The sequence below is a fragment of the Lentzea indica genome, from assembly GCF_012184385.1.
In the GTDB taxonomy this organism is placed as follows: domain Bacteria; phylum Actinomycetota; class Actinomycetes; order Mycobacteriales; family Pseudonocardiaceae; genus Lentzea; species Lentzea indica.
Genome location: NZ_VSRL01000001.1, coordinates 1 through 55,348 on the forward strand (window position 1 = coordinate 1; position 55,348 = coordinate 55,348).

Here is a 55,348-nt window from a genome sequence, read left to right on the forward strand (position 1 = left end):
CGCGCCCGCCGCTGCTCCGGCTGCCACCGCCCCTGCCGCCCGCACCGCCGCCCCGGCCGCGGTCGACAACTCGGGCAAGCGCGGCACCGTGCAGAAGCTCCCGCGTCTGCGTCAGATCGTCGCGCAGCGCACGCGTGAGTCGCTGCAGATGTCGGCCCAGCTCACCCAGGTGTTCGAGGTCGACGTGACCAAGATCGCCCGGCTGCGCAACCAGGCGAAGAAGGCGTTCGAGGCACGTGAGGGCGCGAAGCTCACGTTCCTGCCGTTCTTCGCCAAGGCCGCCATCGAGGCGCTCAAGGCCCACCCGGTGCTCAACGCGTCGATCGACGAGGAGCGCAAGGAGGTCACCTACCACGGTGCCGAGCACCTCGGTCTGGCGATCGACACGGAGCGCGGCCTGCTCAACGCCGTGATCCACAACGCAGGTGACCTGAACCTGTCGGGCATCGCCCACAAGATCGGTGACCTGGCGGCGCGCGCCCGTTCGAACAAGCTCACGCCGGACGAGCTCACCGGTGGCACGTTCTCGCTGACGAACCTGGGCAGCAACGGCGCGCTCTTCGACACCCCGATCATCCAGCAGCCGCAGGTCGGCATCCTGGGCGTCGGCGTGGTGAAGAAGCGTCCGGTCGTCATCACCGACGTGAACGGCGACGACACGATCGCGATCCGCTCGATGATGTACCTCGCGCTCACCTACGACCACCGCCTGGTCGACGGTGCGGACGCGGGCCGCTTCCTCACGACGGTCAAGAACCGTCTCGAGGAGGGCGCGTTCGAGGCCGACCTCGGCCTTTGAGGCCCTGACCAGCGTTGATATCCAATACATTGGGTATCGGTAGCTGACATATCGGATACTGGTCGAAGGCCACCCCGGTTCTGCCGGGGTGGCCTTCGGCACATCCGGGCTCCGGTATGCGATGTATTGCTGTGCAGGCGATGGCACAGTGGGGAACGATCTATCTATGCGAGTTGTCATCGCGGGATCGTCGGGCCTGATCGGAACGAGCCTGGTGGCGTCCATGCGCGCCGCCGGCCACGAGGTGCTGCGGCTGGTGCGCCGCAAAGCCGCCGCGCCCGACGAGCGCGGGTGGGATCCGTACGCCGGGCGCATCGACGAGGGAACGTTCGACGGCGTCGACGCCGTCATCAACCTGTGCGGTGCGGGCATCGGCGACAAGCGGTGGGACGACGCGCGCAAGCAGGTGCTGCACGACAGCCGGGTCGTGCCGGCCGAGGTGTTGTCGGCGGCGGTCGTCGAGCACGGCGTGCCGACCCTGGTGAACTCGTCGGGCGCCCACTTCTACGGCGACACCGGCTCGCGGCTCGCGGACGAGGACGCGCCGGGCGGGCACACGTTCATGTCGCGGCTGACCCAGGACTGGGAAGCGGCGACGACCGTGGCGCAGGAGGGCGGCGTGCGCGTGGTGCTCATGCGCACCGCTGTCGTGATCTCGCCGTCGGGTGGCGTGTTCGGACGGTTGAAGCCGATGTTCCAGTTCTTCCTCGGTGGGAAGCTCGGGACCGGCGAGCAGTTCTTCCCGTGGGTGTCGCTGGACGACGTCGTGTCGGCCTATCGGTTCGTCGTCGAGCACGACGACATCAGCGGGCCCGTGAACGTCGCCGGTCCGACGCCGGTGACGAACGCCGAGTTCACCAAGGCGGTCGGCACGGCGCTGCACCGGCCGACGCCGTGGGTCGTGCCCGCGTTCGCGTTGAAGACGTTGCTCGGCGGTGAGATGGCACAGGAGCTGCTGCTGAGCGGACCGGGGCTGACGCCGAAGGTTCTGGAGAGCCGCGGGTTCCACTTCATGCATCCGGCGCTGCCGGCCGCGCTGAGCACGGCGGTTGCATGACGCGTGTCACCGCCGCTGTTCTGATGATCTCCTGGATCTTGCTCGGCATGCCGGAGGTCACCGGGCTCGACGTGTGGGTGCACGACGGGTTGCCGCGGCCGGAGTGGCTGCGGGTGACGGCGTTCGTGGTGAGCCTGGTGCTCGGGCCGACGCTCGGGTGGGCGTTCGCGGCGGTGCTGTTCGTACTGGCCTGGCGGCGGCGCGATCTGTTGTTGTGGAAGGCGTTGGCGCTGCACGGGCTGTGCTGCGCGACGTGCTGGTGCGGTGGCTGTTCGACCGGGTGCGGCCCATCGAGTACCACCTGCCCAGCTACCCCAGCGGGCACACGGTGGCGGTCGCCTCGGTCGGGTTCACGATGGTCGTGCTCCTGCGGCATCGAATGTCTTGGGGCAGCGTGTTGTGGGCCGTGCTCGCGGTGCTCGTGGGCGGGTTCGCCAGGGTCGTGCTCGAGATGCACTGGGTCACCGATGTCATCGGCGCGGCGCTGGGTGTGACGGGCGTTGGTCTCGTGGCAGCACTCGCTCTGGGGTTGGTAACGTCGGGTCGTGAACTCGTGCCGCACCTCGTCAGACCCCGTCGTCGTCCGTGAGCTGGGGCTCATCGACTACATGGCGGCCTGGGACCTCCAGAAGGAGATCGCGGACGAGCGCGCGAACCGCACCGGCCCCGACACGCTGCTGCTGCTGGAGCACCCGCCCGTCTACACCTGCGGCAGGCGCACGCTCGACGAGGAACGCCCCCGCGGCGGCGACACCCCGGTCCTCGACGTCGACCGCGGCGGCAAGATCACCTGGCACGGCCCCGGCCAGCTGGTCGGCTACCCGATCATCGGGCTGACCGAGCCGATGGACGTGGTGCAGTACGTCCGCCGCATCGAGCAGGGCCTGATCGACGTGTGCGACCGGCTCGGCGTGCACACCGGCCGGATCGAGGGCCGCAGCGGCGTGTGGATCCCCGCCGACGACCGAGGTCCGGAGCGCAAGGTCGCCGCCATCGGCATCCGCGTGCAGCGCGGCGTGACGATGCACGGCTTCGAGATCAACTGCAACGCCAGCCTCGACGCGTTCGGCGACATCATCCCGTGTGGCATCAAGGACGCGGGCGTCGCGTCGCTCTCGCATGAGCTGGACCGCGACGTCACCGTGGCCGAGGTGCTGCCGATGGCCCGTGACGCTGTGCTCGCGGCACTGGAGGGAACGCTCCCCCTGACGGACCGCACTTTGACCCGCACTGGCCCCGTCGCGCCCGGTATCACCTTCGCTAGCATTCCGTAGCCCTGCGGCGGGGAACTGTAGGTTTCCTCGGGGGGATTCCGGAGGAGGGTGCGTCGTGAGGTTGTCCCGACGCCAGTTGTTCACGGCTGCCGGTGTCACGGCACTTGCGTCATCCGGGGGTGTTTTCGCGAACGGGCCGGTGGCAGTGGCGCAGACCGGGCCCGCGCGCACGTGGTCCGGTGAAATCCAGGCTGGCGACTGGGAGCGCTACTACCTCGGGCTCGACGGCGGGGCGCACCAGAAGGCGCTCAGCGCGTTGGGCATCGCCTGTCGCGACGGCGTCCGCGCCGACGAGCAGTACCTGATGGTGCCGGTCGAGTCCGTTCGGCGGGCCGCGCTCGAGTTCGGGGATCACGCGGCCGCCGATGTGTTGCGCGACCGCTTTCAGCTCGACGCGCCGTCGATGCTCGGGCGTGGGCTGAAGCTGGTGCTCGGGCAGGACGGGCTCGAGGCCCGCTACCTCGACGATCCCGCGTTGCAGCTGCGATATATCGGATATCGGCGGCGCTTCGCGAAGTACGTCATGCCGATGCCGGCGACGGTTCGCAAAGCACTCGCCTGATATCCAATACCCCGTATATCAGCCCAGTTGGGGTGCCACGTCCGCGGCGATCTCGGTGATGTGGTCGAGGTCGGCCAGGTCCAGCATCTGCAGGTAGACGCGCTGGACACCGGTCGCCTCGCGCCACGTGCCGATGCGGTCGACGATCTCGGCCGGGGTGCCGCAGAGGCCGTTCTGCTTGAGCTCGTCGACCTCCCTGCCGAGCACGGCGGCGCGGCGGGCGACGTCGGCGTCGGTGCGGCCGACGCACGCGATGAGGGCGACCGAGCGGATGATCTCCTGAGGGTCGCGGTCCATCTCGGCGCACGCGGCGTCGACGCGGGCGAACTGCTCGACCGCGGCGTCGATGCCGACGAACGGCAGGTTGAACTCGGTGGCGTAGCTCGCGGCCAGCGCCGGGGTCCGGCGAGCGCCCATGCCACCGATCAGCACCGGGACGCGCTCCTGCGCGGGCTTGGGCAGCGCCGGCGAGTCGGTGAGCGTGTAGTGCTTGCCCTCGAAGGAGAAGGTGCCGCCGACCGGGGTCTCCCACAGGCCGGTGATGATCGCGAGCTGCTCCTCGTAGCGCTCGAACCGGGCACCCAGCGACGGGAACGGGATGCCGTAGGCCGTGTGCTCGGCGTCGTACCAGCCCGCGCCGATGCCGAACTCCACGCGGCCACCGGACATCTGGTCGACCTGGGCGACGCTGATGGCGAGCGGGCCGGGGTAGCGGAACGTCGCCGCGGTCATCAGCGTGCCCAGCCGGATCGTCGTCGTGTCGCGGGCGAGGCCGGCGAACGTGATCCACGGGTCCGTCGGGCCGGGCAGGCCGTCGACCGAGCCCATCTTGAGATAGTGGTCGGAGCGGAAGAAGGCGCCGTACCCGGCGTCCTCCGCCGTCCTGGCCACCCGGAGCAGGTCGTCGTAGCTCGCCCCCTGCTGGGGCTCTGTGAAGATTCGCAGTTCCACGAAAGCTGAATCTAGTCTGCGGAAAAACGTGGCGCCGGTGCGGCCGCACCGTCGGAGGTGAACACTCCGCGCGCCACCAGATGCGGGTGCGAAGCCGCCTCGTCCAAAGACAGCACCGGGGTCACGCAGGCGTCCGTGGCCGCGAACACCTCCGACCACTCGTCGCGGGTCCGGGTCAGGAACGCCTCGGCGAACGTCTTACGCAGCAACGGCCAGGCCTCACGGTCCATCTGCGCGGGAAGATCGTCAGCAGACAGACCCAGGCCGGACACGAGCAGGGCGTAGAACTGCGGTTCCAACGAGCCGACCGCGACGGAACGGCCGTCCGCGCATTCGTACAACGAGTAGAACGGGCACCCGCCGTCCAGCAGGTTCGAGTCCGGCGAGTCCTCCCACACCGACTGCGACTTCATCGACCAGATCATCTGCGCCAGCGACGCCACACCGTCGACGATCGCCGCGTCGACGACCTGGCCGCGGCCGGTGCGCTGCCGTTCCCACAACGCCGCCAGCACGCCCAGCACCAGGTAGAGCGAGCCGCCACCGAAGTCGCCGACCAGGTTCAGCGGTGGCTTGCCGATCGCGTGCAGAACACCGGTCAACGACAGGTAGTTGATGTCGTGACCGGCGCGCTGAGCCAGCGGACCGTCCTGGCCCCAGCCGGTCATCCGCGCGTAGATGAGACCCGGATTGACCGCAAGGCAGTCGGACGGACCCAGGCCGACCCTTTCCAGCACGCCGGGCCGGAAGCCCTCGATCACCACGTCGGCAGAGGAGATCAGCGACAGGACCGAGGCACGGCCGTTGGCGGACTTCAGGTCCGCGGACACCGAACGCCTGCCGCGCAACAGGAAGTCGCGGGAGGCGTCCGGCACCACGGACAGGCCACCGGACGGACGCTCGACGCGCACGACCTCCGCGCCGAGGTCCGCGAGCAGCATCGCGCCGTGCGGACCGGGCCCGATGCCGCCGAACTCGACGACCTTCAGGCCCTGCAACGGATTCATCAGGCCGAGCCGGGAGATTCGAACGACAGGCGCGGGGCGAAGATCGCGCCCTGCGACTCGGCCAGGCCGCGCATCGCCTTGGCGTGGTTGCCGAAGTCCGGGTGCGCCAGCGCCGCGCGCAGAGCGTCAGCGCTCTCCCACAACGCGATGTTCACGTACGAGGCCGGGTCGTCCAGCTGGCGCGAGAGCGTGTACCTGATTAGACCCGGCTGCTCCCGCAGGAACGCCGCCGTCTCGTCGAAGGCCTTCTCGAACTCCTCTGGCTCACCGGTGAGCATGAAGCGGTTGACGAAGGTGATCATCGATGGCTCCCTGTCGGAAACGGTGTCGGCTGCACCACTTTGCTTGTGGGACAAACCATGCACACCGCGTCTTGAGACGTGCTCAAGGAACGCCCGCCAAGCTCGGAAGCATGCGCATCATCGATCTGTCTTCCCACATTGACGCATCCGCGTACGAAGCGGACCCGGTGACGCACGAGGTGCTCACGGCCGCCCAGGGTGCCCAGCACATGGCCGAGCAGCTCCAGGCGCGGCTGGGCATCGAGTTCGACGTGTCCGTGCTGCGGGACTCGGAGTTCCTCACGCTGGACCGGATCAGCCTGACCTCCCACACCGGCACCCACGTCGACGCGCCGTCCCACTACGGCTCGAAGACCACGTACGGCAACGGAATCCCGCGCCACATCGACGAGATGCCGCTGGAGTGGTTCCACAACCCCGGCGTGAAGCTCGACGTCCGCGGCCACGGCACCGGCGCCATCGGCCCCGAGGTGCTGGAGAAGGAGTTCGCCCGCATCGGCTACACGCCGAAGCCGATGGACATCGTCATCCTCGACACCGGCGCCGCGGAGCACGCGGGCACGCAGACCTACTTCACCGACTACACCGGACTCGACGGCCCCGCCACGAACCTGTTGCTGGACCTGGGGGTCAAGGTGATCGCCACCGACGCGTTCAGTCTCGACGCGCCGTTCCCGGACATCGTCAAGCGCTACCTCGCGACCAAGGACGAGAGCGTGCTGTGGCCAGCGCACTTCGCCGGCCGCGACCGCGAGTACTGCCAGATCGAACGCCTCTCGAACCTGGAGGCGTTGCCGGACTTCGGATTCACCGTCGTCGCGTTCCCGGTCAAGATCAAGGGCGCCGGAGCGGGCTGGACCAGGGCCGTCGCGCTGCTCGACGACTAGCTCTCAAGTGAGAGCTGAATCACCGTACCTACCGTGAAAGGTATGGACAACAACGAAATACCGCCGCCGGAGAACGAAGACCACATCGTCCGCGGCATCGACTAGATGCCCGCCAAAGGGCCGCCCTTCCCCGAACCGGGAGAGGGCGGCCCTTTTATACGTCTCACACCAGACGAGCCTTGGCGGACTCAACGGAGTCCGAGGCGTCCAGCAACGGCAACACCTGAGAGGCACCGGACCGCACGGCCTTGGTGCGGCGAGCGAAGGACGTCAGCGTCTGGCCGGGTCCCGCCTCCACCAGCAGGACGTCGTACATCGCCACCAGTTCGTTCAACGCCGGTCCGAAGTAGACGGCGTCGGTCAGCTGACGCGTCCAGAACCGCGGCGACAAAGCGTCCTCGGACGTCATCAGCTTGCCCGTGTAACCCGAGTACACCGGCATCTGAGGCGCGCGAGGCGAAGCGCTCCAGGAAGCCAGTGCTTCGTCCACGGCAGGCTGCATCGCCGGGCTGTGGAACGGCGTCGAGGCGGGCACCGTCACGACGATGTACTCGTCCGCCTCCAACCGCGCACGCACACGAGCCAGCGGCTCGTCCGATCCGGCCAGCATCGTCTGCCGAGCCGAGTTCACCGCGGCGATGGCGACATCGCCTTCCAGATACGGCACCAGGTCCGCCTCGGAGGCCGCCACCGCCAGCATCCCGCCGGACGGAATCGGCACCGCCGACAACACCCGGTCCCGCACCAGGGAAACCGCCTCGTCCAAAGCGAAAACGCCGGCCAGCGTGGCAGCGACGACCTCACCGGCGGAGTGCCCGATCAACGCGACGGGCTTGACACCCCACGACAAAACGGTGCGCCCCAACGCGTAGTCGACCGCGAACAACAACGGCTGGGCGCGCGACACGTGGTCGATGTCAGCGCCGGCCAGCCAGACCTCGCAGGCGACCGCGCCGACCTCGCCGAACAGCTCGAACACCTCGTCGATCACAGAGGTGAACACGGCGTCCGTGCCGTACAGGGACGCCGCCATCCGCGGGTACTGCGACCCCTGCCCGGGAAACATCAGTGCTACATCCACAAGAAGCCTCCAGAAAAAGCTCAGGGGCCGCGAGGGAAATCTCGCGACCCCTGAGCAACGGGTGACATCACCTGTACTCGCGAACCACCATGGCGGAGTTGAACCCGCCCTTGCCGCGCCCGAGCACCAGAGCGGCCTTCACCTTGCCGTGCCGTGCCTCGTTCATGACGAGGTCGATCTCGTACTCCGGCACGGGGTTCTCGACGTTGACGGTCGGCGGGATCGCGCTCCAGTAGATGGAGAGGATCGCCGACGCCACGTCCAGGGACCCACCACCGGCGAACAAACGGCCTGTCATGGTCTTCGGCGCCGTCACCGGCACGCCGTACGGCCCGAAGATCCCCTTGATCGCCTCGGCCTCGGCCTTGTCGAGCTCGGGAATGCCTGCCGCGTCGGCGAACACCACGTCGATCTCCGAGGCGTCCATGCCGGCGTCGCGCAACGCCAGCTCGGCCGCCCGCTTCAGCCCCGGCTCCCTCGAAGGCATCCGCGAGTCGAACGTCGAGGCGTACCCGACGATCTCGCCGTAGATCCTGGTGCCGGGACGCCCTGCCGCCGACTCCGGCGTCTCCAGCACCATGATCGCACCGCCCTCGCCCGCGACGTACCCGGAGGCGTCACGGTCGAACGGCAGGTAGGCGCGCTTCGGGTTGTTGTTGCGGGACAAGCAACCCGATGCCTGGTGCGCCACCCAGGCCCACGGGCACAGCGAAGAGTCCATGCCGCCGGTCAGGGCGAGCTGAACACCCTTGCGCAGCTGGCGCCGAGCGTGCCCGATGGAGTCGATGCCACCGGCCTGCTCGGACACCACCACCGCGCCAGGGCCGCGTGTGCCGTGGCGGATGGAGATCTGGCCCGTGTTGACCGCGTAGAACCACGCGAACGACTGGTACGCCGAAACGTACTCGGGGCCCTGGTGCCACAGCTTCTGCAGCTCGCGCTGACCGAACTCGTACCCGCCCGCCGTCGCCGCGGTGATCACCGCGATGTCGGTGTCCGGGATGTCGTTCGGCTGCACACCGGCACCGCGCAACGCCCAGTCCGTGCCCACCAGGGTCAGCCGCGTCATGTGGTCGGTCTGCGGCAGCAGACGACCCTGCAGGTGCCGTCCTGCCTCGAAACCCGGCACCTCACCCGCGATCTTCGCCCAGTAGTTCGCGCTGTCGAACCGGGTGATCGGCTTGATCGCCGCCTCCCCGTGCAGGGTCGCCCGCCAGTACGCGGTCGGCCCCAGCCCGTTCGGCGACGCGATGCCGATTCCCGTCACCACCGCCCGAGTCACCGGCCTGCCCCTTCCACCTTTTTGAGCACCATGGCGCTCTGGAATCCACCGAAACCACTGCCCACGGTGAGGACCGTGTCGACTTTCGCCTCGCGCGCGACCAGTGGCACGTAGTCCAGGTCGCACTCGGGGTCCGGCTCGTGCAGGTTCGCCGTCGGCGGGATGAGTCCCTCCTCGAACGCCAGCAGCGAGCCGACGATCTCCAGCGAACCGATCGCGCCGAGCGAGTGCCCGATCATGGACTTGAAGCCCGACACCGGCGTCTTGTACGCGTGCGCGCCCAGCGAACGCTTGAACGCCGCCGTCTCGTGCAGGTCATTCTGCTTGGTGCCCGAGCCGTGCGCGTTGATGTAGCCGACGTCCGTGGCGTCCGAACGTGCCTGCTTCAGCGCGATGTTGATGGCGTCGGACATCTCGATGCCCTCGGGGTGCAGGCCCGTCATGTGGTAGGCGTTGCACCGCGAGGCGAAGCCGGCGACCTCACCGTAGATGTGCGCGCCGCGAGCGCGGGCGTGCTCCAGCTCCTCGAGCACGATGATCGCGCAACCCTCGCCGAGGACCAGACCGTCGCGGGTCTTGTCGAACGGGCGGCACGCCGTGGTGGGGTCGTCGTTGCGGGTGCTGGACGCGCGGATCACGTCGAAGCACACCACGGTGATCGGGGAGAGCGGAGCCTCGGTGCCTCCGGTGACGACGACATCCGCGGAGCCCTCCATGATCAGCTCGGCGGCGTACCCCACCGAGTCGAGACCGGAGGTGCAGCCCGTGGAGACCACGGAGACCGGGCCTTCCGCGCCGACCGTCCACGCCAGCTCCGTCGCCATCGAGGACGGAGTGAAGTAGTCGTAGAGGTGCGGGACGGCGTAGGACTGGTCGACCTCCCAGTACTTGCCCCTGTCGGAGCCGACGATGAACTCACGCTCCAGCGAGGTCGTGCAACCGACCGCGGTGCCGAGCGAGACACCGATGCGGCCGGGGTCGAGCTGGTCGAACTCGATTCCCGAGTCGGCCAGCGCCTCACGGCCCGCGACGACAGCGAACTGCGCGGCACGGTCGAGCCTGCGGATCTCCTGCGGCGTAAGGCCTTCGCGCACGGGGTCGAAGTCTGCTTCCCCCGCCATGCGAGAACGGTACGGAGACGCGTCGAAGTGCGTGATGATGCGAGTCGCCGTACGCCCTTCGGACAGCAGTTTCCAATACGCCTTCGTTCCGATGCCACCAGGTGCGACCACGCCCACCCCGGTGATGACGGCGCGACGACTCATCGGACACCTCCAATCGCGGTCTGTGCGGACATGGTCTGCTCCAATCTCGGACAGGGCACGGGAGCGATACCTGTTTCTGCCGAATGCACCGATGGTGGAACGGCCCGATCGAGGCCACCTCGAACGACGGCGTAGAACCCCTGTACGAGTCCAGCCCCCGCATCCGCGGCGAACAGCTGCTTCGCCGAGGAACCGCCGTCGTCGTGACAACCAAAACCAAGGGGCACACCGGTTTCCGCGACCACCTCGACGATCTCGCCGATCTGGTCCGGCCACAGCTTGCCCGCTGTGTCGTGCAGCAACACGGTTTCCGCCCCAGCCTCCGCGGCCGTCAGCACGACCTCGAGCGCGTGCTCGGGGTCGATCAGCCAGCCGTCGAAGAAGTCCCGCGCCTCGACGATCACTCGCCGTTCGGCGCGCACGAGTTGACGCACGGCCTCCCGTACGACCGAGAAGCCGTGCCCTTGCACAACTATTGCCACCGCGGGGGTTTCCGCGGCGATCAGTGCCGTGAGGTCCTCCGCACCGCCGGACGCGATGAGGGTGGCCGTCCGCAACCGGAGCTCGATCGAGGCCCGGTGGTAGAACCATCGACCCGGCCGGCCTCCGTCGACGAACGTGACTCCGAGCGCGTCGAGGCGCCGCGCCGCGACCAGTCTGTCCGAAATGGACAGGCTGGTGCGACGCAGCGAGATGTCGTAGAGCTTCATCTAGAACCCCGACAGCAGTACGCGGGAGGCCTCGATCTCGTAAGCACAGGGCGCCACCTCGGAGGGACATCCCTTGCGCTGGTGCTCGACCGCGGCTTTCTCCAGGTACATCGACACCACGTACAGCCCGTTGCGGCCCGCGGCACGGGCCGCGGCGGTCAGCAGGTCCACGCCGGCCAACGCCATCGCCCATCACCCCAAACGAATCAGGCCTGCGAGCAGGCCGGAGGTCAGCCGTTCTCGGCGAACTCCTTCGCGTGCCGCAGCGTCGTGAGGCTGTTCGTGCCCAACGCGTGGCGGATCAGTTCACGAGCGCGCTCGACCGTCCCGTCAGGACCGAGCACCTCCGTCACGACCTCGGGACGAATGACGACGGTGTGGTGCGAGGTCGCCTCGACGCCCGCCTCGATGCCATCGCCGATGTCCCTGAGCGTCCACCGGCCGACGTGCGCGGCCATGATCGGCGGCGTCCTGGTCTGCTTGTAGACGATCGTGTCGTGCGGAGAACACACCCGCACGGAGTGGGTCGTGTGGATGGAGCCGTCCGGGCTGCGCGTGTCCATCTCCATGGACTGCACACCGGTCACGGCCTCGGTGAGGTCGAGCCGGGCGACGTGCGGCAGCCGCTGCGGCCACAGGTCCGACCGGTACAGGAACTCGTAGACGTCCTTGCGGGTCGCGTGGATCGTGATGCTGTCCGAGAACGACAGGACGTACTTGTCGTAGTCGTCGCCGAGCTCGGCGGCGCGCTTGAGCGCCGCGAGCTCGGCGTCGCTGTTGTTGTTCACCGCCTTCAGCACGACGTCGACGGCTTCCGGCTGCGCGGTGGTGAAGTGGTGCAGGAGGTCGACGCGGGTGGCCGAGTCGGCGATCGGCACGATGCGCCACTCCCCTCCCATCGACTTCACCGGCGCGGCCGAACGCTCCTGCTCGAACTTGACGTGCAGGTTCGCCGAGTCCAGCTCACGGCGTGACGTCCACGTGCGCACGTCACCGTTGGCGAAGGCGTGCAGCCGCAGCCGCTCGGTCGCCCCGTCGCGTTCGAACACCTCGGCGTGCACCGTGGGCCCGAAGGTGTACGGCCAGCGCGTCACGTCCGCGACCAGGTCGTACACCACCTTGGCGGGAGCACCGATCATGACCGTGTGCGTGGTGGTGTGCGTCATGTCCCCGTGTCTCCGTTCTCGGCTCACCGGCGGTCAGGCCGCGAGGTCGCCGTTGACCTTGGCCAGCAGTTCGCGCGGGGTCTCGATGTCCGCGAGTTCGTCGTCGCCGACACCGACGCCGTACCGGCGCTTGATCAGCGCCACCGTCTCCAGCAGGGCCAGCGAGTCGAAGCCCAGCTCGAGGAACGGAGTGTCGAGAATGTCCTGGCCGGCCTTGAACGAGTCGTCCTCGCCGGCGGCCTCGTTGAGAATCTCCTTGAGACCCTCGATGGTCAGTGCGCTCACGGCTTTTTTCCTTTCCTCACCGGGCGTTTCCGCGCGCCCACAAAGTGAGGTTGCCAGCACGCACTGGTAGTCCAGTGGAGGTTTCCTCGAACATCTCGGCGAGAAGTCGTTGCCCACAACGAAAAACGGCCCGCACCACAGTGTGGCGCGGGCCGCTGGAGTCTGAATCAGGCCAGAAGTCCTTGCAGCTGTCGGGCTTCCGCTCGGTCCAGGCGCGGGTCGGAGGTGACGATCGCGTGCTGCAACTGCTGCAGGCGCGCCGACGGCTCGACACCGAGCTCGTCGACGAGCGTGCGCCGCAACGCCCTGAACGCGTCCAGCGCCTGCCACTGCCGTCCCGCGCGGAACAGCGAGATCATGTATTGCGCGCACAGGTGCTCGTTCATCGGGTGCTGCACGGTCAGCACGGCGAGCTCGCTGAGCAGCGACTTGTGCTTGCCCATCCGCATGTCCGCCTCGATGCGCGTCTCCAGCACACCGAGCCGTGCCTCCTCCAGGCGCACGATCTCGACGCCGAGCGGCATGCCCGGCCGGACGTCGACGATGGCGGGCCCGCGCCACATCTCCAGCGCCGAGCGCAGCAGCCGCGACGCGGCCGCGTAGTCGTCCGCCTCGTAGGCGTTGTGGCCGGCGCGGGCGAGACGCTCGAACTCGTGCACGTCGACGGCCTCCTCCGGCACGTCGAGCAGGTAGCCGCCGTAGCGGGTGACCAGCACCTCCTTGGCGCCGCTCTCGTCGGACGAGGCCAGCGCCTCACCGATCAGCCTGCGCAGCTGCAGGATGTAGGTCTGCAACGTGGTGCGTGCGCTGCGCGGCGGGCGGTCGTCCCACAGCTCCTCGATCAGCGTCGGCACGGACACCACCGAGCCGGAGTGCAGCGCGAGCAGTGCCAGGATCTGCCGCGGCTTGGCCGCTGACGGCGTCACCGAGCGACCGTTCACCTTGGCCTCGACCGGCCCCAGGACCTTGATCTGCATCGCCGTCCCTCCTTCTGCTCGAACCATTGGATCAGTGTGATCCGCTGGTCGGGGCGGCGTTAGTGCCTCAGCCATCGATCTCGGGTGAGTTCTCCCCGGTGCGGGTATGAGAACTTCATACCGGGGCGCATTAGCCGGTAACTACCGGTCCATTACCGCTGGTCGGCACGATTACTCACAACAATCGACCGCAAACATCGGAGATGCGCATGTACCCCACCGTCACCGTGGAGCACCTGGCTTCCGTCACCGCCGCCGACGACTCCGACGACATGAAGATCTACGAGTTCGACCGTGAAGCCACGATGGACTGGACGACCTGGATCGTCCCCAGCTGCGGCTGGACCTCGCCCGGCGACCGTTTCAAGGCCCAGGTAGAGATCCTCGCCGCATGAGACACGACCTGGTCGGACTGGGCGAGCAGCGCATCGGGTTCAAACGACATCTCCGGCCGCAGATAGTGCAGGGTGAAGCCGTTTACCTCTTCGGGGAGTCCGGGGTCACGGCCATTGCGGGCACCCACGTCGAGTCACTGGCGACGTTGCTCGACGGCACCCGCGATCTCGCCGCACTGCTGCGCGACGCTCCCACCGATCTGACCGCCGACAAGGTGGAGAGCATGCTCACGCGGCTCGCCGCGGCGGGACTGATCGGCAGGCGGGGCACGGAGGACGGTTCGGCCACTACGGAGGCCTCGCTCGCGTACTGGGACGCGGCGGGTCTCGATCCCGCGGACGCGGTGACGGCGACAACGACGTCGCTCGTCTCCGTCGTCGCGATCGGCGACATCGATCGTGACGCGCTCGTGGAAGCCTTGCACCGCAACGGACTCACGGTCACCTCGGGGAGTGGTGACCTGACGGTCGTGGCGTGTGCGGACTACCTGGCACCTGAGCTCCGCGACATCGACGAGGCACATCGCGCCGCCGGCACCCCGTGGTTGCTGGTCAAACCGGTCGGCGCGCAGGTGTGCGTGGGGCCGTTCGTCACCCCGGGTGACGGCCCGTGCTGGCGTTGCCTGGCCACCCGCCTCTCGGCGAACCGGAAGGCGGAGGCCCACGTGCGAGCGCGGTGCGGACAGAGTGGTCCGGCACCGCGCCCCGTCATCGGACTGCCGTCGCTGCACGCGACGGCGCTCGACATCGCGTCGGTCGAGGCGACGAAGTGGCTAGCGGGAATCCGCCACGAGGCGCAGCGGTCGATCTGGAACTACGACAGCCTGACCATGAAGGTCACGCAGCACGAGGTGCGGCACCGTCCGCAGTGTTCCGGCTGCGGCGACCCGGAAGTCGTCGCGCGCAGGGCGTTCGAGCCGGTCACGCTGACGAGTCGCGTGAAGCGCTCCTGCGAGGGCGGCGGCCACCGGTCGTCGTCCCCGCAAGAGCTGCTCGACACCTACCGGCACCTCATCGGACCGGTCACCGGCGTCGTGCAGGAGATCCGCCGCAACGAGGGCGGGCCGGCCTTCTTCAACTCGTTCGTGTCCGGCTCGAACGTCGCGGCCGCCGGCGAGGGCGTCGAAGGGCTGCGTTCGTCGCTGCGAGCCGACACCGGAGGCAAGGGCGTGACGCCGCTCGACGCCCAGGTCGGTGCGCTCTGCGAGGCCGTGGAACGACGCAGCGGCACCTGGTTCGGCGAAGAGGCTCGGGTGAGCGGCAGCTACGCCTCGCTCGGCGGCCTCGCGATCCACCCCGACACCGTGCAGCAGTACCACCCGCGCCAGTTCGACGACCGTGAGGCGTGGAACGCGAAACACTCGGCGTTCCAGCACGTCACCACTCCGTTCGACGAGAACGAGGTGATGGACTGGACCCCGCTGTGGTCGCTCACCGAACGACGGCACAAGTTCCTGCCGACCGGCATGCTCTACTTCGGCGCCCCCTGCCCCCCGAGTGTCACGTCGGACTCCAACGGCTGCGCCGCCGGCAGCAGCCTGGAGGACGCGGTGCTGCAAGGGCTGCTCGAGCTGGTCGAACGGGATGCGGTCGCCATCTGGTGGTACAACCGCACGCCGATGCCTGCCGTGGACCTGGACTCGTTCCACGACGCGTGGGTCGACGAGTGCCGCGAGGTGCACGCGAGCCTCGGTCGCGATGTGTGGCTGCTCGACGTCACGGCCGACCTGGGCGTGCCGGTGATGGTGGCCGTGTCGCGGTCCACCAGCGGCCCTCGTGAGGACATCATGCTCGGCTGTGGCGCGCACCTGGACCCGCGGATCGCCGCACGACGGGCGCTCACGGAGCTGAACCAGTGCATGCCGATGATCTGCGGGCAGGTCCGGCTGGACGCGTTCGACGTCGACACCAGGAACTGGTTCGAGCACACCCGCCTCGACGAGCAGCCGTGGCTGGCCCCGGACCCCGCCGAGCCGCAGCGGGACGTGTTCCACCACGGCTACCAGCACCGGAGCGACCTGTCCGACGACATCCGCGCGATCCAGGGCACACTGGAGGCCCATGGGATGGAACTCCTGGTGCTCGACCAGACCAGGCCCGACATCGGGCTTCCCGTCGTCAGGGTCGTCGTGCCGGGACTGCGGCACTTCTGGTCGAGATTCGCTCAAGGGCGCCTCTACGACGTACCGGTACAACTGGGTCGACTGGACCGACCTCGCCGATACGAAGAGCTCAACCCGATCCCGTTGTTCATGTGACCCCACCTGCCGGAGCGGAGGCGTCCGTGGTGCCCACCCAGTCGCACGTCCCAGCGGGCCGCCCGCTGTGGTCGTTGCTAGAGGATGCCTTCGTCGACGAGAGCGGCGAGCACCTCACCGTGCACGGAAGGTGGGGCGCGATCCAGCTCGCCGACACCAGTCCGATCGTGCGAGAAGCGTTGCACCGCATGAGTCTCGGCCCCGTCGCGCTGGAGAACATCTCCGCGCTGCACGAGAACTTCGTGCGCTGGAAGACCGGCGGCGGACCGTGCCTCGTCTGGCGCAAGCTCAAGAACACGCTCGACCAGCTGGGTGGCTGCGTCGTGCCGTCGCTCGGCCTGGACGACGGCGCGGGGCCGATCCTGTCGGTGGTCGCGGTGACCGGTGACGCCGTGTTCACGTTGCCGCACATCGAGGACGACGAGATCGTCTCCATGCGGCCCGGCACCGAGATCGAGCGGCTGAACGGCGACCAGGCACTGACCTGCGGAGGTCAGCAGTACCAGGTGATCCTGCACAGCGCGCCCGCGACGGAGATCGCGAAGTCGCTGCTCGACAACGAGACGACGATCGAGCAGGTCGCGGAAGCGCTGCAGGTCGACAGGACGCTCGTCGCGGACGTCGTCGCCTACCTCGCCGGAGCGCGGCTCGTCGTCGTCGCGAGGTGTTGAGCCGTCGCCATGTTGCTCCGATCGAGGATCGCAAAACGCGAGATTTCCCAGGAAGCGCCCGTATCATGGCCGCGTCCCGACCCTCGCGTGGGAGCTGCTGCTGTGACACTGCGACAGGAACGCTCATCCGTCTCCCGTCGCTTGGCGTACGTCGTGATCAGCGTGGTGTTCGCCAACTATCTCGGCAACGCCTTCATCTACGTCCTTCTGGCCGGTGCCACGCCCGTGCGGATCGTGAGCTCGCTGGCCTGCCTGCTCGCGATCGGATACCTGCAGCTGCGGGTGTTCTCCCGGCCGAGTGCGAACCTGCGGTCCGCGAAGGCGTATCTGGCGCTGGGTGCGATGGCGCTGCTCGTGTTCGCGCCGGTGCCGTTCTTCGGCTACGCGTGGGGAGGCATGCCCGGTTTCCTCGCGGGCAGCGCACTGCTGGTGCTGCCCGGCCGCGTGCGGTGGCTGGTGTTCGTCGGGGTGGCGATGGCCAATGCCGCGACCAAGGTCAGCTCCGGCATCACGCTCGGCCTGCTGGCCTATTCCATGGCGGCGACGCTGGTCGCGGGCCTGGTCGTCTACGGCCTGTCCCGGTTGCCCTCGCAGGTCCTGCAGCTGGAGAACGCCCGGTCGGAGCTCGCCGATCTCGCGGTGTCGCAGGAGAGGTTGCGGTTCGCCCGTGACGTGCACGACCTGCTCGGATTCAGCCTGTCCGCGATCACGCTCAAGGTGGAGCTCGCCCGCAAGATGATCGGCGACCACACCGACCGTGCCGTGCGCGAGCTCGCGGAGATCCTCGGCATCGCCCGCGACGCGTTGACGGACGTTCGTGCGGTGGCGTCGAGCTATCGCGAGCTGTCGCTGGCCGACGAGATCGACTCGGCACGGTCCGTGCTGACCGCGGCCGGTGTGGCGGCCACGATCGAAATGGACCACGCCGAGCTCTCGCCACGGTCCCGGACCGTGCTGGCGACGGTGTTGCGTGAGGGCGTGACGAACCTGCTGCGGCACAGCAATGCCACCCGCTGCTCGATCACCGTCAGCGGCACGGGCCGGATGGTGTCGATCGACATCGTCAACGACGGCACACCCACCGAGGCCCCCACGGACCACGGCAGCGGCCTCACCAACCTCGCCACTCGCACCAGCGCCATCGGCGGTTCACTGCTCGCGAAGTCCTTCCCTGACGGCACCTACCGGCTGCGCGCCGAGGTACCGGCCGATCCGGCGTCCGAGCAGCCGGTCAGCGGCCCCCGTCCGGTCGGCCCGTCGATCCCGACGCGGTTCGCGCAGGTGCTGCTGACCGCGGTGGTGATCGGGTACGGCGTGATGGCGGCGGCGCTGGCGACGTACAGCGTCCCCGTCGGGTCTGCCGCTTTCGCCAGCGCCGCGGTGAGCAGCGCTCTGATCGCCCTGCTGGTGCTGGGTGTCGTGAGCCACCCCCGCGTCCGGACGAACTCCGCACTCGGCTACGCGGCGCTGGCAGGGCTGGCCGTCTGCGTCTACGTGCCCCAGTTCGTGTTCCACAACCCGAATCTCGGCGGCGTGCCGGGCTTCCTCGCCGGCTCCGCGGCGCTGGTTCTGCCCCGGTGGTTCGGCTGGGCCGGGTTCGTGGCGGTCGTCGCCGGGCAGGGCGTCATCCAAGGCGTGTTCGGCTATCCCACGGCCGACATCGCCTACGGCGTGATGGCCACGATGAACCACGGCCTGGTGCTGTACGCGTTGACGCGGCTGCGGTCCATGGTGACCGAGCTGCACGAGGCGCGTGAGGAGCTGGCCACGGCGGCGGTGACGCAGGAAAGGTTGCGGTTCGCGCGCGACCTGCACGACCTGCTCGGATTCAGCCTGTCCGCGATCACGTTGAAGAGCGAGCTCACGCACCGGCTGCTCACGATCGACCCCGGCCGGGCCAGGCAGGAGCTCACCGAGGTGCTGGACATCTCCCGGCAGGCGCTGGCCGACGTGCGGTCGGTGGCGTTGAGCTACCGCGAACTGTCGCTGAACGAGGAGACCCAGTCGGCGCAGGCGTTGCTGTCCGCGGCCGACATCGAGGTGACCGTGCGGATCGACGCGTGCGAGGAACTGCCCACGGACGTGCGGGTGACGCTGGCGACGGTGTTGCGTGAGGGCGTGACGAACCTGCTGCGGCACAGCAAGGCCGAACGCTGCGAGATCGTGCTGTCCAGTTCGCCGCGGCTGGTGACGATGGACATCATCAACGACGGGATTCCCACGACGGAACGGAACTCCCGCAACGGCAGCGGTATCGGCAACCTCACCACCCGCGTCTGTGCGCTCGGCGGCAGCCTCGACGCCGGTCCCACGTCCGAGCGCACCTTCCGGCTGCACGCCGAGATCCCGCTCGCCTGACCCGGTTCAGATCCAGCCGGCTTCCTCCGCGATGCGGATGGCGTCGACGCGGTTGCGGCCGTTCAGCTTGGTGATGATGGTCGTCATGTAGTTGCGGACGGTTCCGGTCGACAACGACAGGGCGACCGCGATCTCCGGAGCGTCCGAGCCGGCCGCGGCGAGGCGCAGCACCTCCAGCTCACGGTCGGTCAGCGGGCACTCCCCCCTGTCCCAGGCCGCGAGCGCCAGCTGCGAGTCGACCACTCGCTTGCCTGCCGCCACGTCACGGATCGCGCCGGCGAGCTGGCCGGGCGGGGCGTCCTTCAGCAGGAAGCCGTCCACGCGGGCGGCCAGCGCCTTGCGCAGCGTGCCGGGCCGACCCAGCGACGTGAGCATCAGCGTGCGGACCGACGGCATCGTCTCCCGGATCTTCGCGGCGGCGGTGAGGCCGTCGAGGATCGGCAGGTCGATGTCGATCACCGCGACGTCCGGCCGGTGTTCCCGCACCATCGGAACGATCTTGTCCCCCGAGCTCACCTCGGCGATGACCTCGATGTCCGGTTCCAGGTTGAGCAGCGCGATTAGGGCACCGCGCACCATGTGCATGTCCTCGGCCAGCAAAACCCTGATCATCGCGCCCCTCCGATCGACACAATATCCCCCGTCGTTCAGGTCGCGCTCGACGCCGCGTCGAGGTGTACCGACAACGGTGGTGGGGACCTGCCTTGCGAAAGGGATCCCGCCATGGAACGCAGCGTCAACGTGACCGTTGTCTACTACTCGTCAACCGGGACGATCCACCGCATCGCCACCGAGATCGCCGAGACGGCGGAGAAGGCGGGTGCCGAGGTCAGGCTCGTCAAGGCGGCCGAGCTCGCGCCGCGGACCGCCGTGGAGTCACGGCCGGCCTGGGCCGCCCACCTCGAGGCGACAGAGGATGTTCCGCACGCACAGGTGGACGACGTCCTGTGGGCCGACGCGGTCATCTTCGGGACGCCCACGAGGTTCGGCAACATGTCGGCCCAGCTCAAGCAGTTCATCGACACGCTGGGACCCGCGTGGTTCCAGGGTCGCTTGGCGGGCAAGGTGTACAGCGCTTTCACGTCGGGAGGCAGCACGCACGGCGGCATGGAGACCACGCTCGTCTCGATCTACAACATGGTGTGCCACTTCGGCGGGATCATCGTGCCGCCGGGGCTGAACGAGAACCCCTATGGCACCTCCCACGTGCTCGGCTCGGACAGCAAGCCCGTGAGCGAGCTCGCGTTGCAGTCCGCACGTGTGCAGTCCGGCCGGGTCGTGCGCGTCGCCCGTGCACTGAAGGAGGTCTGAGTGCGCGTCGACGGCATTTACGTGCGGGGCAACGGGATCCGCCTCCCCGCCACGCTGAACGTGCAGGACGCGATCGACTCCGGCGAGTGCGAACCGAAGCTGGTCGCGCGCACGGACGTTGTCAGCGTCGCGTACTCCCCGGAGGAGTCGGCCGCAGAGATGGGCGTCAAGGCCGCGAACCAGGCGCTCGCCAGGGCGGGCAGCACCGGTGAGGACGTCGAGCTGATCCTGCACGCCACGACCTACCACCAGGGCCAGGACCTGTGGCCGGTCGGCAGCTACGTCCAGCGCGAGACCGTCAGGAACAGCTGCCTGGCACTGGAGATCAGGCAGATGTCCAACGGCGGCATGGCCGCGCTGGACCTCGCCGTCCGCTACCTGAGCCCCGGCAAGGACGCGCTGCTCACCACGGCCGACAGGTTCTGCCTGCCCGGCATCGACAGGTGGCGCACGGACCCCGGAACGCCTTACGCGGACGGCGCGAGTGCCCTCGTCCTGTCGCGCCGCGGCGGATACGCGCGGCTGCTTTCATTGGCCATCAACGCGGATTCCGATCTGGAGCCGTTGCACCGCGGCGACGAGCCGATGGGCCTCGCACCGTTCGAGCACCGCATGCCCGTGGACTTCGAGGCCGCCAAGCGCGCGTTCGCCAAACGGTTCGGGCTCTCCTTCGGCATCAACAGGGCGAACGCCGGCCAGGCTGCCGCGGTCGAGGAAGCGCTGGCGGACGCGGACATGAAGCTCGGCGACGCGGACTGGGTGGTGCTGCCGCACTTCGGCAGGCGCCGCCTGGACGTGAACTACCTGCGGCCCTACGACATCGACCCCGCGCGGACCACGTGGGAGTGGAGCCGCACCGTCGGGCACCTCGGCGCGGGCGACCAGTTCGCCGGGCTCGGCCACCTCGTCGACACCGGGCAGGCCCGGCCTGGGCAACGGGTCGTGCTGTTCGGCGTCGGCGCCGGCTACAGCTGGGGCTGCGCGGTCGTCGAGATCGACGCGAAGCCGTCCTGGGCCGCCTGAGCGCGGTTCTAGTGGAAAACCAGGCCGTTTTGGCTGGATGTACGCGACACCCGTATGGCTTTGGAAAGGAACGCACACCATGTCCGACCAGCCGTTTGAAGGCCAGCGAGTCGTCATCACCGGTGGTGGCACCGGTATCGGCAAGCACGCGGCCGTCGAGTTCGCGAAGCTGGGCGCAGCGAGCGTGATCATCACCGGCCGCCGCAAGGAACGGCTGGACGAGGTCGCCGAGCTGCACCCGAACATCGTCCCGGTCGCCGCGGACGTCACCACGGCAGAGGGCGCGCAGGCCGTCGCCGACGCCGTGGAGACCAACGGCGCCAAGCTGGACGTGCTCGTGCACAACGCCGGCATCTTCCGCAACACGCTCGCCGAGTACTTCGACGAGAAGGCCAGCAACGACCTGCTCAACATCAACCTGCTCGGCCCCGTGCGCCTCACCAGCGCGCTGTACCAGTACCTCAGCAAGCCGGGCGGCAACATCGTGTTCGTCTCGTCGGTCGCGGGCCACAACCCCGAGCCCGGCGCCGCCCTGTACGCGGCCAGCAAGGCCGGCATGCACAGCCTGACGCTGACGTGGGCGCGCGAGCTGGCCCCGCTCGGGATCCGGGTCAACGCCGTCGCCCCTGCCGGCGTGCGCACCGAGGTCTACGCGGCCAACGGCCTCAACGACGAGGAGACCGACGCGATCTTCGCGACGCTGGCGGACATCATGCCGCTGGGCCGCACCGGCACGGTCGAGGACATCACGCCGTGGATCACGCTGCTCGCCAGCCCCGCCAGCTCCTGGGTCACCGGGCAGATCATCACGATCGACGGCGGCCAGGACCTCACCGCCGGCACCGACCACCTGTTCCTGTCGTGGTTCCGCTCCCGGCTCGAGGGCGATGCGGCCTGACACGCCCCGCTCTTTCACAGGCGGTCGTCACCGGATGGAGAGGTAGCCTCCGGTGACGGCCGCATTCCCGCGTTTGACCCGAAAGGCCACCAACGTGCTGGACCGCCGCGCGATCAACCGAGCCACGCTCGCGCGCCAACTCCTGCTGCGGCGCCACGACATGAGCGTGCTCGAAGCCACCGAGCAGCTCGTCGGGTTGCAGGCGCAGCTGCCGTTCCCGCCCTACATCGGGCTCTGGAGCAGGCTGAGCTCCTTCGACCGCGAGGAGCTGGCGAAGCTCATCCTGGACCGGCAGATCGTGCGGTCCTCGCTCATGCGCTACACCATGCACCTCGTGACCACGACGGACCTGTTGTGGTTGCGGCCGTTGCTCCAGCCGGTGCTGGACCGCGCGCAGAAGGGCTTCTTCGGCCGCGAGACCGAGGGCATGGATCTCGGCGAGATCGCTGGGCACGGCCGCAAGCTGCTGAACGGCAATGCCCTCACCCAGGTCCAGCTGCGCGAGGCGATGAGCGAGAGGTTCCCCGGCCGCGATCCCCTGTCGCTGGCCTATTCCGTGCAGTACCTCGTGCCACTGGTGCACATGCCACCGTGGGGCAAGGGCGGTTCGGTGCCGTCGACGCTCGCGGAGTCGTTCCTCGACCGGAAGCTCACCAAGGACCCCGATCCCCAGCAGCTGGTGCGCCGCTACCTCGCCGCGTTCGGCCCCGCCACCGTCAAGGACCTGCAGGCGTTCAGCGGCCTCACGTTCATGGCCAAGGTGTTCAAGGAGATGGGCGACGAGCTGGAGGTCCTCACCACGGACACGGGCCAGGAGCTCTACGACCTGCCGGGCGCACCGCGGCCGGACGGCGACACCCCGGCGCCCGTCCGGTTCCTGCCCGAGTACGACAACCTGATGGTGTCGCACTTCGACCGCGGCCGCGTGATGGACGACGACATCCGCAAGAAGGTCTGCGTCGGCGCGGGCATCGCGGCCACGCTGCTGGTCGACGGGTTCGTGCGCGGTATCTGGAAGCTCAAGGAGCAGAAGAAGACCGCGACGCTCACCCTCACCCTGTTCAAGCCTTTGTCCAAAAAGGACCTGAAGGCGGTCGAGAAGGAAGCGGACGGGGTGCTGCGGTTCGCCGCGCCGGACGCGACGACGCGGGAGCTCGTGGTCGCGTGAAACTCGGCGCACGAGCACTGAACCGGGCACTGCTGGCCCGGCAGTTCCTCCTGGAACGCACCGAAAAGACCCCGCTCGAGGTCGTGGAGCACCTCGTGGGCATGCAGTCCCAGGTCCCGCTCTCGCCGTACGTGGGCCTGTGGTCGCGCGTGAACGGCTTTCAGCCCTCCGACCTCGCTGCCACACTGGAGAACCGCGAAACGGTCCGCATCGTGCTCATGAGGGCCACCATCCACCTCGTGAGCGCCCGCGACGCGCTCATGTTGAGGCCGTTGCTGAAGCCCGTGCTGGACCGCACGAACTTCACCGGCCACAACGGAAAGCAGATCGAGGGCATCGATCCTGTTGAGCTGGCACAGCGCGGTCGAGAGTTGCTCGAAGAAGAACCCCGCACGCGCGAGGATCTCGGCAAACTCCTGAAAGAGCACTGGCCGGGCCACCAGGCGACCGCATTGGCCTATGCGGTGCAGCTCCTCGTCCCGCTCGCGCAGATCCCGCCACGGGGCGTCTGGGGGCTCGCACCGGGCCGCGGCGCACACGCCACCCTGAACACCTGGCTCGGCGCGGAGTCCCTGCCGGAACCGTCGATCACCGAGGTCGTCTCCCGCTACCTCCGCGCGTTCGGCCCGGCGAGCGTCCAGGACGCGCAGACGTGGTCCGGGCTCACGAGGCTGTCGGAGGTGTTCGAACGGTTGCCGCTCAAGCGGTTCAGCGACGAGAACGGCCGGACGCTCTACGACCACGAGGACGCGTCAAGACCGGACGAGGACACCCCGGCGCCACCGCGGTTCCTGCCCGAGTTCGACAACATCGCGCTCTCGCACGCCGACCGCACGCGGATCATCTCCCCCGGCTTCAACGGTTCCTCGACGCGCGGCAGCTTCACCGTCGACGGATTCTTCGCCGGCACCTGGAAGATCGAGAAGAAGAAGCAGGCAGCGACTCTGCTCATCAAGCCGTACCAGCGGCTGCTCAAGCGCGACAGCGCCGAGGTCGAGGCCGAAGGGCGCCGGCTGCTGCGGTTCGCCGCGCCGATGGCCGAGCACTCCGCAGTCTTCGAGCAAACCTAGAGCACGCTGCGGTTTTCTTGCCGGTATGACGACGATCGCGCTGCCGGACGGATTCCGGCCAGAGTCGATGACGATCGGGCCCGGTCCGTTCGCGTACTACGGTTCGCTGGCCGACGGCTCCATCTACCGGGCGGACCTGATCACGGGCGAGGGCAAGACGATCCACCAGGGACCCGGCACCGCCTCGGCCGGCGTGAAGATCGACCGCAGGGGGCGCCTCTTCATCGCGGGCGGCTTCGCCGGTGACGCCCACGTGATCCACGCCGCCTCCGGTGCCACCCTGGCGTCCTACCCGCTCGCGGGCCTGGTCAACGACTTCGCGCTCACCCCGACGGCCGCGTGGGCCACCGACTCGGTCATCCCGGTGCTGTGGAAGCTGCCGCTGGGCGGCAACGGCGAGCTGCCGGAGCCGGAGCAGGTCGAACGGCTGGAGCTCACCGGGGACATCCAGTACCGCGAGGAAGGCTTCAACGCCAACGGGATCTGCCGCACCCCGGACGGCACGGCGTTGCTCGTCAACCAGTCCAACACGGGCGGACTGTTCCACGTGGACACCACGACCGGCCGCGCCACGAGCGTCGACCTCGGCGGCGACGACCTGGCGGACTGCGACGGCATGGTGCTGGACGGCGACCTGCTGTACGTGGCGATGGGTGTGCGCAACGAGGTCGCGCTCGTGCGGCTCAACCACGAGGGCACGGTCGGCAAGGTCCTGCGCCGGGTGAGCGACCCCCGGTTCGACATCCCGAGCTCGCTCGCCCTGCACGAGGACCTGCTGTACGTGATCAACGGCAGGTTCACCACCGAGGCCACGCCGGAGACGACCTACACATCGGTCGCGGTTCCCCGGCCCACACACTGAAAAAGAGGCCCCCGCCAGGTCAGCGGGGGCCTCTTTCGTCCTGCACGTCAGGCGGCGGTGACGACCTCGTCGTACTCGAGCCGCGGCGATCGCGGCCACCAGGCGTTCTCCCCTGGCTTGCCGATGTTCATGACCAGCAGCACCTTCTGCTTGCCGTCCGGGAAGAACTCCGCGTTCACGGCGTTGGCGTCGAACCCGATCATCGGGCCGGCGCACAGGCCGGCCGCGCGGATGCCGAGGAGGAAGTACGCGGCCTGCATCGTGCCGTTCTGCACGGCGGAGGCCTCGCGGATCGCCGGGTCCGCGAACATGTCCTTGGCCTCGGGGAAGTGCGGGAACAACGTCGGCATCAGCTCGTGGAACTCGAGGTCCGCGGCCAGGATCGCGACCAGCGGCGCCTGCGCGACCTTGGCTCCGTTCGGTCCGTACATCGTCTTGACCAGACGCTCGCGGGCATCGTCGGAGCGGATCAGCACGATGCGCAGCGGCTGCTGGTTCATCGACGTCGGGGCGTACTTGACGAGGTCGTAGATGGCCTGCACCGTCTCGTCGGAGACCGGTTCGGACGAGAACGTGTTGGCCGTACGGGCTTCACGGAACAGCAGGTCCTGGGCTGCGGCGTCCAATTCAAGCGACATGGCGCGACTCCTCGATCAGTACCGCGGAGATGCGCTCCGCGAGCATCATGGTGGGCAGATTCGTGTTGGCGGCAGGCACTTCCGGCATGACCGACGCGTCGGCGACCCACAGGCCGTCCACGCCGAACACCTGTCCGTCCGGCGACACAACGGAACCCATCGCGCACGTGCCGACCGCGTGGTGGTACGTGCCGACGTTCGCGAAGATCCACCGGTCCAGTGCCTGGTCGTCGGAGAGGTCGGCCGGTGGGCTGTTGAGCGGCGGGCCGTCGAGCTCCCCGGCGAACGGCTTGGTGCCGACCAGGCGTAGCAGGTCGCGCACACCGGATCGCATCAGCGATCTGTCCTCATAGGACCGAAGCAGGCCGAGGTCGATGTGCGGCGCGTCCGTCGGGTCGGCCGACCGCAGCCACACCTTGCCGCGTGAGGAGGGCTTGAGCAGCGCCACCGAGATGATCAGGTTCGCGCCGGTCGTCTCCGCGGGCGACGGGGCGCCCGGCAGGAACTGCAGCCCGGAGTCCGTCGTCGCGACGGCCTGGTACAGCGCGGGACCGCGGCCCATCAGCTTCACCGTGACGAGCGGGTGGTCCTGCAACCCGTGCCCCACCGGCAGATCCGCGACGACCGAGATGCCCAGCGCCGACAACGCCGTGGCCGGCCCGATCCCGGACCGCATCAGCACGGCGGGCGAACCGTACGCGCCCGCGGCGACCACGACGGTGCGGGCGGACACCGTCTCGCCGCCGAGCAGCACCACGCCGACGGCCTTGCCGTCCCTGATGAGCACCTTGCACACCAAGGAGTTCGGCCGGATCGTCAGGTTGTCCCTGGACCGGGCGTCCGCGAGATAGGTGACCGCGGTGCTCTGCCGCACGCCGTCGATCTCGTTCAACGGCACTGGTCCCGCGCCGATCGCACCCGGTGCATTGTGGTCCTCGACCCGTTGCAGGCCAAGGGAGACGGCGGTCTCGATGAACGCCCGGTTCGTGGACGTCATGTCCTCGGCGGGCCTGCGGATTGGCACCACCGACTCCACGGTGTCGAAGTACCGCGACGCCAGGTCGAACGACCACGGGCCGGGCCACGCGTCGTAGTCGGAAGGCGCACCGCGCAGCGCGATGCACGCGTTGACCGCCGAGCACCCGCCGACGATCTTGCCGCGCGGCAGGTTCAGCGGCTCGCCGCCGATCTGCGGCTCTGACCGGTACATCCAGTTGTGCGTGGGGCCCGCTGCGGGGTCGTCAGGCCCCGCTTCCAGCAGCAGCACGCGCCGAGAAGGGTCCTCCGACAGCCGTGCCGCCAGAACGCCGCCCGCCGAGCCACTGCCGACCACGATGACGTCGAAGTCAGCCATGGCCCCTAGTCAGCCAGTGCTCCCTGCAACCCCGCTCGCGAGTGCCTTGAGGTGGCTCAGGTTCCTCTCAAGGCCCGCAAAGCCGTGGCCGGGGACGGTGGGAACCCCACTGTGCAAGGCATAAGGAGATCCGTATGAGCGCCGAAGCGATTCCGACGACGTCGCGGGAGCTGCGCCTGGTTTCGCGTCCGGCGGACCGGCTGACCCAGGAGAACTTCGAGCTCGTCGAGGTGCCGACGCCGACACCGGGCGACGGCGAGGTGCTGGTGCGCAACGAGTGGATGTTCCTCGGCTCGGTGTACCGCGACCTGATGAACGAGGAGACGGCCCTGCCGATCCCCAACTACGAGATCGGCAAGACCCCGTGGTGCACCACCGTCGGAACGGTCGTGGTGTCCAACAACGAGGAACTGCCGGTGGGCACCTTCGTGCTGCACTACGAGGGCTGGCGCGAGTGGGCGGTCGTGAGCCCCGGGTTCGGTGTGAAGAAGCTCGACCGCTCGCTGCTGCCCGGCGCGGAGTACTACCTCGCCAACGGCCCGACCGCGTGGCGCGGCATCGTCGAGATGGCCGGTGCCGGCGAGGGTGACGTCGTGTTCGTCTCCGGTGCGACCGGCGCGGTCGGCACGCTCGCCGGTCAGATCGCGAAGGCCCGCGGCGCCAAGCTCGTCATCGGTTCCACCGGCAGCAAGGAGAAGGTCGACTTCCTGCTCAACGAGGCAGGCTTCGACGCGGCGTTCGACTACCACGACGGCCCGGTGCTGGACCAGCTGCGCGCGCTCGCCCCCGACGGCATCACGGTGTGCTTCGACAACGTCGGCGGCGACCAGTTCGAGGCCGCCGTCGAACACGCCCAGCCCGGCGCCCGGTTCGCCCTGTGCGGCGCGCTGAGCGGCCAGATCGGCGGCACGGACGGCGACCACCCGCGCCTCGCCCTGATGCGCGCCATCGCGAAGCAGCTGACGTTCCGCGGGTTCGCCACGTTCGACACCGAGGAGCAGCTGGCCGCGTGGAACCAAACGTTCTCCACCTGGCTGAAGGAGGACAAGATCTCCTTCGCCCACACCGTCGTCAAGGGCGGCGTGCCGGTCGCGGCGGAGGCTTTCATCGCGTTGCTGGACAAGAAGTACGCGGGCACGGTCGTGCTCCAGCTCAACGACTGAGCGGCGGCGCGAAGAAGCCCCGGTCTCCTTGAGGCCGGGGCTTCTTGGCGCTCGGAGGTCAGACGCCCGCGAGGGCTTCCAGCTCCGGCACCAGCGCCGCGGGGGACGGCGCGCTGTGGATCTCGGCCTGCAACGCCAGCGACGCCTCCTTGGCCTCCGGCTTGCCGATCAGCTCCTCCAGGCGGTCCTGGATGAGCACCACGTCCTGCTGCTTCTCCACGGTCTCGATGGCGGCACCGGCACCGGTGGCCTCCAGCCGCTCCGCCCACGGGAAGTGGTCGGCGAACTGCGGCAGCACCAGCTGCGGCGTGGCGGCGTTCAGCGCGGTCAGGCCCGTGCCGGAACCACCGTGATGCACGATCACCGAGCACGTGCGCATGAACAGGTTCAGCGGCAGGTGCGCCGACGAGATCACCTTGTCGGCGATCACCGAGTGGTCCTCGGCGTCGATCCCGTTCGGCACGGCGAGTACGACCTCGACGTCACCGAGCCGCGCGATCGCCTCGTACACCCAGCCCAGCACCTTGCGCATGCCGAGCTCCTTGGGCATGGAGCCGAAGGACACGCAGATCCGCGGCTTCGACGGCTGCTCCAGCGCCCACGCCGGCAGCGCACCGAACCCGTTGGACGGCAGGTACCGCACGGGGCGGCCCTTCTCCAGCCCCGGCAGCTGGAACGACGGCGGGCACGGGTCGATGGTCAGGTCCGGCTCCGGCAGCCCGGTCAGGCCCAGCTGCTGCGCCACCGGGTCGAGGACCATGTGCGCGGTCTCCTCGAACGCCTCCGTCAACGGGTCGACGCCCCAGCGGTGGCGCACCACAGGAACACCGAGGATGCCGCCCAGCAGCCGCCCTGCGAGGTCCATCGGGTCCGTCAGGATCAGGTCTGGGGCGAACGCCTTGGCCTTCTCCAGCTGCAGCTGCAAGGTCTCCGCGGTGCGGCCGGCGGGACCGTAGGCGATGTTGCCCCAGAACTGGCGGTCCGGCCGCGGCAGCGCCTCGGCCGGTGAGGCGTTCTCGCCCGCCTGCTGGATGATGCCCTGCAGCATCATCTTCTGGTCCAGTTCCTCGCCGAGCGCGATGGCGTCGAGGCCCGTCGACTTCACGAAGGGCACGAGGTGCTGCGGCGTGGTGACGATGACCTCGTGGCCGGCACCGCGCAGTGCCCAGCTCAGTGGGACGATCGGCTGCAGGTGCCCGCTCGCCGGCCACGTGCTGATGAGTACTCGCATTGCCGTTGCTCCTTCATCCGGCTGACGGTAGGTCTTCGAGTGGAACGCCGGTCGTGGCGCTGAGGTAGCGGTCGACGACGCGCCGGTAGTAGTCAGGGCCGAAGCCCAGCTCGCGCACGACGGGCGCGAGGCGGGTGAGCTTGGCCAGGGAGATGTCGTGGCGCGCGTACGCCTCGCGGTAGGTCTTCCGCAACGGCACGCGCAGCCGTTCTTCCAGGTGCTCCACCACCTCCGCGACCGGAACGGGCACGCCGCTCGCGACGTTCACGACCTCGTCGCACACCCTGCCGGTCAGCAAAGTGTCGAGCAGCCGCACCACGTCCAGGACGTCGATGAGGTCGCGGTGCGCTCCCCGCCAGACCTCGATCTCGCCGGAACGCACCTGTGCCACCAGCGTCGGCATCATCTGATGTGGACGCTGGTCGGGACCGACGAGATGTCCCAGGCGCAGCACCAGGTACGCCACCCCGGAGGCGCGGATCAACGCCTCCATCGCGAGCTTGTGGCGCCCGTAGGCGTTGCCGGGGAACACCGGGCCGTCCTCCGTGCCCGGCGAGTCCGGTGCGCCGTACATGGCGGCGGACGCGGTGGAGAAGTAGACGAACATCTTGCCTTCCGCGCGGCACCTGCGGATCGCGTCGTGCACGATGCCGGTCTCACGGCCGAACTCGTCCGACGACGTGGCGACGGTCGAGGAAGATCCGGCCGCGAACGCGACGACGTTGTGATGCTTTCCCGAGATACGTGCGAGGTTCATGGCCAGGAAGCCACGTCCGATGACGTCCATGGGAGGTCCCTTACTGGGAGATGTCCTGTTCGCTGCGGACACCGATGTGTTGCACGAGCAGACCGTCGCGGCCCTCGAAGAAGTGCGCCTGCGCGTAGGTGAAGCGCGTGCCGACGGGAGCCGGCTGGCCTTCCTCCGTCTCGGTGCCGGTGAAGCGCACGCGCAACACGACCGTGGTGCCCTCAGCGACGGCCTGCTGCACCTCCCACTTCGCGTCCTTGAAGCGGCGGTTCAGCCACAGGATGTGCTGCCGCACGCCTTCCGGGCCGTCGGGGAACATCCCGGGCGGACCGGTGACGTCGAAGAAGTCGTCGTGGATGATCCCGTCGACCAGGCTGAGGTCCTGGGTGTTCAAGGCCACCTGCAGCTTGAGCGCGAGGTCCTTGTAGTGCTCGCTGATGGACTTCTTGTACGTGGCGGCGAGCGCCACGTCCAAGGAGGGTTCTGTCACCGCGGTCATCCTGAGTCTCCCTCGTGGATTCCTTGAAAAGAGCCCTGACACCGCGGAAGGCTCGCCGATCGCGAGATCGGCGAGCCTTCCGGGCAATGGACTTGCTGAAGCTGAACCTGACCTACTTCTTGGCGTCCGCGTCGGCGGTCCACTCGGACGCGGCCGCGTTGTCGCCGCCGCCCCACTGCGCGGCGGCCTCCGCGCTCCACTCGCCGCCGCCTTCGCCGCCTTCCCACGCGCTCGGGTCCCACGCGGGCTTCGGCATCTTCGGCAGGAAGAAGATCATCCCGGCCGCCGCGAGCTCCAGGGCCACGACCACCCAGATGCTGGTCTCGATCGCCGGCAGATAGCCGGATCCGCCGACCACCGCGAAGAACACGGTGCCGAGGATCGCGACACCCAGCGCGCCACCGAACTGCTGCACCGAGGTCAGCGTGCCGGACGCCGAGCCCGTCTCCTGCGGGTCGACACCCGCGAGGATCAGCTCGAAGAACGGCGCCATCGCGAGACCCATGCCGATGCCGGCGAAGAACAGCGACGGGGACATCGCCCAGCCGCCCACGTCGGGACCGCCCAGCGTGATCGTGAAGTAGAACCCGATCAGGCCGATGATCATGCCGGCGAGTCCGATGTGGATCAGGCGGCGGCCGAGCTTCGCGGCCAGGCCCGCGCCGGACGCGGCGAAGCCGAACGTGGAGCCGATCGCCTGCGGCAGCACCGCGAGCGACGCACCGAGCGCGGTGAAGCCGAGGCCCAGCTGCAGGTAGATGCTCAGCACCAGCGAGAAACCGGTGAGCGCGGAGAACAGCGCGAGGCCGGCGACCAGACCGCCGTTGAACGCCTTCTTCTTGAACAGCGACGGCACGACGAGCGGCTCGCCGCCCTTCTTGTCGCGGCGTCCCTCGTACCAGCCGAACACGAAGAACGTGAGCACACCGGCCGCGATGGACACGAAGGTCCACGCCGGCCAGCCCTCTTCACGCCCCTGCACGACCGGGACGACCAGCAACGCGGCACCACCCGAGGCGAGCAACGCACCGACCAGGTCGAGTTTCTTCGCGGTCTTGTTGGCCTTCGGGAAGCACTTGATGGCACCGAAGATCGCCAGCAGGCCGAGCGGCAGGTTGATCAGGAAGATCATCCGCCAGCCGGTGCCGAACAGGTCGAGGTTGATCAGCCAGCCACCGAGGATCGGCCCGCCGATGGTCGCGAGGCCGAGGATCGGGCCGTAGGCGCCGAACGCCTTGGCCATCTCCTTGGGCGGGAACACCTCGGTGATGACGCCGAGACCCTGCGGCAGCATCATCGCGCCGAAGAGACCCTGCAGCACGCGGGCGGTCACCAGGACACCCGGTGTCGTCGCGACGCTGCACAGCGCCGAGGCGATCGTGAAGCCGGTGGCACCGACGACGAACATCTGCTTCTTGCCGAAGATGTCACCGAGGCGGCCACCGATGATCAGGCCGCACGCCATGGCGAGCGTGTAACCGGCACCCATCCACTGGATGAAGGTCGCGCCACCACCGATGTCCGCCACGATGGACGGAGCGGCGATGACCGTGATCAGCGAGTCGAGAATGTCCATCGCGGTGGCCAGCAGGATGACGCCGAGTGCCAGCCAGCGCCATTTGAACGGCTCACCTTGGGTCGCGTTGGCTCCCGGCCAACTCTGCGCACCTGAATCCGGCGCCGCGTCGATGTTCTGGGTCATAGCTCCTCACTCAGTTTCTTCCGCTGCGCCAACGGCGCGGTGACGGACGAAGTCCTCGATCACCGGCACTACCGCGCCGGGCGAGGGCATTTCCTCTATCGCTTGCTTCAACTGACTCGCCCGATCCCGGTAGGACGCGTCCTCCAGCAACGCCCGGCAGGCCTCGAGCACCTCAGCCGGTTCCACCTCCTGTGACTCGAGCTGCCTGGCAGCGCCGAACTCGCAGAGACGTTGTGCGGAATCCCGTTGCTCCGCCATGACTCCCGGAGCGAGCAGCTGCGGAAGTCCGGCGATCAGGGAGGACATGGTCGATCCCCCACCCGCGTGATGCACCGTGAGATCACAGGCGGGCAGCACGGAGGTGAGCGGCATCCACCCGGCGGCGACGACGGCGTCGGGCAGCGGAGCGAGCTTGGCGACCGCTTCGTCCGGCATCGCGAGCACGAGCTCCACACCCAGCGAGGGCAGGGTGCGGACCAGCTCGTCGAAGATGGCGGGGCCCGCGGGGGAGTTCGGCAGGATGGTGCCGAGCGTGATCATGATGCGGGGGCGGTCGCGCTTTTCGAAGACCCAGGTGGGTACCGGGGCCGGCGTGTCGTACTGGACGCAACGCATCGGTTGCCCCGCAACGACGTCCGAGGGCCGGATGAGCGCGGGGCAGGTGTCGAGCACCATGTCGGGCTCCGGCAACCCGTCGAACCCGAGCCTCTCCAGCTCGGGTGCGAACTCCTCGGCCGTCCAGCTGTCGATGTCGGAGCGGTAACCGATGCCGATGCCGTTCTCGAACCACGGGATGCCGTGGATCTTCGCGGCCACACCGGCGGAGAACGCGTGCGCCTCGCCGATGATCGCGTCCGGCCGCCAGGCCTCGGTGATGGCGAGCATGCCGTCGATCGTGCGGGCGGCGAGCCTGCCGAAACCGCGGCCGACCTGCTCGAGCAGGCCCTCCTCGGTGCCGGCCTGCGCCAGCGGGTTGCCCGCTCGGTCGTGCAGCATGACCTCGCGCATGTGCATGGGCCCGTAGGTGGCCACGTGCGGGAGACCCGAGCCGTTGACCGTGGCGGCCATGCTCTCCGGGCTCGCGACGAGCACCTCGTGACCCGCCGCCCGCAAGGCCCACGCCAGCGGGACGACCGGGAAGTAGAGCCCGAACGACGGACCGCTACTCACTAGGATCTTCATGCTGACCACGCTATTCAAGCCGGATCGGGCGGGACTCGAATCGCGCTGGAGCCGCCTCACCCGATCGTGTTTTTTCGGTCTGGGAGCGGTACCATTTCCCGCCGCGTCGACTAACCCAGCGCGTTGAGCGCCGCCACCAGCGTTCTGGCCTGCACGTTCACGTAACGGCCGTGCCTGAGCAGATCCGTCAGCTGCCCGACGGTGACCCACGCGTACTGCGGCGGAACATCGGCGGGAAATGATTCGTCCGCCTCGACGACGAGATAGTCGCTTTCCGTGTCGAGGAATCGCCCGCCCTCTTCGGAATGCACCGTCGAGTAATGGATTCGCGACTTCTCCGCGGACAGCACGTGGTCGAGGAACGGTGGCCGTTCGGCGTCGTGGTAGTTGCCGGGAACGCACTGCACGGTCGGCCCCAGCTCCACCGTGTCGAGGAACCCGCCCTCGAGCCGCGCGTGCACCAGCACGTGCAGCACACCGCCGAACTGCTTCACGACGAACGCCGCGACGCCCCTGCCGTGCTGCTCGAACAGCGGTTGCGTCCAGCTGGTCACCTCGCGGTTGCCCGCGATCGCCCGCACCGCCACGCACCGGAAGAACTTCCCGTCCTCACGGCAGATCTCGTCCTCGGTGCGGATCCAGCCCGGCACGGCGTTGAGCGGGATGCGCGAGACGTCGATGTCGTGGTCGGCGCGCTGCCCGGTGAACCAGCTCAGCACGTCCGGTGTCGTCGACAGCGCACCCGCGTGCGGGTCGCGTGAGGCCAGCAGCGCGGCCTGGAAGTCGTCCGCGGGCTCAGCGAAACCCGACGCCGGCAGGCACGAGAGAACCGTGCGCGAGTCCATGTTGACGAGGTTGTCCCTGTGCAGCAACGCGTTCACCTGGCCGAGCGTGAGCCAGCAGAAGTCGTCGTCCATCGGGACGTCCTCTGTCACCTCGACGACGATGTTGCGGTTGCTCTTGCGGTAGAACCAGGATCCGTGCTCGGACTGCAGCACGTCGACGATCACCCTGCCGCGCTGGGCGCCCTCGGCGAAGTACTCCAGGTACTTCACCTTGGCGCCCTGGTGCACGCGCGTGTAGTTCGACTTCGTCGCCTGCACGGTGGGCGAGAGCTGCAGCAGGTTCGGGTTGCCCGGCTCCATCTTCGCCTGCATCAGGCAGTGCAGGACGCCGCCGAACTCCTTGACGAGGATCCCGAGCATGCCGACCTCGGGCTGGCGGATGATCGGCTGGCTCCACGAACGAGCCGCCGTGCCGACCTTCAGGCCCTCGACGGTGAAGAACTTGCCGCTGCGGTGCACGATGTTGCCGGTGTCCTCGGCGAAGGACCAGAGGTCCATGTCGGCGAACGGGATGCGCTCGACCCGGAACGCGTTGGCGAGCCAGCGTTCGGTGAGCCAGAGGTCGAAGTCCTCGGTCTGCAGGAACGCGCCTTGCTCGGTGGCGGCGGACCTCGCGAGCCTCGCCGGGAGGTCGATGTCCTCCCGCCTGCGCAGCTCCGTGGTGGACGGTGTCACGGCAACCTCCCTGGGAACTCCCTCGACGGGAAACGGTGTCCGCGCGCGCTCGAGCGGGAATCGGGAAGTGGCTGAGGCAACGGCTTTCGAGCAGGTCGCGAGCCATTCGCCATGACGTGTTCCCACCATCGGGCGACCCAACCGTTGTTCTCCGAAAGGTCCCCACGTGTCGAGCCAAGTAGCGAGTTCGTCGAGACTCCCGTCGCTGACGGGCATGCGGTTCGTCGCCGCGGCAATGGTCTTCGTCTTCCACGGCAGCCTGGAGTTCCTCTTCAGGACGCCGGAGGTCGGCTTCCTCTACATGATCGCGACCAGCACCGCCGGGTTCGTCGGCGTGTCGTTCTTCTTCATCCTCAGTGGATTCGTGCTGACGTGGTCGGCCCGGCCCGGTGACACGAAGGGGAGCTTCTTCCGGCGCCGGTTCGCGAAGATCGTGCCCAACCACGTCGTCACGTTCGTCGCGGCGATCGTGCTGCTGCTGGTGTTCCGCCAGGCGGTCGACCCGGCCTCCGCCGTCGCGAACCTGTTCCTGGTGCAGGCGTGGATCCCGGACTACGACGTGCTGTTGTCCGGCAACGGTGTCGCGTGGTCGCTGTCCGTCGAGGCCGTGTTCTACCTGTCGTTCCCGTTCCTGCTGGTGCTGATCAACAAGATCAGGCCGTCGCGGCTGTGGTTCTACGCCGGCGCCACGATCCTCGCGGTGCTGCTGGTGCCGTTGCTGGCCAAGGCGTTGCTGCCGTCGACGCCGGTGTGGCCGTGGGGTCCCGCGTCCTACGCCCAGATATGGTTCGTCTACAACTTCCCGGTGGCGCGCCTGTTCGAGTTCGCGCTCGGCATCATCCTGGCGCGGATCGTCATGACCGGGCGGTGGATCGGCCTGGGCGTCAAGTGGGGCATCGCACTCGCGTTCGCGGGCTACGTGGCCTCGCTGTTCGTGCCGTTCCTGTACGCGTTCGTCGGCGCGACGATCATTCCGCTGGCGCTGCTGATCCCGGCCGCGCGGTCGCGGACGTCAAGGGCCGCAGGACGTTCTTCGCGCGGCCGAGCATGGTGTGGCTGGGCGAGGTGTCGTTCGCGTTCTACCTGGTGCACCGGCTCGTGCTGACGTACGGGCACTGGGCGTTCGGCACGGAGATCAACGCTTTCGGCGCGCTGGGCGGCAAGGCGTGGCCGGCGCCGGTCGCGCTGGCGTTCCTGGTGGCGGCGTTCGTGGTGTCCCTGCTGGTCTCCTGGGCGCTGTTCGCGTGGGTGGAGACACCGTTCATGCGGCGGTTCGGCCGCACGACGGTGAAGCCCTTGCAGACCTCGCCGCAGGAGGATGTCGTTGGCGCGGTTCGCTGAGCAGACAACGAGAAAGGCCCGCCGGTTCGCACCGGCGGGCCTTTCTCGTGTCGTCACAAGATGGCGGTCACCAGGTGACGGGCATCTCGTAGACGCCGTACATGACCGCGCCGTCCTTGTACTGCAGCTCGTTCCACGGCTTGGCCAGCTTGAGGTCCGGGATGCGCTGGAACAGCTTGGTGAGCACCACGGTCAGCTCGACGCGGGCGATCTCGGCGCCGATGCAGTGGTGCACGCCGTAGCCGAACGCGACGTGGTTGCGCGCGTTCGGGCGGGTGATGTCGAACTTGTCCGGCTCGGGGAAGGCCTCGGGGTCGCGGTTGGCAGCGCCACCGCAGATGATCATGCCCTCGCCCTCCTTGATGGTGACGGGGCCGGCGTCGATGTCGGCCAGCGCCACGCGGGAGGACGCGAGGTCGCCCGGCGTGAGGTAGCGCAGCAGTTCCTCGACCGCGTTGGGCGCGAGGCTCCAGTCGTTCTTCAGCTTCTCCAGCTGGTCGGGGTGCTCCAGCAGGGTCATGGCGCCGATCGCGATCATCGCGGCGCTGGTCTCGTGGCCGCCGTTGAGCAGCAGGCGGACCAGGTTGACGAGCTCACGGCTGTCGTAGAGACCGGCCTCGTGGAACCGGACGACGATGCGGCTGATCAGGTCCTCGCCCGGTTCCTTGAGCTTGCGCTCCAGCAGTTCGGCGAGGTAGCCGTTCAGCTCGGTGATCGCGGCCATCCGCACCTCGGCGCTGGACTTGCCGCCGAACAGCTTGTCGGTGCGGTCGTGCAGGTAGTCGTGGTCCTGGTGCGGGATACCGAGGATCTCGCAGACGATCGTCAACGGCACCGGCAGCGCCAGCGCGGTGACGAGGTCGCACGGCGGACCCTGGCGCAGCATCTCGTCGATGCGCTCGTCGACGATGGCCTCGATCCTCGGCAGCATCGCGCGGACGCGCTGCTTGGTGAACTCACCGGACACCGCGGCCATCCGGCGGTAGGCCGTGTGCTTGGGCGGGTCCCATCCGATGAACGAGCCCTCGGTGCGGAACTGCGGCGGGATGTCGATGTAGTACGGGAAACCCTCGTGGCCGCGGTCGGAGCTCGCGTTCGGCTCGGTGAGAAGCTTGCGCACGTGCTCGTAGCTCGTGACCACGTACGCCTCACGACCCGTGCGGAGCTCGACTTTGGCGATGGGGTTCTCCGTGCGGAGCTGCGCGTATTCCTCCGGGGGCTGGTACGGGCACTTGCGGTGCCATGGGAAAGGCGTCAGCTCTGTCTCGGCGTTGGTCATTGCGGTTTCCCTTCTCGTCAGCCGCGCTCGACCGTGCCAGTCCCGCTTGGAGATGCCCTGGATGTCCGCTCAACCGCCGTCAAGGGTTCTTCGAGGTGCCGCCGGTAACGTGCCGACGCATGAACGCCAACGTCACCGAGTTCAGGGCCGAGGTCCCTCAGTCCTCTGTGGACGATCTGCGCACGCGTCTGTCCCTGACCCGCTGGCCGGACGCGGAGACGGTGTCCGACTGGTCGCAGGGCGCGCCGCTGGAGTTCGTCCGCTCGCTCGCCGAGCACTGGGAGCACAAGTACGACTGGAGGGCCGTCGAGTCACGGCTGAACACCCTTCCCCAGTATCGCACCGAGATCGACGATCTCGGCATCCACTTCCTCCACGTCCGCTCGCCACACGCCCAGGCGACGCCGTTGCTGCTGACGCACGGCTGGCCGGGTTCGGTGCTGGAGTTCCTGGAGGTCCTGGAGCCTCTCACCAACCCGGAGGACCCGGCGGACGCCTTCCACGTCGTCGTGCCCTCCCTGCCGGGCTACGGTTTCTCCGACAGGCCGACGCAGACCGGTTGGGGCGTCGAGAGGATCGCCCGCGCGTGGTCGGGGCTCATGGAGGTCCTCGGCTACGAACGCTATGCCGCGCACGGCGGCGACTGGGGTTCGTTCGTCACCGCGGAGCTGGGTCACATCGACGCCGCACGGTTGATCGGCATCCACCTGACGATGGTGTTCGCCGGGGCGCCCGAGGCTCAGGTCGAGCTGACGCAGCGCGACTACGCGGGTCTCTCGGCTCTCAAGGAGTTCCAGGCGCGCGAGGCCGGCTACTCCGCCATCCAGATGACCAAGCCGCAGACGATCGGCTACGGACTGCAGGACTCCCCTGTCGCGCTGCTGGCGTGGATCGCCGAGAAGTACTACTCCTGGACGGACCATGACAGGCCGTTCGAGGAGCTGGTACCGGTCGACAAGCTGCTGGACGCCGTGTCGATCTACTGGTTCACTGGGACGGCGACGTCGGCCGCACGGCTGTACTGGGAGTCGCACAACAGGGTGCCGATGCACCAGGTGTCCGTGCCGACCGGGGTGACGATCTTCCCGAAGGACGCCCGCATGCCGAAGGCGTGGATCGAGGGCAGGTTCAGCGACCTGCGGTACTGGCACGACGCTCCTGTCGGCGGCCACTTCCCCGGCATCGAGCGCCCGGACGTGCTCGTGTCCGAGCTCCGGACGTTCTTCCGCCAGGTGCGCTGAACGCGAACGGCGTCTGCAAGTACCACCAACTCGCTGTTGGTAGTACTTGCAGACGCCAGAACAGCTAGGCCGCGGTGCGCAGGTCGAAGCCGGGGACGGCGACCATCTCCGGCCGGATCGGGCAGTTCGCCGCGAGCAGCCGCCGGGCCAGGACGTGGTCGACGGGCTTGTTGACCGACTCCACACCGAGCAGTCTGTCGCTGGCGAAGCAGAACACCGAGAACGCGCCCGTCAGCGGATCTCCGGTCACCACAACGTTGTCGTGGCCGTCGGTGACGCCGGCGATCTGCACCTTCATCGCGTACTGGTCGCTCCAGAACCACGGCACCTGGGCGTACGGCTCGGCCGAACCCTGGATGACCGCGGCCACGCAGCTCGCCTGGTCGACGGCGTTCTGCACGGACTCCAACCGGATCTGCCGCGCGCCGTGGTGGAACCGGGCGCAGTCACCGATCGCGAAGACGGCCGGATCGGACGTCCGCAGCCACGCGTCCACGACGACGCCGTCGTCGACCGCGAGCCCGGCGTCTACGGCCAGTTCGACGTTCGGCACCACACCGATGCCCGCGACCACGAGATCGGCCGGCAACACCGTTCCGTCGGCAAGCACGACCTCACCGGGCCGCACCTCGGAAACGCAGGCGTTGAAGAGGAACTTCACGCCCCGACGCCGGTGCACCTGGACGACGTGCCCGGCGGTCTCCTCCGACAGGACACGGGACAACGCACGGGGTTGTGCCTCGACAACGGTGACGTCGCAGCCCGCTTCGCTTGCCACGGCGGCGTACTCGAGTCCGATGAACCCGGCGCCGACCGCGACCACGCGGCCCTCCGGGCGGGCGAAGTCGGCGTCCCCGATGGTGCGGATCGTGTGGGCGCCTGGGATCGGACGAGGACGCGAACCCGTTGCCAGCACGAGGTTCTCGTAGTCGACCGCGTGGCCGGAGCGCAGGACGACGCGCCGGGCCACGCGGTCCACGGAGACCACGGGGTCGTCGAGCACGAGGGAGATGTCGTGCTCGGTGTAGTAGGTCTCCGGACGGAACACCAGGTCGCCGATCCCGATGTCCCCCTGCAGGTAGGCCTTCGTGAGCGGCGGGCGCTGGTAGGGCAGCACGCCTTCGTCGCCGATCAGCGTGATGGGGCCGCGGTGTCCCAGCTCCCGAAGGGACACCGCGGCCTGGCAGCCCGCCTGGCCCGCACCGATGATCACGACAGGTGCGTCGGCCATCAGTAGTTCCCCAGGCCACCGCAGACGTTGAGCGCCTGCGCGGTGATGGAGTTCGCTGTCTCCGTGGTCAGGTAGGTGACCAGGCCGGCGACCTCCTCCGGCGTGGAGTAACGACCGAGCGGGATCTTCGCGTTGAACCGCTCCAGGACGTCGTCCTCGGTGATGCCCCAGTGGTTGGCGTAGCCCTGGCGCACCTTGCCCGCCATCGGCGTCTCAACGTAGCCGGGGCAGACGGCGTTGACCGTGATGCCGGTCTTCGCGAGCTCGAGCCCGACCGCCTTGGTGAAGCCGACGACACCGTGCTTCGACGCGCTGTACGGGGAGGCGTAGATGACGCCCTGCTTGCCACCGGTGGACGCGATGTTGATGACGCGGCCCCAGTCGCCCTGGTTCATCTTGCCGGTGGACAGGACTTCCTTGGTGACGCGGAAGACGCTGTGCAGGTTGGTGTCGATGACGTCGGTCCAGATGTTCTCGTCCAGCGTGGCGATCTCGCCACCACCGCCGCGACCGGCGTTGTTGACGAGGATCTCGATGCGGCCGAACGTCTCCACGGCCTTCGTGACGGCCTTGCGAATGTCCTCTGTGGACTTCACGTCGCAGGTGGTGCCGTCGGCCTCGTAGCCGTCCTCGCGGAGCTGCTTGACCGTCGAGGCGACGTTCTCCGCGTCGCGCGCGACCACGAACACCGCGTGGCCCGCCGCGCCGAGGGACTCCGCGACGGAGAGGCCGATTCCGCTGGTTGCGCCCGTGACGAAGGCGACCCGTCGAGTCATGGTTCAACGCTCCTCAGAGTTGCTTCTCGGGAAGGTGCACGACGAGCCCGTCCAGCTCCTCGGTGACCGGGATCTGGCAGCTCAGCCTGCTGTTGTCCTGACGGGGGCTCGCGGTGACGCACAACAGCCCGTCCTCCAGGTCGTGCATGGCCGGCAACGGTTTGGTGTTGTCCTTGTCCACGTAGATGTGGCAGGTCCCGCACGTCGCGCCACCGCCGCACTGGGCCAGGATGCCTTCGACGTTCGCCAGCTTCGCGCCGCGCATGATCGAGTTGCCCGGCTCGACGTCGACGACCGACGACGTCCCGTCCGGGTGGACATAGGTGATCTTGGCCATCGCGGTGTCTCCCCACGGAATCGGCTCGCCGGACTCCAGTCACAGTGCCGACGTCGTCTGGGGATCGCCTGGAACTCCCCTCGAACGCGTTCGAGACCTCCTCTAGGGCCTTTTGCGACCCTCACAACCCGACGCAACCGACGCGGAGGTCTTACCGTGCCCGACGCACTGCACGAGTTCTACGAACAGCGACCACAATGGTCCGCGCCGTCGGCGGAAGACGGCCTGGAACGCGCCACGATCTCCGTGCCGCGCGACTACAGCGACCCGCAGGGCGCTCGGCTCACGATCGCTCTTTCCCGCCTCCGCGCGACGAATCCCGCCAAGCGCAGGGGTGTGCTGCTCTCGGTCAACGGCGGCCCCGGCGGCGACAACGGCGAAGGCCTCAAGCTGCCGCTGGAGTTCCCGGACGAGGTCCGCGAGGTGTACGACCTGATCGGGTTCGACCCGCGCGGCATCGGCGAGTCCACCCGGCTCTACAGCGAGGTCGCGGTGCCCGTGGCGCCGTTCGACTCGCGTCCGCCGGACTCGTTGTTCGAGCAGATCGCCATCGACATGCGCGAGCGCGAGCTGGCGTGCGCGCGGGCGGGCGGCGACCTGCGCCCGCACATCACCACCCGCAACACCGCTCGGGACATGGACGTCATCCGCGGCGTGCTGGACGAGGACAAGATCAGCTTTGTCGGGTACGCCTACGGCACGCTGGTCGGCGCGGTCTACGGGTCGATGTTCCCCGCGCGCCTCGACCGCAGCGTCCTCGACTCGTGCGTCAACCCGAACTGGACGTGGCGCGAGCAGTTCGTCACGCAGGCCGAGGCCGTGTACCGGAACGTGCAGAAGTGGGCGCAGTGGACGGCCGAGCGCAACGTCCACTTCGGACTCGGCAGGTCCGCCGCCGCGGTGCTGGAGACGGTCGAGGAGGTCGTCTCCTCGTTGGAGGAGATGGGTGCGGTGCACCTGCGCACGTTGTTCGACGGCGCGGTGGGCACGCGCGCCACCGACCGCGGGCAGTGGGACTCGCTGGGCTACCTGATCAGCGACCTGCGCAAGGCCGAGGACGTCGCCACCGCCCAGAAGCTGATCGCCGGCGAAGGCACGTGGCGCCCGCAGGACACGACCGGCGAGCTCAGAATCGGTGTGCTGGAAGCCATCACGATGGAAACCGAGTGGCCCACCGACCTCGAGGTCTACTTCTCCGACATGCGTTACCACCGCGAGCATCACCCGTACGGCTTCGGTGTGTTGCGCGCACAGCCGTGGGTCGGCGCGTTCCGCACGTTCGAGTCCCGCGAGGAGCCGACGCACATCAAGCGTGTCGGCTACCCGGTCGGGCTGGTCGTGCAGGCCGACGGCGACCAGTACGACCGCTACGAGGGTGGTGTCGCGATGGCCGAACGTCTCGGCCACCACCTGGTCGTCGTCGAGGACTCCGGCGACCACGAGGTGTACGCGTTCGCCGGCAACACCGCGCTCGACGACATCGTCAACGCCTACCTGGTCGACGGTGTGCTGCCGGACAAGCGCGTCGGCGTGCCGGGTTCGACACCGCGGCCGGACATCCCCGCGGATGCGTGAACGCCAGAAGGGGCCCGGATCTCCGGGCCCCTTCATCGTTCACCTGGCCGCGTCTCTGACCGCGTCCACGAGCTGAGCCAGCTCTATCGACTCGCAGGACGTCGGGCCGCCGGTTTTGACGGCGGACACGAAGCTGCGGGCCGCGTTGGTGTACTGGTCGTCGGGTTCGAGCGTGAGCTGCTCACCACCGAGCCGCACGATCGGTGCGAGGTCTGCGGGCGGGGTGTAGGCGCGGTCGACGGTGATGTGGTTTTCGCTGCCCCACACCGCGTAGCTCGCCCGGTAGGTGTGTTCCATGCCGAACGTGAGCTGGGCCGTGACGCCACCGGGAGCCCTCAGCAGCACCGATCCCGAGACGTCCACACCGTAGGTGCTGTCGACCTTCAGGCTCGCGCCGAGCACCTGTAGTCCGGGGCCGAGCATCAGCACCGCTGCCTTGAGCGGATAGACGCCGACGTCGAGCAACGCCCCGCCGGCGAGGTCCTTGCGGTACCTGATGTCCCCGGAAGGCCGTGGCGGGATGGTGAACGACGCCTCGAAGGACCGCACCTCGCCGACGGCGCCCGAGAGGACGAGCCTGCGCACTTCGTGGTGCTGGGAGTGGTACGGGAACAGGAAGTTCTCCCGCAGGACGAGCCCGCGTTCCCTGGCCTGGGACACGAGGTCGGAGGTCTCCTCCAGCGACGGCGTGACCGGTTTCTCGGCCAGCACGTGCTTTCCGGCACGCAACGCACGTTCGATCCACACGGCGTGGTGCGCCGCGGGCAGCGGCACGTACACCGCGTCGAGGTCCATGCCGAGCAGCTTCTCATACCCGGTGACCGCCTCACAGCCGTAGTCGGCCGCGAGCTTGCCCGCCTTCTCCCCGTCCCTGCTCGCGACCGCGACGATGTCCACATCGGACAGACCCGCGAACGCGGGAAGCATCCTGCGGCGGGCGATGTCGGCACAACCGACGACGCCGAGCCTCACTCGCCGATCAACGCCGCTGGCCATGTCCGCACCACCGCTGTCTCGTACCGCAACGCGACGTGACTCGACGCGCTGACGATGTCGCGCCAGAACCGCTGCAACGGCGAGCTCTCGCTGAACCCGCTCGTGCCCGCGGCCCTGACGAGGGCGCCCACCGCGTCGACAAGGGTTTCCGCGGTGAAGGCGGCGTTGCGCTCGCAGCGCGCCATCAGCCTCGGCGTGAACGTCCGCTCGTCGAGCACCTGTGCGTTCTGCTCCACCAGGAACCGCGCGGAGTCGATCTGCGCGGAGGCCCGGCACAGGTCGGCCCCCTGGGTGATGTTGACCTTCTTGCCCCTCATGGCGTTCGTGGCCGCGTTGAGGGCGCCGTACGCGGCACCGACCGCGGGAGCGACGAACGTGAGGCCGCCGACCGCCTGGAACGGCGCGTTGTGCGCGGGCAGGCTGCTCGTGGTGTTCCTGCCGGAGATGAAGTCCGCGCGCAGGAACGACAGGTGCTCCGGCACGAACACGTCGTCAACGACGACGATGTGGCTGCTGGTGGCGCGCATGCCCGCGTTGTCCCAGCCCTCGACGACCGTGAAGTCCTTGCGCGGCAGGGCGAAGAACCGCGCCTCTGGCTCGCCTTCCGTGGCGACCATGCCGCAGAGCAAGGCCCAGTCGGCGAAGTCCACGCCGCTGACGTACGCCCAGCGGCCGCTCAGCCGATGGCCGCCCTGAGCCGTTGCCGCCTTGCCGAGCGGAGGCTGCGCCGTGACCACGAACGTGTCCGGGTCGCTGCCCCACAGCTCGTCGTGACCCAGCTGCGGCAGGTGCGTGGCATACCGGGCGGACAGCGCGGTGAGCGAGGCGCACCAGGCCGTCGAGGCACAGCCCTCCCCGACCGCCATGACGGCCTGCGTGAGCTCGCCGAACCCGCCTTCGCTGCCGCCGTAGGACTTCGCCACGAAGTGCCGCGCGAACCCGGCCTCCCGCACGGCCGCCACGATCTCCGGCGACAGCTTGCGCGTCCGGTCGGCTTCCTGAGCGTGCTCGGCGGCGAGCGCGCCCACCTTCTCCGCGACCGGGACGAGTCCGGTGTCGCTCATGCGGCTCCTTCCCTTGCCGCCGCGGCCGCGGCGATGGCGACGGGCGACGGCTCGTCGCGGTGGATCGTGCGGGACCTCGCCTGCAGCCCGCCGTCGACGCGCACCAGCACGTCCTCGATGAAGAACGTCGGCTCGAACGTGACGTTGCCGGCCTTGTCGGTCCTGGTGACCAGCGAGCAGTAGGAGACGTTGAGCGTGTTCTCGTCGACCTCTTCGATGACGTAGTGGTCGTTCCAGTGCCGAACGGCGGCACCGGCGTAGCGCGGCAGCGCGGCGTTGGCCCCCGCGATGAGCGCCGCCCTGCCCTCGACCTTCTCGCCGCGGTGGGCGTGGTCGGTGACGCCGTCCTCGGTGAAGGTGGCCGCGTACCCCTCGATGTCGAGCGCATCGAGCAGCCGCATCTGCAGCGCGTAGAACGTCTTCACCTCGATGTAGGTGTTCACGCTGACTGGGGACACTACGACTCCCTCCTCCTGTGTTCTGTGACACCTCACCTTCCACATCTGTGGTGGAAGCCCAGTGGAGGACGTCTCGTTCGAGGCCGCTTCTAGTTGCCGTGCAGTGCTTTCCCGGACGCTGGAGCCCGATTTGTCCATCACACCTGGAGGGCTCATGTCGGAGGCAACTCCCGATGTCGCCAAGTCCGTCACGGTCGAGTGCTCGATCGAGCAGGCGTTCGCGATCTTCGCGGAGCACCCGCTCGACTGGTGGCCGGAGAAGCACGTGTTCGTGCAGGACCGTCGCTCGATCACCATCGAACCCTTGGTGGGCGGCCGCTACTACGAGACGGGCGCCGACGGCCAGGAGATCGCCTGGGGCACGATCACCGAGTGGGACCCGCCGCGCCGCCTCGTCATGACCTGGCGGGTCGGCCCTGGCTGGCAGCCGATCTACGAGGACTCCAAGGCGTCGTTCATCAAGGTGGACTTCGAGGCTCTGGGCCCGGCCACCACGCGGGTGACGCTGACGCACGCCGACCTGGACCGCCACGGCCAGCCGCTGGCCGGCCAGATCTTCGGCGCGCTGAACGGTCCCAGCCCCGGCGACACGCTCGCCAAGTACGCGACGGCGGTTCAGAAGCACGCACCCGCGAAGGTGTGATCCCGCCGCGCGAGAAGAGCCCGCCCTCGGCTGAGAGCGGGCTCTTCTCGTTGCGGGAGAACGGGAAGAGGCCCACCCCGGAGGCTTTGGGGTGGGCCTCTTCCTCTCAGGCGCCGATCTGGTTCCGTGCGGAATCGGCCACCGCCACGACGCTCTTCACGTCGACCAACCGGGAAAGCTGCTTCACCAGCTGATCGGGAGAACGTCCGGCCGGCAGCCCCACCACCACGTCCATCCGGGAGACGTCGCCTCGCTCGGTGGGATCGAGGCTGAGCGACTCCACGTCGACGCCGCGACTGGAGAACAGCACGACGACCCTCGCCAGCGCGCCAGGGACGTTGCGCAGCACCATCGACAACACATGTCTGGTCATCACAGGTCCTCGTCGAACAGGGGCTTGATGCCCCGGACGGTCATGATCTCGTCGTTGCCGGTTCCCGCGGCCACCATCGGCCACACCTGGGCGTCCTCGCCGACCACGAAGTCGATCACCACCGGCCGGTCCCGCACCTCCATGGCGCGCATGATCACGTCGTCCACTTCGGACTTCTCCGCGCACCGCAACCCGACGCAGCCCAGTGCCTCTGCGAGTGCGACGAAGTCGGGAACGCGGTCGTGCGTGGACAGACCGGTGTTGGAGTACCGGCCGCGGTAGAACAGGTTCTGCCACTGGCGGACCATGCCGAGGTTGCCGTTGTTGATGACGGCGACCTTGATCGGAATGCCCTCCAGTGCGCACGTGACGAGCTCCTGGTTGGTCATCTGGAAGCAGCCGTCACCGTCGATCGCCCACACCGCGCGGTCCGGCACGCCGCACTGCGCGCCCATGGCGGCGGGGACCGCGAAGCCCATGGTGCCGAGACCGCCGGAGTTGATGAACGAACCCGGCCGTTCGTAGCCGATGAACTGCGCGGCCCACATCTGGTGCTGGCCGACGCCCGCCGTGTAGATCGCCTCGGGGCCGACGAGCGTGCCGATGCGCTCGATCACGTGCTGCGGCGACAGCGTGCCGTCGTCCGGCCAGTCGTAGCCGAGCGGGAAGCGGTCGCGCAGGCCGTCGAGGTACGCCCACCACGACGTGAGCACCGGAGCCTGGCGCACGGCCGCGTTCAGCGAGACCAGCACGTCGCGGCAGTCACCGATGATCGGCACGTCCGCCTTGCGGTTCTTGGAGATCTCGGCCGGGTCGATGTCCGCGTGGATCACCGCGGCGTTGGGAGCGAACAGCTTCAGGACGCCCGTGACGCGGTCGTCGAAGCGGGTGCCCAGCGCGATCAGCAGGTCGGACTGCTGCAGGGCGGCGACAGCGGGCACTGTGCCGTGCATGCCGGGCATGCCGAGGTGCTGGCGATGCGAGTCGGGGAACGCGCCGCGGGCCATCAGCGTGGTCACGACCGGAATGCCGGTGCGTTCGGCCAGCGCCCGCAGCTCGGCGGCGGCGCCGGCGCGGACCACTCCCCCTCCGACGTAGAACACCGGCCGGCGGGAGGAAGCGATCAGCCCGGCGGCGCGGCGGATCTCGTTGGCCGCAGGCGTCACCCGCGGGGTCGGGACGGGTGGTGCCGGCGTGTACGTCGTGGTGGCGGCCAGCACGTCCTTGGGAATGTCGACCAGCACCGGACCCGGCCTGCCGCCCGCGGCGAGCGCGAACGCCTCCGCGATCACCGCCGGGATGTCTTCGGGTTCCGTCACCTGGAACGCGTGCTTGGTGATCGGCAGGGAGATGGAGCGGATGTCGGCTTCCTGGAAGGCGTCCGTGCCGATCATCGACCTGTTGACCTGGCCGGTGATCGCCACGATCGGCACGGAGTCCATGTAGGCGTCGGCAAGCGGCGTGACGAGGTTCGTCGCGCCGGGGCCCGACGTCGCGACGCACACCCCGACCCGGCCCGTCGCCTGCGCGTAGCCCGATGCGGCGTGCCCGGCGCCCTGCTCGTGCCGCACGAGCACGTGCCGGATGTTCACCGAGTCCAGCAGCGGGTCGTACGCGGGAAGGATCGTCCCGCCGGGAATGCCGAAGATCACTTCACAACCGGCGTCCTCGAGCGCGCGGACCAGCGAGCTCGCACCGGTGACGGTATCCACGATCTGGCTCTCCCCGATCGAATGCGGATCAACCGGCGAGCTGGCGCTCCAGCTGACGTGCGGACGTCGGACCGTTCAGCGTCGGCTCGGAGCTGAGGATCGCGCACTGCAGCTGCCGCAAGCGCTCCGACGGCTCCAGGCCGAGCTCCTCGATCAAGGTGTCGCGCAGCGACTGGTACGCCTCCAGCGCACGCCACTGACGACCGGCGCGGTAGAGCGCGAGCATGTACTGCGCGCACAGGTTTTCGTGCATCGGGTGCTGCGCGGTCAGCACGGACAGTTCGCTCAGCAACGACTGGTGCTTGCCCAGCCGCAGGTCCGCCTCGATCCTGGCTTCCAGCACGCCGAGCCGTGACTCCTGGAGCCGGGTGACCTCCATGGCCAGCCGCACACCGATCTGCACGTCCACGAGCACCGGCCCGCGCCACACGTCGGTGGCCGAACGCAGCAGCCGTGACGCGGACTCGAGGTCGCCGACCTCCAGCGCGCGCTGACCGGCGACGGCGAGCCGCTCGTAGCTGCGCACGTCGATGGTCTCCGGTGCGACATCGAGCATGTAGCCGCCGTAACGGGTGACGAGCACGTTCTTCGCGGCGCCCGCGCTGCCCTCCGGCAACGCCGCCTCGATGCGGCGGCGAACCTGGAGCACGTATGTCTGGAGTGTGGTGAGCGCGCTTCTGGGCGGTGTCACTCCCCAGAGCTCTTCGATCAGGGAGGGCACGGTGACCACGTGTCCCGCCTGCAACGCGAGCAGTGACAGCACCTGCCGCGGCTTGACCGCGCTCGGCGTGATCGAGATGCCGTTCTCCCGTGCCTCCAGCGGTCCGAGAACTTTGATCTCCATGATGGGAGCCCTCCCCAGTTCCAGTTACAGCGGCGGCTTGCTGGTTGTTGTGCCATCAAGTTCACCTGAGCCGGGCTATCGAACGCCACGTAGCTCGGCACGACTCCGAGATGGCGGACTACCGCTCCCGGTGTGAGATATTCACGGGGCCGGACGTACCCAAACAATCCCTATGGGTAACGGCCTGAGCACCGCTCGTGACCAGCACGTTAAATACTCGTCCTTTTGAGCGAAATTTGCCGGAACCGGGAACCTCGGCACTATGTTCTGTACCGGTTCAGAAGTTGATCCGCGGCGGGACCGCGCTGTCTAGCATTTGCTGTGGGGTTCACCGAGAGGCCGCAGGAGCGCGCTCGGCTCCCTTGGGGGAATCGTGAATGAGTCGCCTGAACCGCCGAGACCCGGCAGGATCATCCACGCCGTTGTAGTGGGCATCTGCCTGGCCGACGTGGCGAGGCTGCTTCTGCGCGACCGCGAAACTACCCATTCCGCCATATATCTCATCGCATTGACCTTGGTTCTCGCACTGCAGGCGCTTCAATTCGGACAACTGAACGCACCCGCACGCCGCATCGCACTGGCGGCACAGACCGTGCTCGTGTTCCTGCCGTTCCCGCTGGTCGGCCACATGTGGACCGCGGTGCCCGGCCTGGTCGCCGGCAGCGCGCTGGCGCTCTTCAAACCGGCCGCGGGCTGGACCACGTTCGGTCTGACCGTCGCGGCGACAGGCCTCCTGCAAGCCTCGCCGCTGGAAGCAATGATCGCGACGACCGCGACTGGCCTGCTCGTGTCCGGCGTCGCGTTCCGCCCCGCCGCACCTCCCGAGCCGGGCGGCGCGGCACTGGCCGAGGAACGCCTCCGCGATCGCCCGCGACCTGCACGACCTGCTCGGCTACAGCCTCAGCGCGATCAAGCTGAAGAGCGAACTGGCCCACCGCCTCATCGCCGAACGCCCGGACCGGGCCCAGGAACACCTCGCCGATATATTGGATATCGCCGGACACGCACTCTCGGACGTGCGCTCACTGGCCCGCAGCTACCGCCGCCTGTCGCTGTCCGACACCTCTCACTCGGCGAAGACCATGCTGGCCGCCGCGAACATCGACGTCCGCGTCGAGCTCGACCACGACCCGCTGCCGGAAGAGATCGAAACGGTGCTGGCCACGGTCCTGCGCGAGGCCGTCACCAACGTGCTGCGCCACAGCGACGCCGAGAACTGCGCCATCACCGTCCGCCAGACCGACGACATCGTGAAGCTCGACGTCGTGAACGACGGCGCCACCCACCGCCCCCTCTCCTGGGACTGCAACGGCGTCCGCAACCAGGCCGAACGCGTCCAGGCCGCAGGCGGCACCTTCATCGCCCGCCACGTCGGCGCCGACCGCTTCCACGTCCACGCCGCCATCCCGACCGCCGCCTGACGCCTGCCACCCACCGATATATCAGTTCCACCACCACCTCACCCTGACCTGCACAAACACCCCGGATGAAGAAGATTGTCGGACGTCCGCAAACGTTCTTTGCATCCGGGTAGGGCAACAGGCCGCTGAGCTGGGCTTTTGCAACGGGCCATTGCAGACGACGGCAAACGGTTGTTGCAACGCTAGGGGGTCAGAACCAGCCGGCTTTGCGGGCGATGCGGACGGCGTCGACGCGGTTGCGGGCGTCGAGCTTCGCCGTCACGGCCGTCAGGTAGTTGCGGATGGTGCCGACGGACAAGAAGAGGGTGCTGGCGATCTCCATGGCGTCCGCGCCGTCGGAGGCCAGCCGCAGCACTTCCAGCTCGCGCGGCGTGAGCGGGCATTCGTCGGTGTCCCACGCCGAGAGCGCCAGCTGCGAATCGATGACCCTGCGGCCGACGGACACACCGCGGATGGCGTCGGCGAGTTCGTTGACGGGGGCGTCCTTGAGGATGAAACCGTTCACGCGGGCGTTGAGCGCGCGGCGCAGGGTTCCTGGGCGGCCGAGGCTCGTGAGGATCAAGGTGCGAGTCGCGGGAGCCGTGTCGTGGATGACCGTTGCCGCCGAAAGGCCGTCCATACCGGGGAGATCGATGTCGAGGACGGCGACGTCCGGTTGACTCTTTGCCACAGCGGGCACGATTTCGTCACCTGTCGCCACCGAGGCGACGACCTCAATATCTGGTTCGAGATTCAACAAAGCGACCAATGCGCCACGGACCATTTGCACGTCCTCGGCGAGTAAGACTCTGATCATCATCGGCCCCCTTGTCGGGTCCCCCTGCCCACTTTTCGAGTTTTACACTCGGTGACCGTGCCGGACAAGCATTTGAGCCGACTGCCCCTTTCGCTACTCCGAATGCGCTAGGAGCAATTCGAAATATCGATAGGCTGATGTCGTCCAGTAACTGAACGCTGACAGATAGACACGACTCCGGTCACGCACGAGCGGAACTCCAGCGGCCCGCAATACCTCTCCGCGTCACAACCGTGAACACGACACCCCCGCTCACCGCGTCTCGCCCCACCGCTCCAGCAGTTCCAGCCCGCCGTCGACAGTGATCACCTGACCCTGGATCCACGCGGCCTCGTCCGTGCACAGCAACGCCACCGCGTTCGCCACGTCCTCCGGCAACGTCACCCGGCCGGACGGGCTCTTGATCGCGAGCCGGTCCACCAGTTCCGGGTCGATGTTCATCGGGCCGTTGTCGACCACGGTCGTCACGACCGCGTTCACCGCCACCCGGTACCAGGCCATCTCCAGCGCCAGCGTGCGGATCACACCGTGCACGGGCGTCACCGTGTAGCCGGCGATGACGACGCGGCCACCGTCGACGAACGTCTTCGCGAGCGGCTCCACGACGTTCAGCAGCGGCGTCAGGTCCGGGGAGACCGCGTGATGCACGAACAGGTCGAGCCGCCCGCGCTCCAGCTTCACCCGCTCCAGCAGAGCCCTCACGGCGTTCTCGTCGTGGATGTCCAGCGGCACCACGGACGCCGAACCCGGCTTGCCCCCGAGCACGAGCATGGCGCGTTCGGCGTCGACGTCGCCGGGGGACGTGGTGAGGATGACGTGGGCGCCGTTGTCGCAGAGCTTGCTCGCGATGGCGAGACCGAGCCCGTGCGTTCCCGACGTGACCAGAGCGATCTTGTCGTCGAGTCCCAGGCGCGTGTTGACCGGTTCGATCATGATGCTGACCACCTCGTTGTCCGCGTGGTGATCGACGTTGCGCCCGGTCGCTAGGGCCGAACTCGACTACTTCTTGCGCAAACCCTCCAGAACCCGCAGGATCGCGCGTTCGACCTCACGCCCCGTGCGCTTCGGATCGGACGAGCTGGCGATCGTGCTGGCACCGGCGGACAACGCGCCGAACAGCAGCCGCGCCATGATCTCCACGGGCAGGTCCTCGATCTCCCCCGCGTCCACGAGCAACTGCACGGCCGCACGCAGCAGACCGAAGCTGAAGTGCTCTTCGGCCTCGCGCCAGCGTTCCCAGCCCATCACGACAGGGGCCTCGTGCACGATGATCCGCTGGTACTCGGGATCCAGGCATTTGCGGACGTAGGCGCGCAGGCCCGCGACCGCGATCTCCCACGGGTCGCCCTCGCCGGTGATCACCGCGGTCAGCGACTCGATCGACTGGGTCTCGACCTGCGCGAAAGCCGCCTCGAACAACGCCTGCTTGCCGCTGAAGTGGTGGTAGAGCGCGCCTTTCGTGACACGGGCGCGTTTGACGACCTCGTCGAGCGAGGTGCCGGCGTACCCGCGCTTGGTGAACAGATCGACCGCACTGTCGACCAGCGCCTGCCTGGTCGACTCCGAGTACTCGGCGCGTCGTGTTCGCACGGCCGAAACGTATCTCACATACCGGCGGTACGTACCGGTGGTATGGTCGTGTCATACCGAGGGTATGCGAGAGACCGGGGGTACGAGACATGGGCTGGGCAGACCACTACCGCCGCCGTGACGCGCTCGACGCCGTGCTGCGCGACGCCCGCCGCGACCCGTCCGCACCGCTGATCGTGGATCCGGACGTCTTCGCGTCGCTGCACGAACTGCTGCTGGCGCTCGACCACCGCTGGCAGAACAAGTTGACCGCCCGCATGGAGGCCGCCGCACTGGAAGGCCAGGTGAACGAGGATCGCGTCATCGCGGAACTCGCCGCCGACGAGCCCGTGTTGCGAGCGGTACTCGACGCACACCTTTCGCTCGGCAGTTACCGGGCGGTAGGAATGACTCCATGAGTCGTTGGACCGAAGCCGACATCCCCGACCAGACCGGCCGCACCGTCCTGGTGACCGGCGCGAACTCCGGTCTCGGCCTGCGCACCGCCCAGGTGCTCGCGGCCAAGGGGGCCCACGTGATCATGGGCTGTCGCTCCGTCCAACGAGGTCAGGCGGCACGGCGAACGGTCAGCGGGTCCGCGGAGGTCCTGGAACTGGACCTCGCCGACCTCAGCTCCGTTCGCTCTGCCGCCGAGCAGGTCAGCGCCCTGGACGTGCTGATCAACAACGCGGGCGTCATGGCCGTCCCGCACGGCAGGACCGTCGACGGCTTCGAGCGCCAGTTCGGCACCAACCACCTGGGCCACGCCGCGCTGACGTGGCTGCTGCTGCCCGCACTAAGGCAACGTCCAGGCGCACGCGTCGTCACCGTCGCGTCTCTCGCGCACCAGTACGGCCGCATCGACTTCGACGACCCGAACTGGGAGCGTCGCTCGTACAGCTACCGCGGCTCCTACGGGCAGTCGAAGCTCGCCAACATCCTGTTCGCGCGTGAGCTGGAGCGCCGCTCCTCGGACGTGACGTCCATCGCGGCGCATCCCGGCGTGACGGTCACCGACCTGACCAACAACATGGCCAGCGCACACAACTCGTTGCTGCTGCGGATCGGCGGCAAGATCAGCCACCTGTTCTCGCAGTCCGTCGAGATGGGCGCGCTACCGCAGCTCTACGCGGCGACGTCGCCCGACGCGCGCGGCGGCCAGTACTACGGCCCGGACAGCTTCAACGGCATGCGCGGCTATCCCACCGTCGCGCGGATGACCGCCGCCGCCCGTGACGACCTCGCCGCGAACCGCCTGTGGGAGCTCACGATCAAGCTGACGGGCATCACGCCGGATCTGCCATGAGAGGCTCCGGGCTCCACCAGAAGCCCGGTTCTGGCACTTACCCTGACCTGGCCGTGCGTGACGCCGGACACGCCGGGCCGCAGCGTAGGGTGAGGTGGTGACTGTGGTACCTGAGGGTCGGAAGCTGCTGCGGCTCGAGGTCCGCAACAGCCAGACGCCGATCGAGAAGAAGCCTTCGTGGATCAAGACGCGGGCGAAGATGGGCCCCGAGTACCGGGAGCTCAAGAGTCTGGTCAAGCGCGAGGGCCTGCACACGGTCTGTGAAGAGGCCGGCTGTCCCAACATCTACGAGTGCTGGGAAGACCGCGAGGCCACGTTCCTGATCGGCGGTGAGCAGTGCACCAGGCGCTGCGACTTCTGCCAGATCGACACGGGCAAGCCGGCCGACCTCGACCGCGACGAGCCCCGCCGGGTCGCCGAGTCGGTCCAGGCGATGGGCCTGCGGTACTCCACGGTCACCGGTGTCGCCCGTGACGACCTCGAGGACGGCGGTGCGTGGCTGTACGCCGAGACCGTCCGCCAGATCCACGAGATGAACCCCGGCACCGGCGTCGAGCTGCTGATCCCGGACTTCAACGCGGTCCCTGAGCAGCTGGCCGAGGTCTTCGAGTCCCGTCCAGAGGTGCTCGCGCACAACCTGGAGACGGTGCCGCGGATCTTCAAGCGCATCCGCCCGGCGTTCCGCTACGAGCGGTCCCTCGAGGTGATCACCAAGGCCCGTGAGTTCGGC

59 protein-coding genes (1 of these 59 cut by a window edge) are annotated in these 55,348 nt (G+C 68.4%); 26 read left to right on the plus strand and 33 right to left on the minus strand.

The annotated features are described in order from the left end of the window. The 5 genes from sucB to FXN61_RS00025 form a co-directional block, all read left to right on the plus strand. Positions 1–799: 2-oxoglutarate dehydrogenase, E2 component, dihydrolipoamide succinyltransferase (gene sucB, locus FXN61_RS00005; protein WP_167969129.1), on the plus strand; the 799-nt coding region annotated here is incomplete at its 5' end. Positions 800–965: 166 nt separating this feature from the next. Beyond that, a complete protein-coding gene (locus tag FXN61_RS00010; protein ID WP_167969130.1) occupies positions 966–1,856 on the plus strand; it encodes a TIGR01777 family oxidoreductase in 891 nt (296 codons plus the stop codon). Positions 1,857–1,959: 103 nt separating this feature from the next. Next, entirely contained in the window at positions 1,960–2,445 is a 486-nt protein-coding gene (locus FXN61_RS54055; RefSeq protein WP_167969131.1) for a phosphatase PAP2 family protein, read from the plus strand. Next, positions 2,402–3,130, plus strand: coding sequence for a lipoyl(octanoyl) transferase LipB (gene lipB, locus FXN61_RS00020; RefSeq protein ID WP_167969132.1), 729 nt, complete (start codon positions 2,402–2,404; stop codon positions 3,128–3,130). Before FXN61_RS54055 ends, lipB begins: the two co-directional genes overlap by 44 nt. Positions 3,131–3,185: 55 nt before the next feature. Further along, complete coding sequence (locus tag FXN61_RS00025) at positions 3,186–3,692, plus strand: hypothetical protein (protein ID WP_167969133.1); 507 nt, start codon at positions 3,186–3,188, stop codon at positions 3,690–3,692. An 18-nt stretch (positions 3,693–3,710) separates the two neighbouring features. Here FXN61_RS00025 and FXN61_RS00030 read toward each other — a convergent pair whose 3' ends face one another. Genes FXN61_RS00030 through FXN61_RS00040 form a run of 3 tightly spaced genes read right to left on the minus strand, consistent with a single transcriptional unit; the run spans position 3,711 to position 5,952 of the window. Continuing rightward, positions 3,711–4,643, minus strand: coding sequence for an LLM class F420-dependent oxidoreductase (locus tag FXN61_RS00030; protein WP_167969134.1), 933 nt, complete (start codon positions 4,641–4,643; stop codon positions 3,711–3,713). Between the two features lie 11 nt (positions 4,644–4,654). Further along, on the minus strand, positions 4,655–5,653 hold the full coding sequence (locus tag FXN61_RS00035; RefSeq protein ID WP_188134519.1) for a CaiB/BaiF CoA transferase family protein: 999 nt from the start codon (positions 5,651–5,653) through the stop codon (positions 4,655–4,657). Next, positions 5,650–5,952 (minus strand): antibiotic biosynthesis monooxygenase family protein, encoded by a 303-nt coding sequence (locus FXN61_RS00040; protein WP_167969136.1) that lies wholly within the window; start codon positions 5,950–5,952, stop codon positions 5,650–5,652. Before FXN61_RS00040 ends, FXN61_RS00035 begins: the two co-directional genes overlap by 4 nt. 110 nt (positions 5,953–6,062) lie before the next feature. Between FXN61_RS00040 and FXN61_RS00045 the strand changes: the two genes are divergently transcribed. After that, a complete protein-coding gene (locus FXN61_RS00045; protein ID WP_167969137.1) occupies positions 6,063–6,839 on the plus strand; it encodes a cyclase family protein in 777 nt (258 codons plus the stop codon). A 163-nt stretch (positions 6,840–7,002) separates the two neighbouring features. Here the strand turns inward: FXN61_RS00045 and FXN61_RS00050 are convergent, their stop codons facing one another. From FXN61_RS00050 to FXN61_RS00085, 8 genes are all read right to left on the minus strand, one after another. Beyond that, positions 7,003–7,905 (minus strand): acyltransferase domain-containing protein, encoded by a 903-nt coding sequence (locus FXN61_RS00050; RefSeq protein WP_167969139.1) that lies wholly within the window; start codon positions 7,903–7,905, stop codon positions 7,003–7,005. Between the two features lie 82 nt (positions 7,906–7,987). After that, positions 7,988–9,202: a ketosynthase chain-length factor gene (locus FXN61_RS00055; RefSeq protein ID WP_167969140.1), complete on the minus strand. Its 1,215-nt coding sequence runs from the start codon at positions 9,200–9,202 to the stop codon at positions 7,988–7,990. Next, a complete protein-coding gene (locus tag FXN61_RS00060) occupies positions 9,199–10,467 on the minus strand; it encodes a beta-ketoacyl-[acyl-carrier-protein] synthase family protein (protein ID WP_167969141.1) in 1,269 nt (422 codons plus the stop codon). The genes FXN61_RS00055 and FXN61_RS00060 overlap by 4 nt, the downstream gene beginning before the upstream one ends. Next, positions 10,464–11,177, minus strand: coding sequence for a hydroxymethylglutaryl-CoA lyase-like TIM-barrel protein (locus FXN61_RS00065; protein WP_167969142.1), 714 nt, complete (start codon positions 11,175–11,177; stop codon positions 10,464–10,466). The genes FXN61_RS00060 and FXN61_RS00065 overlap by 4 nt, the downstream gene beginning before the upstream one ends. Beyond that, positions 11,178–11,363: a hypothetical protein gene (locus FXN61_RS00070; RefSeq protein ID WP_167969143.1), complete on the minus strand. Its 186-nt coding sequence runs from the start codon at positions 11,361–11,363 to the stop codon at positions 11,178–11,180. Positions 11,364–11,407: 44 nt separating this feature from the next. Next, positions 11,408–12,343 (minus strand): aromatase/cyclase, encoded by a 936-nt coding sequence (locus tag FXN61_RS00075; RefSeq protein WP_167969144.1) that lies wholly within the window; start codon positions 12,341–12,343, stop codon positions 11,408–11,410. 33 nt (positions 12,344–12,376) lie between these two features. Next, complete coding sequence (locus FXN61_RS00080) at positions 12,377–12,628, minus strand: acyl carrier protein (protein ID WP_030465059.1); 252 nt, start codon at positions 12,626–12,628, stop codon at positions 12,377–12,379. 167 nt (positions 12,629–12,795) lie between these two features. Beyond that, positions 12,796–13,605 (minus strand): AfsR/SARP family transcriptional regulator, encoded by an 810-nt coding sequence (locus tag FXN61_RS00085; protein WP_167969145.1) that lies wholly within the window; start codon positions 13,603–13,605, stop codon positions 12,796–12,798. 209 nt (positions 13,606–13,814) lie between these two features. Here FXN61_RS00085 and FXN61_RS00090 point away from each other — a divergent pair, with 209 nt between their 5' ends. The 4 genes from FXN61_RS00090 to FXN61_RS00105 all read left to right on the plus strand — a co-directional run bounded on the left by FXN61_RS00090 (position 13,815) and on the right by FXN61_RS00105 (position 19,287). Further along, entirely contained in the window at positions 13,815–14,000 is a 186-nt protein-coding gene (locus tag FXN61_RS00090) for a hypothetical protein (RefSeq protein ID WP_167969146.1), read from the plus strand. Next, positions 13,997–16,258 carry a TOMM precursor leader peptide-binding protein gene (locus FXN61_RS00095; RefSeq protein ID WP_167969147.1) on the plus strand — a complete coding sequence of 754 codons (2,262 nt, stop codon included), beginning with the start codon at positions 13,997–13,999 and terminating at the stop codon, positions 16,256–16,258. The genes FXN61_RS00090 and FXN61_RS00095 overlap by 4 nt, the downstream gene beginning before the upstream one ends. Next, positions 16,255–16,929: a hypothetical protein gene (locus FXN61_RS00100; RefSeq protein WP_167969148.1), complete on the plus strand. Its 675-nt coding sequence runs from the start codon at positions 16,255–16,257 to the stop codon at positions 16,927–16,929. The genes FXN61_RS00095 and FXN61_RS00100 overlap by 4 nt, the downstream gene beginning before the upstream one ends. Positions 16,930–17,031: 102 nt before the next feature. Beyond that, entirely contained in the window at positions 17,032–19,287 is a 2,256-nt protein-coding gene (locus FXN61_RS00105; protein WP_167969149.1) for a sensor histidine kinase, read from the plus strand. Between the two features lie 6 nt (positions 19,288–19,293). On the opposite strand, the gene FXN61_RS00110 is transcribed toward FXN61_RS00105, so the two are convergent. After that, entirely contained in the window at positions 19,294–19,899 is a 606-nt protein-coding gene (locus FXN61_RS00110; RefSeq protein WP_167969150.1) for a response regulator transcription factor, read from the minus strand. A gap of 111 nt (positions 19,900–20,010) precedes the next feature. Here FXN61_RS00110 and wrbA point away from each other — a divergent pair, with 111 nt between their 5' ends. The 6 genes from wrbA to FXN61_RS00140 all read left to right on the plus strand — a co-directional run bounded on the left by wrbA (position 20,011) and on the right by FXN61_RS00140 (position 25,619). Continuing rightward, positions 20,011–20,598, plus strand: a complete 588-nt coding sequence (gene wrbA / locus FXN61_RS00115; protein ID WP_167969151.1) for an NAD(P)H:quinone oxidoreductase — start codon at positions 20,011–20,013, stop codon at positions 20,596–20,598. After that, the gene (locus tag FXN61_RS00120) at positions 20,599–21,621 is read left to right on the plus strand and encodes a ketoacyl-ACP synthase III family protein (RefSeq protein WP_167969152.1); all 1,023 of its coding nucleotides are present in this window, start codon (positions 20,599–20,601) and stop codon (positions 21,619–21,621) included. It begins immediately after the preceding gene. Positions 21,622–21,700: 79 nt separating this feature from the next. Further along, complete coding sequence (locus FXN61_RS00125; RefSeq protein ID WP_167969153.1) at positions 21,701–22,519, plus strand: SDR family NAD(P)-dependent oxidoreductase; 819 nt, start codon at positions 21,701–21,703, stop codon at positions 22,517–22,519. A 52-nt stretch (positions 22,520–22,571) separates the two neighbouring features. After that, complete coding sequence (locus FXN61_RS00130; protein ID WP_223165259.1) at positions 22,572–23,687, plus strand: winged helix DNA-binding domain-containing protein; 1,116 nt, start codon at positions 22,572–22,574, stop codon at positions 23,685–23,687. Then, positions 23,684–24,757, plus strand: a complete 1,074-nt coding sequence (locus tag FXN61_RS00135; protein ID WP_167969154.1) for a winged helix DNA-binding domain-containing protein — start codon at positions 23,684–23,686, stop codon at positions 24,755–24,757. The genes FXN61_RS00130 and FXN61_RS00135 overlap by 4 nt, the downstream gene beginning before the upstream one ends. Positions 24,758–24,782: 25 nt before the next feature. Then, complete coding sequence (locus tag FXN61_RS00140) at positions 24,783–25,619, plus strand: SMP-30/gluconolactonase/LRE family protein (RefSeq protein WP_167969155.1); 837 nt, start codon at positions 24,783–24,785, stop codon at positions 25,617–25,619. Between the two features lie 47 nt (positions 25,620–25,666). Here FXN61_RS00140 and FXN61_RS00145 read toward each other — a convergent pair whose 3' ends face one another. Both FXN61_RS00145 and FXN61_RS00150 read right to left on the minus strand, forming a co-directional pair. Continuing rightward, positions 25,667–26,257, minus strand: a complete 591-nt coding sequence (locus FXN61_RS00145; protein WP_167969156.1) for a malonic semialdehyde reductase — start codon at positions 26,255–26,257, stop codon at positions 25,667–25,669. Further along, positions 26,247–27,611, minus strand: coding sequence for a GMC family oxidoreductase (locus FXN61_RS00150; RefSeq protein ID WP_167969157.1), 1,365 nt, complete (start codon positions 27,609–27,611; stop codon positions 26,247–26,249). The genes FXN61_RS00145 and FXN61_RS00150 overlap by 11 nt, the downstream gene beginning before the upstream one ends. 134 nt (positions 27,612–27,745) lie before the next feature. On the opposite strand from FXN61_RS00150, the gene FXN61_RS00155 reads away from it, so the two are divergent. Further along, a complete protein-coding gene (locus tag FXN61_RS00155) occupies positions 27,746–28,774 on the plus strand; it encodes an MDR family NADP-dependent oxidoreductase (RefSeq protein ID WP_167969158.1) in 1,029 nt (342 codons plus the stop codon). A 58-nt stretch (positions 28,775–28,832) separates the two neighbouring features. On the opposite strand, the gene FXN61_RS00160 is transcribed toward FXN61_RS00155, so the two are convergent. From FXN61_RS00160 to FXN61_RS00185, 6 genes are all read right to left on the minus strand, one after another. Beyond that, positions 28,833–30,005, minus strand: coding sequence for a nucleotide disphospho-sugar-binding domain-containing protein (locus FXN61_RS00160; protein WP_167969159.1), 1,173 nt, complete (start codon positions 30,003–30,005; stop codon positions 28,833–28,835). A gap of 13 nt (positions 30,006–30,018) precedes the next feature. Continuing rightward, positions 30,019–30,792, minus strand: coding sequence for an NAD-dependent epimerase/dehydratase family protein (locus FXN61_RS00165; protein WP_167969160.1), 774 nt, complete (start codon positions 30,790–30,792; stop codon positions 30,019–30,021). 10 nt (positions 30,793–30,802) lie between these two features. Then, positions 30,803–31,252 (minus strand): ester cyclase, encoded by a 450-nt coding sequence (locus FXN61_RS00170; protein WP_167969161.1) that lies wholly within the window; start codon positions 31,250–31,252, stop codon positions 30,803–30,805. Between the two features lie 112 nt (positions 31,253–31,364). Next, complete coding sequence (locus tag FXN61_RS00175; protein ID WP_167969162.1) at positions 31,365–32,954, minus strand: MFS transporter; 1,590 nt, start codon at positions 32,952–32,954, stop codon at positions 31,365–31,367. Positions 32,955–32,960: 6 nt separating this feature from the next. Next, positions 32,961–34,136: a nucleotide disphospho-sugar-binding domain-containing protein gene (locus FXN61_RS00180; RefSeq protein WP_167969163.1), complete on the minus strand. Its 1,176-nt coding sequence runs from the start codon at positions 34,134–34,136 to the stop codon at positions 32,961–32,963. A 110-nt stretch (positions 34,137–34,246) separates the two neighbouring features. Next, positions 34,247–35,656, minus strand: coding sequence for an NDP-hexose 2,3-dehydratase family protein (locus FXN61_RS00185; protein WP_167969164.1), 1,410 nt, complete (start codon positions 35,654–35,656; stop codon positions 34,247–34,249). A 166-nt stretch (positions 35,657–35,822) separates the two neighbouring features. On the opposite strand from FXN61_RS00185, the gene FXN61_RS00190 reads away from it, so the two are divergent. Both FXN61_RS00190 and FXN61_RS00195 read left to right on the plus strand, forming a co-directional pair. Further along, a complete protein-coding gene (locus FXN61_RS00190) occupies positions 35,823–36,761 on the plus strand; it encodes an acyltransferase family protein (RefSeq protein ID WP_167969165.1) in 939 nt (312 codons plus the stop codon). Further along, positions 36,722–36,997 carry a hypothetical protein gene (locus tag FXN61_RS00195; protein WP_167969166.1) on the plus strand — a complete coding sequence of 92 codons (276 nt, stop codon included), beginning with the start codon at positions 36,722–36,724 and terminating at the stop codon, positions 36,995–36,997. Before FXN61_RS00190 ends, FXN61_RS00195 begins: the two co-directional genes overlap by 40 nt. 67 nt (positions 36,998–37,064) lie before the next feature. On the opposite strand, the gene FXN61_RS00200 is transcribed toward FXN61_RS00195, so the two are convergent. Beyond that, complete coding sequence (locus FXN61_RS00200) at positions 37,065–38,276, minus strand: cytochrome P450 (RefSeq protein ID WP_167969167.1); 1,212 nt, start codon at positions 38,274–38,276, stop codon at positions 37,065–37,067. Between the two features lie 119 nt (positions 38,277–38,395). Here FXN61_RS00200 and FXN61_RS00205 point away from each other — a divergent pair, with 119 nt between their 5' ends. Beyond that, positions 38,396–39,517, plus strand: a complete 1,122-nt coding sequence (locus FXN61_RS00205; RefSeq protein WP_167969168.1) for an epoxide hydrolase family protein — start codon at positions 38,396–38,398, stop codon at positions 39,515–39,517. Positions 39,518–39,581: 64 nt separating this feature from the next. Here the strand turns inward: FXN61_RS00205 and FXN61_RS00210 are convergent, their stop codons facing one another. The 3 genes from FXN61_RS00210 to FXN61_RS00220 are packed head-to-tail and all read right to left on the minus strand — an operon-like array spanning position 39,582 to position 41,861. Further along, positions 39,582–40,748, minus strand: a complete 1,167-nt coding sequence (locus FXN61_RS00210; protein ID WP_167969169.1) for an NAD(P)/FAD-dependent oxidoreductase — start codon at positions 40,746–40,748, stop codon at positions 39,582–39,584. After that, the gene (locus FXN61_RS00215) at positions 40,748–41,524 is read right to left on the minus strand and encodes an SDR family NAD(P)-dependent oxidoreductase (protein WP_167969170.1); all 777 of its coding nucleotides are present in this window, start codon (positions 41,522–41,524) and stop codon (positions 40,748–40,750) included. Before FXN61_RS00215 ends, FXN61_RS00210 begins: the two co-directional genes overlap by 1 nt. 13 nt (positions 41,525–41,537) lie before the next feature. Next, complete coding sequence (locus FXN61_RS00220; protein ID WP_086665187.1) at positions 41,538–41,861, minus strand: 2Fe-2S iron-sulfur cluster-binding protein; 324 nt, start codon at positions 41,859–41,861, stop codon at positions 41,538–41,540. A gap of 156 nt (positions 41,862–42,017) precedes the next feature. On the opposite strand from FXN61_RS00220, the gene FXN61_RS00225 reads away from it, so the two are divergent. Beyond that, positions 42,018–43,436, plus strand: a complete 1,419-nt coding sequence (locus FXN61_RS00225; RefSeq protein WP_167969171.1) for an alpha/beta fold hydrolase — start codon at positions 42,018–42,020, stop codon at positions 43,434–43,436. 39 nt (positions 43,437–43,475) lie between these two features. On the opposite strand, the gene FXN61_RS00230 is transcribed toward FXN61_RS00225, so the two are convergent. Genes FXN61_RS00230 through FXN61_RS00240 form a run of 3 tightly spaced genes read right to left on the minus strand, consistent with a single transcriptional unit; the run spans position 43,476 to position 45,954 of the window. Continuing rightward, on the minus strand, positions 43,476–44,432 hold the full coding sequence (locus FXN61_RS00230) for a Gfo/Idh/MocA family protein (protein ID WP_167969172.1): 957 nt from the start codon (positions 44,430–44,432) through the stop codon (positions 43,476–43,478). Further along, complete coding sequence (locus FXN61_RS00235) at positions 44,405–45,496, minus strand: acyl-CoA dehydrogenase family protein (protein WP_167969173.1); 1,092 nt, start codon at positions 45,494–45,496, stop codon at positions 44,405–44,407. The genes FXN61_RS00230 and FXN61_RS00235 overlap by 28 nt, the downstream gene beginning before the upstream one ends. Then, complete coding sequence (locus FXN61_RS00240; protein ID WP_223165260.1) at positions 45,493–45,954, minus strand: nuclear transport factor 2 family protein; 462 nt, start codon at positions 45,952–45,954, stop codon at positions 45,493–45,495. The genes FXN61_RS00235 and FXN61_RS00240 overlap by 4 nt, the downstream gene beginning before the upstream one ends. A gap of 154 nt (positions 45,955–46,108) precedes the next feature. Here FXN61_RS00240 and FXN61_RS00245 point away from each other — a divergent pair, with 154 nt between their 5' ends. Further along, positions 46,109–46,597, plus strand: a complete 489-nt coding sequence (locus FXN61_RS00245) for an SRPBCC family protein (RefSeq protein WP_167969175.1) — start codon at positions 46,109–46,111, stop codon at positions 46,595–46,597. A 106-nt stretch (positions 46,598–46,703) separates the two neighbouring features. Here the strand turns inward: FXN61_RS00245 and ilvN are convergent, their stop codons facing one another. The 3 genes from ilvN to FXN61_RS00260 are packed head-to-tail and all read right to left on the minus strand — an operon-like array spanning position 46,704 to position 49,526. After that, a complete protein-coding gene (gene ilvN / locus FXN61_RS00250) occupies positions 46,704–46,970 on the minus strand; it encodes an acetolactate synthase small subunit (protein WP_167969176.1) in 267 nt (88 codons plus the stop codon). After that, positions 46,970–48,682: an acetolactate synthase large subunit gene (locus FXN61_RS00255; protein WP_167969177.1), complete on the minus strand. Its 1,713-nt coding sequence runs from the start codon at positions 48,680–48,682 to the stop codon at positions 46,970–46,972. Before FXN61_RS00255 ends, ilvN begins: the two co-directional genes overlap by 1 nt. A 28-nt stretch (positions 48,683–48,710) precedes the next feature. Next, positions 48,711–49,526 (minus strand): AfsR/SARP family transcriptional regulator, encoded by an 816-nt coding sequence (locus FXN61_RS00260; RefSeq protein WP_167969178.1) that lies wholly within the window; start codon positions 49,524–49,526, stop codon positions 48,711–48,713. Positions 49,527–50,389: 863 nt separating this feature from the next. Here FXN61_RS00260 and FXN61_RS54060 point away from each other — a divergent pair. Further along, complete coding sequence (locus tag FXN61_RS54060; protein ID WP_312877463.1) at positions 50,390–50,947, plus strand: sensor histidine kinase; 558 nt, start codon at positions 50,390–50,392, stop codon at positions 50,945–50,947. Between the two features lie 190 nt (positions 50,948–51,137). Here FXN61_RS54060 and FXN61_RS00270 read toward each other — a convergent pair whose 3' ends face one another. The 3 genes from FXN61_RS00270 to FXN61_RS00280 form a co-directional block, all read right to left on the minus strand. Beyond that, positions 51,138–51,743 carry a response regulator transcription factor gene (locus FXN61_RS00270; RefSeq protein WP_167969270.1) on the minus strand — a complete coding sequence of 202 codons (606 nt, stop codon included), beginning with the start codon at positions 51,741–51,743 and terminating at the stop codon, positions 51,138–51,140. A gap of 252 nt (positions 51,744–51,995) precedes the next feature. Beyond that, the gene (locus FXN61_RS00275) at positions 51,996–52,676 is read right to left on the minus strand and encodes an SDR family NAD(P)-dependent oxidoreductase (RefSeq protein ID WP_167969179.1); all 681 of its coding nucleotides are present in this window, start codon (positions 52,674–52,676) and stop codon (positions 51,996–51,998) included. Between the two features lie 66 nt (positions 52,677–52,742). Continuing rightward, positions 52,743–53,333, minus strand: a complete 591-nt coding sequence (locus FXN61_RS00280) for a TetR/AcrR family transcriptional regulator (RefSeq protein WP_167969181.1) — start codon at positions 53,331–53,333, stop codon at positions 52,743–52,745. Positions 53,334–53,422: 89 nt separating this feature from the next. Here FXN61_RS00280 and FXN61_RS00285 point away from each other — a divergent pair, with 89 nt between their 5' ends. The 3 genes from FXN61_RS00285 to lipA all read left to right on the plus strand — a co-directional run. Then, on the plus strand, positions 53,423–53,731 hold the full coding sequence (locus FXN61_RS00285; protein ID WP_167969182.1) for a hypothetical protein: 309 nt from the start codon (positions 53,423–53,425) through the stop codon (positions 53,729–53,731). Beyond that, positions 53,728–54,618 carry an oxidoreductase gene (locus tag FXN61_RS00290; protein WP_167969183.1) on the plus strand — a complete coding sequence of 297 codons (891 nt, stop codon included), beginning with the start codon at positions 53,728–53,730 and terminating at the stop codon, positions 54,616–54,618. The genes FXN61_RS00285 and FXN61_RS00290 overlap by 4 nt, the downstream gene beginning before the upstream one ends. Before the next feature lie 97 nt (positions 54,619–54,715). Continuing rightward, positions 54,716–55,348 carry the 5' portion of a lipoyl synthase gene (gene lipA, locus FXN61_RS00295; protein WP_167969184.1) on the plus strand. It continues 369 nt past the right edge of the window, so only the first 633 of its 1,002 coding nucleotides appear in the window; it begins with the start codon at positions 54,716–54,718; its stop codon lies off the right edge, out of view.

Excerpts from the sequence above, each read along its gene's own strand:
- FXN61_RS00010 (WP_167969130.1), top strand. The coding sequence starts at position 966 with ATGCGAGTTGTCATCGCGGGATCGTCGGGCCTGATCGGAACGAGCCTG.
- FXN61_RS00040 (WP_167969136.1), bottom strand. The coding sequence starts at position 5,952 with ATGATCACCTTCGTCAACCGCTTCATGCTCACCGGTGAGCCAGAGGAG.
- FXN61_RS00045 (WP_167969137.1), top strand. The coding sequence starts at position 6,063 with ATGCGCATCATCGATCTGTCTTCCCACATTGACGCATCCGCGTACGAA.
- FXN61_RS00050 (WP_167969139.1), bottom strand. The coding sequence starts at position 7,905 with ATGTTTCCCGGGCAGGGGTCGCAGTACCCGCGGATGGCGGCGTCCCTG.
- FXN61_RS00060 (WP_167969141.1), bottom strand. The coding sequence starts at position 10,467 with ATGAGTCGTCGCGCCGTCATCACCGGGGTGGGCGTGGTCGCACCTGGT.
- FXN61_RS00065 (WP_167969142.1), bottom strand. The coding sequence starts at position 11,177 with ATGAAGCTCTACGACATCTCGCTGCGTCGCACCAGCCTGTCCATTTCG.
- FXN61_RS00070 (WP_167969143.1), bottom strand. The coding sequence starts at position 11,363 with ATGGCGTTGGCCGGCGTGGACCTGCTGACCGCCGCGGCCCGTGCCGCG.
- FXN61_RS00075 (WP_167969144.1), bottom strand. The coding sequence starts at position 12,343 with ATGACGCACACCACCACGCACACGGTCATGATCGGTGCTCCCGCCAAG.
- FXN61_RS00085 (WP_167969145.1), bottom strand. The coding sequence starts at position 13,605 with ATGCAGATCAAGGTCCTGGGGCCGGTCGAGGCCAAGGTGAACGGTCGC.
- FXN61_RS00090 (WP_167969146.1), top strand. The coding sequence starts at position 13,815 with ATGTACCCCACCGTCACCGTGGAGCACCTGGCTTCCGTCACCGCCGCC.
- FXN61_RS00095 (WP_167969147.1), top strand. The coding sequence starts at position 13,997 with ATGAGACACGACCTGGTCGGACTGGGCGAGCAGCGCATCGGGTTCAAA.
- FXN61_RS00110 (WP_167969150.1), bottom strand. The coding sequence starts at position 19,899 with ATGATCAGGGTTTTGCTGGCCGAGGACATGCACATGGTGCGCGGTGCC.
- wrbA (WP_167969151.1), top strand. The coding sequence starts at position 20,011 with ATGGAACGCAGCGTCAACGTGACCGTTGTCTACTACTCGTCAACCGGG.
- FXN61_RS00125 (WP_167969153.1), top strand. The coding sequence starts at position 21,701 with ATGTCCGACCAGCCGTTTGAAGGCCAGCGAGTCGTCATCACCGGTGGT.
- FXN61_RS00140 (WP_167969155.1), top strand. The coding sequence starts at position 24,783 with ATGACGACGATCGCGCTGCCGGACGGATTCCGGCCAGAGTCGATGACG.
- FXN61_RS00145 (WP_167969156.1), bottom strand. The coding sequence starts at position 26,257 with ATGTCGCTTGAATTGGACGCCGCAGCCCAGGACCTGCTGTTCCGTGAA.
- FXN61_RS00150 (WP_167969157.1), bottom strand. The coding sequence starts at position 27,611 with ATGGCTGACTTCGACGTCATCGTGGTCGGCAGTGGCTCGGCGGGCGGC.
- FXN61_RS00155 (WP_167969158.1), top strand. The coding sequence starts at position 27,746 with ATGAGCGCCGAAGCGATTCCGACGACGTCGCGGGAGCTGCGCCTGGTT.
- FXN61_RS00160 (WP_167969159.1), bottom strand. The coding sequence starts at position 30,005 with ATGCGAGTACTCATCAGCACGTGGCCGGCGAGCGGGCACCTGCAGCCG.
- FXN61_RS00165 (WP_167969160.1), bottom strand. The coding sequence starts at position 30,792 with ATGGACGTCATCGGACGTGGCTTCCTGGCCATGAACCTCGCACGTATC.
- FXN61_RS00170 (WP_167969161.1), bottom strand. The coding sequence starts at position 31,252 with ATGACCGCGGTGACAGAACCCTCCTTGGACGTGGCGCTCGCCGCCACG.
- FXN61_RS00175 (WP_167969162.1), bottom strand. The coding sequence starts at position 32,954 with ATGACCCAGAACATCGACGCGGCGCCGGATTCAGGTGCGCAGAGTTGG.
- FXN61_RS00180 (WP_167969163.1), bottom strand. The coding sequence starts at position 34,136 with ATGAAGATCCTAGTGAGTAGCGGTCCGTCGTTCGGGCTCTACTTCCCG.
- FXN61_RS00200 (WP_167969167.1), bottom strand. The coding sequence starts at position 38,276 with ATGACCAACGCCGAGACAGAGCTGACGCCTTTCCCATGGCACCGCAAG.
- FXN61_RS00205 (WP_167969168.1), top strand. The coding sequence starts at position 38,396 with ATGAACGCCAACGTCACCGAGTTCAGGGCCGAGGTCCCTCAGTCCTCT.
- FXN61_RS00210 (WP_167969169.1), bottom strand. The coding sequence starts at position 40,748 with ATGGCCGACGCACCTGTCGTGATCATCGGTGCGGGCCAGGCGGGCTGC.
- FXN61_RS00215 (WP_167969170.1), bottom strand. The coding sequence starts at position 41,524 with ATGACTCGACGGGTCGCCTTCGTCACGGGCGCAACCAGCGGAATCGGC.
- FXN61_RS00220 (WP_086665187.1), bottom strand. The coding sequence starts at position 41,861 with ATGGCCAAGATCACCTATGTCCACCCGGACGGGACGTCGTCGGTCGTC.
- FXN61_RS00230 (WP_167969172.1), bottom strand. The coding sequence starts at position 44,432 with ATGGCCAGCGGCGTTGATCGGCGAGTGAGGCTCGGCGTCGTCGGTTGT.
- FXN61_RS00235 (WP_167969173.1), bottom strand. The coding sequence starts at position 45,496 with ATGAGCGACACCGGACTCGTCCCGGTCGCGGAGAAGGTGGGCGCGCTC.
- FXN61_RS00245 (WP_167969175.1), top strand. The coding sequence starts at position 46,109 with ATGTCGGAGGCAACTCCCGATGTCGCCAAGTCCGTCACGGTCGAGTGC.
- ilvN (WP_167969176.1), bottom strand. The coding sequence starts at position 46,970 with ATGACCAGACATGTGTTGTCGATGGTGCTGCGCAACGTCCCTGGCGCG.
- FXN61_RS00260 (WP_167969178.1), bottom strand. The coding sequence starts at position 49,526 with ATGGAGATCAAAGTTCTCGGACCGCTGGAGGCACGGGAGAACGGCATC.
- FXN61_RS00270 (WP_167969270.1), bottom strand. The coding sequence starts at position 51,743 with ATGATCAGAGTCTTACTCGCCGAGGACGTGCAAATGGTCCGTGGCGCA.
- FXN61_RS00275 (WP_167969179.1), bottom strand. The coding sequence starts at position 52,676 with ATGATCGAACCGGTCAACACGCGCCTGGGACTCGACGACAAGATCGCT.
- FXN61_RS00285 (WP_167969182.1), top strand. The coding sequence starts at position 53,423 with ATGGGCTGGGCAGACCACTACCGCCGCCGTGACGCGCTCGACGCCGTG.
- FXN61_RS00290 (WP_167969183.1), top strand. The coding sequence starts at position 53,728 with ATGAGTCGTTGGACCGAAGCCGACATCCCCGACCAGACCGGCCGCACC.